Consider the following 57,126-nt stretch of genomic DNA (forward strand, 5'->3'; position numbering starts at 1 on the left):
GGGGTCCAGATGGCACAGCGCTGCCCCGTGTGGCCCCCGGCTTTCGCCGGGGCACAGGCCCTTACTTGCCTGAAGGCTATGTACGCCGACCCGATCCGGGGGAAGCGATCTAGGGCGGTTCGCGCAAGCTCTGGATTGCCGCGTCGCCTTCGGCTCCTCGCAATGACGCATTCCGTCTATCCGTCGCCGTGACGCTCCGCATCCTCTCGATCGCCACGCTGTTTCCCGACGCGGCGCGGCCGAACTTCGGGCTGTTCGTCGAAAGGAGCCTGCGCGCGCTGGCGCAGCAGCCGGGCATCGCCCTGACCGTCGTCGCGCCGGTCGGCCTGCCGCCCTTCCCGCTGTCGCTCCACCCGCGCTATCGCGCGCTGCGCAGCCTGCCGCGAACCGAGACGTGGAACGGTCTTGCCGTGCATCGTCCGCGCTTCCCGCTGATCCCGCGCCATGGCGCGCGCTTCAACCCCGCGCTGGTCGCGCGCGCGGTGCTGTCGGCGGTGCGCGGCGCGGCGTTCGACGTCGTCGACGCACAATTCTTCTATCCCGACGGCCCCGCCGCGATGCGGGTCGCGGCGGCGCTCGACCTGCCCTTCTCGGTCAAGGCGCGCGGCGCCGACATCAGCCATTTCGGCCATGCCGCGGCGACGAAGGCCCAGTTGCTCGCCGCCGCCGACGGGGCCGCCGGGCTGCTCGCCGTCTCCGAATCGATGCGCCGCGACATGGCGGCGATCGGGATCGATCCCGGCAAGGTCGCGATCCATTACACCGGCATCGACGGCGAGCGCTTCCGCCCCGGCGACCGCGCCGCCGCGCGCGCGGCGCTCGGCATCGGGACCGATCCCGTCATCGCCACCGTCGGCGCGCTGATCCCACGCAAGGGCCAGGCACTGGTGATCGAGGCGCTGCCCATGCTGCCCGGCGTGCACTATTGGCTTGCCGGCGCGGGGGAAGAGGAAGGCCGCTATCGCGCGCTCGCCGAGCGGCTCGGCGTCGCCGGGCGGGTCCACATGATGGGTCCGGTCGCCAACGCCGACCTGCCGACGCTCTACCGCGCCGCCGATACGGTGGTGATGCCGTCGGTCAGCGAAGGGCTGGCCAATGCCTGGGTCGAGGCGCTCGCCTGCGGCACGCCGATCGTGATCAGCGACGCGGGCGGCGCGGCCGAGCTCGTCACCTCACCGATGGCCGGGCGCATCGTGGAGCGCACGCCCGACGCCATCGCCGCGGCGGTGCGCGCGATCCTCGCGGCGCCGCCCGGGAAAGCGGAAGTCGCGGCCAGCCTAGCCGGCCGCTTCGACTGGGACCGCAACGGCCGCGAACTCGCCGACCATCTGCGCCGCTGCGCGGGGCGATAGGCCCCGCCGGGGCGTCAGACCACCGCGCCGTCGTCCGAGCGCGCGACACGCTCGGCGCCGCTGGTCGCGGCCGAGGTGCGCGGCACGAAGCTGTGCGGGCCGACCTTCAGCCAGACCAGCACCGGCGTCGACATCAGCACCGACGAATAGGTGCCGACGAACACGCCGAGCAGCATCGCGGCGGTGAAGCCGAAGATCACGTCCGGCCCGAAGATAAGCAGCACGCCCAGCGCCAGGAACATCGCGACGCTGGTCATCACCGTGCGCGACAAGGTCTCGTTGATGCTGAGGTTGAGCAGCGGAATGATCTCCATCTTGCGGTATTTCTTCAGATTCTCGCGAATCCGGTCATAGACGACGATCGTGTCGTTGAGCGAATAGCCGACGATCGTCAGCAGCGCCGCGACGCTGTTGAGATCGAACTGCAACTGCGTCACCGCAAAGAAGCCGAATGTCAGCGACACCTCGTGGAACAGGCGGCCGAGCGCCCCGACGCCGAACTGCCATTCGAAGCGGATCCAGATGTAGATGGAGATGCCCAGCACCGCGAGCGCGAGACTGATCGCGCCGGTTCGCAGCAATTCGTCCGATACCTTGCCCGAAACGGTTTCGACCGCGCCCGTTTTCGCGTTGGGGAAAGCCTTGTGAATCCCGGCGACCAATTGCTCGCCGGCACGATCGGCGCTTTCCTTGTCGCCTTCGGGCAATCCCGTGCGGATCGACACCGCGCTGTCCGAACCGAACTGCTGGATCGTCGGTTCGCCGAGTCCGATCTTGTCCACCTCGCTCCGGATCTCCTCGATCGGCGGCATCGTGCCCACGAAATCGACGCGGACCGACTGCCCGCCGACGAAATCGACGCCCAGGTTCAACCCGCGCACCGCGACGAGCGCGATCGAGAGGACGACGAGCAGGAAGCTCATGGTCGAGGCGACCTTCCGCCAGCGCAGAAAGTCGATGTTCGTATCGTCGGGGACGAGTTTCAGCAGGCGCATCGTTCAGCTCCCTCAGATATGGATCGCCGTCGGGCGCTTGGCGCGAAGCCAGTGCGCGACGAACATGCGCGTGACGGTGACGGCGGTGAAGACGCTGGTCACGATACCGATGGTCAGCACCACCGCGAACCCCTTGATCGGGCCCGACCCGAACCAGAACATCAGCGCCGCCGCGATGACGTTGGTGACGTTGGCGTCGAAGATCGCGCGGCTCGCCTCGGTATAGCCCAGCTCCACCGCCTGGAACGGCCGGCGTCCGCGTTTCAGCTCCTCGCGAAGCCGCTCGTTGATCAGCACGTTCGCATCGACCGCGGCACCGATGGTCAGCACGAAGCCCGCGATGCCTGGCAGGGTCAGCGTCGCGTTGAACGCCGCCATGGTCGCGATAATCAGGAAGACGTTGAAGATCAGCGCGATGTTCGCATAGACGCCGAAGCGGCCATAGACGACGAGCATCAGCACCAGCACCGCGACGGTCGCGATGATCCCGGCGATCACGCCCTTCTCGATCGAATCGGCGCCGAGTTCGGGGGTCACCGTCCGTTCCTCGACCACCGTCATCTTCACCGGCAGCGCGCCCGAGCGCAGCGAGATGGCGAGCGCGTTGGCGCTGGCGACCGAGAAGCTGCCCGAAATCTGTGCGCTGCCGCCCAGGATCGGTTCGTTGATCGACGGCGCTGATAGCACCTGGCCGTCGAGCACCATCGCGAAGCGCTTGCCGACATTCTGCGCGGTGACGCGCGCGAAAGTGCTCGAGCCCGCGGCGTCGAACCGGATCGTCACCACCGGCTGGTTCGACTGCGGATCATAGCTTTGCCGCGCGTCGATGAGCTGCTCGCCGCTGATCATCACCTGCCGGCTCAGCACCTCGAACGGCGCCCCGCCGCCTTCGCCCTTGGCATAGGGCACGATCTCGCTGCCGACCGGCACGCGGCCCTGCATCGCCTCGTTCGGGTCGGCGTTGGCGTCGACCATGCGGAATTCGAGCCGCGCGGTCTTGCCGATCAGGTCCTTCAGCGCCTTCGGGTCCTGAAGCCCCGGCACCTGGACGACGATCCGGTCGCTGCCCTGGCGGATGATCGTCGGTTCGCGCGTGCCGAGCGCGTTGACGCGGCGGTCGATGATGTCGCGCGCGGTATCCATCGCACGGCTGACCGCCTGCGCCTGCCCGGCGCGGGTCGGGGTCAGCACGATGCGCGTCGTGTCGACGACGTCGATGTTCCAGTCGCGCTGGCCGGTCAGCCCGGCGCCCTGCGTCTCGGCAAACAGCCGCTCGCGCGCGGCATCGAGCTTCGTCTGGTCGCGGACGAGGAAACTGATCTTGCCGCCCGCATTCGACAGTTCGCCGATCGCGATGTCGTCGTCGGCCCCGCGTTCGCCGCGCATCGCGGTACGCACCGTCTTTTCCATGTTGGCCAGCTGCGTCTTCTGCAGGTCGGCAACGTCGGCCTCGAGCAGAAGGTGGCTGCCGCCCGCAAGGTCGAGGCCCAGGTTGACCTTGATCTGGGCAAAGCCGGGAAGGCTTTCGAACGCCTTCGTCGGCAGGAAGCTGGGAATGGAAAAGAGGATGCCGGCCAGCAGGATGAGGCTGATGCCGAGGGTCTTCCAGCGCGGGAAATCGAGCATGACTGGGATTCCGTTGGTCTGGGCGGAAGCGGCGGTCGCCGCCGCCGCATCAGTCGTTGGCGGGCTTGCCGCCGGGCTGGAGAACGTCCGACAGGGTCGATTTGACGACCTTGATCTTCACGCCCTGCGCGATTTCGACATCGGCGAAATCATCGTCGACGCGCGTCACCTTGCCGACGATGCCGCCGCCGGTAACGACCTGGTCGCGCGGCTTCACCGCCGCGATCTTGGCGCGATGTTCCTTCATCCGCACCTGCTGCGGGCGGATCAGGAAGAACCAGAACACAACGAAGATCAGGACATAGGGCGCCAGCATCAGCAGGCTGGCGGCCCCGCCCCCCGATCCGGCCGCCTGGGTCAGAAGCAATGTCGTCGACATGGATGAAAACTTTCCGTTCGAAAGCGCCGCCGCCCGCAGGAAGGGCCGGCGCATAGAAATATGGCGCGGCGCCTATCACGCAGGGGCGGCGCGCGCAACCGGCGGCTTGAGCCCTCCCCGCGACAGGCCGCGGCAAGATGGGGACCGGACAGCGCCGATCAAGAGCCGCTATCCGTCCGTCGCATATCGCCTCCGGCTCTCCTCAGGAGAGCCTTGCATCGCCGGCCAAGCCGCGCTAGGGGCCTCGCCTGCCCAATCGGGCCGGTCGGGACGTAGCGCAGCCTGGTAGCGCATCACACTGGGGGTGTGGGGGTCGGAGGTTCGAATCCTCTCGTCCCGACCAATTTTCCTCGATTATATTCAATCGCCTATGGAGGCGCTCTTGGCGGCAGAACTTCGATTCGCGCCTGTTTGCCGCCCTCCGGCGGTGCGCTGGCGGCGCCGTCGATCGGAACCTTCGGAGAATATGAGCGGCGATATTTCGCGATAAGGCGGATGATTCCAAGGGCGCGAGCGGGAGAAGCGGCGGAGCGCTCCTCCCCGCACCGCGGTCAGAAAATCTCGAACAGGCCGGCGCCGCCCATGCCGCCGCCCATGCACATGGTGACGACACCATATTTGATGCCGCGCCGCTTGCCTTCGTGCATCACATGCCCCGTCATCCGCGCGCCCGACATGCCATAGGGATGGCCGATCGAGATCGCACCGCCCGACACATTGAGCCTGTCGTTCGGAATTCCGAGATGATCGCGGCAATAGAGCACCTGGCTCGCAAAGGCTTCGTTCAGTTCCCACATGCCGATGTCGTCGATCGACAGGCCGTGCTTTTCCAGCAGTTTCGGAATCGCGAAGACGGGGCCGATGCCCATCTCCTCCGGCCCGCAGCCGGCGACCGCCAGCCCGCGATAGGCGCCCAGCTGCGTCAGTCCGCGCCGCTGCGCCTCTCCCGCTTCCATCACCACCACGGCGGCGGCGCCGTCGGAAAGCTGCGAGGCGTTGCCCGCGGTGATGAAACGGCCTTCCTCGATCCGCTGACCATTCTTGTGAACGGGTTGCAGCCGCGCCAGATCCTCGATCCGCGTCTCCGGCCGGTTGCCTTCATCACGATGCAGCGTCACCTCTTTGCGCGAGGTTTCGCCGGTCGCCTTGTCGGTGACCGTCATGGTCGTGGCGACCGGTATGATCTCCGCATCGAAACGGCCGGCACGCTGTGCCTCCGCGGTTCGCTGCTGCGATTGAAGCGCATATTCGTCTTGCGCCTCGCGGCTGATGTTATAGCGATCGGCGACGATCTCCGCCGTTTCGAGCATCGCCATATAGAGTTGCGGCACCTCGGCAATCAGCTTGGGGTCGCCGGCACGATAACCGTTCATGTGGCTGGTCTGGACGAGACTGATCGATTCGACGCCGCCGGCGACGGCGATCGCCTGCTCGCCGGTCTGGATGCGATTAGCCGCGGCGGCGATCGCCATCAGGCCCGAGCCGCATTGCCGATCCAGGGTCGTGCCCGGCACCGACTGCGGCAACCCCGCCCAGAGCGCGCCCTGCCGCGCCACGTTGAAACCGGTGGACCCTTGCTGAAGCGCGCAGCCCATCACGACATCCTCGACCTCGCCCGGATCGATCCCCGCGCGCGCGACCGCTGCGCCGATCGCGTGGCCGGCCAGCGCCTGGCCCTGGGTGTCGTTGAACGATCCACGATAGGCCCTGCCGATCGGGGTGCGCGCGGTTGCGACGATGACAGCTTCCCTCATGAAAACTCCTGCGAATGGTAAATTAAGAATATAAGTATGGTTGCAATGCACGACACATAATGTCAATAGCACCGACATTGAGAGTTATAGAAGGCTTTGGCGCCCGCGCGCGACACATGCCGGAAACGAGGGGGAGGCAAGATGGTGGCTTGCACGCGAAGGCCGGTCGAACTGTTCAGCGAGGGCACTCGCCTCGCCGCCGAAATCTTCATGCCCGAACGACCGTCTCCGAATGACTTCCCGGCCATTCTCCTCTGCCACGGATGGGGCGGGCTGAAGGATCATCTCGCGCGCTACGCCGGGAAATTCGCCGAGGCCGGCTATGCCGCCATGACCTTCGATTACCGCGGCTGGGGCGAATCCGACGGCCGGGTGATCGCGGCCCGCGATGTGCCGCCGCTGCACGAGGCGGGCGAGCGCATGCTGAACGTGCGCGTGTTGCGCGAAATCGTCGACCCCGTCGACCAGACGACCGATATTCGCAACTGCCTTGCCTATCTGGCGAGCGAACCGGGCGTCGATGCGGGCCGGATCGGTATCTGGGGCACCAGCTATGGTGGCGGCCATGCGGTCTTCACCGCGGGCCACGATGATCGCATCAAGGTCGCGGTGGCCCAGATCGGCGGTTTCGGCTTTCCGCCCGAGCATCGCGAATGGGCGCGCGGCCGCGCCGCCGACAAGGCGCGCGGGCTGATCGACACGATTGTTCCGCAGAACGGGGTCGATGGCGTCGAGGGCCTGAAGGGCACGCCCGACGTCGCTCGCATGGCCGAGCATTCACAGTTGCAGGCCGCGGCGAGAGTGAGCGTCCCGACGCTGATCATCGACGCCGAATATGAGGAACTCAACAACCGGCTCGAGCACGGCTTCGCCGCCTATATGATGATCCGGCAGAATGCGCCGGCCGAATATCACACCTACCCGTGCAAACATTATGACGTTTACGACCAATATTTCGACCCATCGACCGATCTGGCCCTGGGCTGGTTCGACAAATATCTTTGATTCCCGAGGATGATATCATGAGCACCAACGACGACATCGCGGCCTATATCGACGAAGCGCTGCGCAGCGCGCGGGTCGTCGACGACGTGCCCGCGGATACCCCCCTCCTGCCGATCGCCAAGGTGGGCATAGTCGGGGCCGGCACGATGGGCGGCGGCATTGCGATGAACTTCGCCAATGTCGGCATCCCCGTGCATATCGTCGAGGCGCGGCAGGATGTGCTCGACCGCGGCCTCGCGACCGTGCGCGGCCATTACGAGCGCAGCGCAAGCCGCGGACGCTTCCCGCTCGAAGAGGTCGACATGCGGATGGCACGGATCGAATCGTCGCTCGACATGGCCGATCTTGGCGACTGCGACCTGATCATCGAGGCCGTGTTCGAGGATATGGAACTCAAGAAGAGCATCTTCGCGCGGCTCGACTCGGTCGCCAGGCCGGGAGCCATCCTCGCATCGAACACATCGGGTCTCGACGTCGACGAGATCGCGGCGGCGACGAGCCGGCCCGAATCGGTGATCGGCCTCCATTTCTTCTCGCCCGCCAACGTGATGAAGCTGCTGGAGATCGTTCGCGGCAAGGCAACGTCCGACAGCGTCATCGCCACGTCGCTGGAGATGGCGCGGCTGATCCAGAAGATCGCGGTCGTGGTCGGCGTCTGTCCCGGCTTCGTCGGCAACCGCATGCTCTATCCCCGGCAGATCCAGTCGCAGGAACTGCTGCGCCGCGGCGCGATGCCGTGGGATGTCGATCGGGTGCTGAAGGATTTCGGTTTCAAGATGGGGCCGTTCGAGATGAGCGACCTCGCCGGGCTGGACATCGGGTGGAGCAAGGGCGCCAGGACCGACAGTCCGCTCCGCGATGCGCTGTGCGAACGCGACCGGCGCGGGCAGAAGACGGGCGCCGGCTATTATGATTATGACGAGAACCGCCGGGCGATTCCGTCGGACGAGGTCGCCGCGCTGATCCGCGAAACACTCGATGTCGAGGAGGATAGCGACATTCCTTCGGATCGGGATATCCTCGAAACCTGCCTGTTCCCGCTCGTCAACGAAGGCGCGAAAATCCTGGAGGAGCGGATGGCGCAACGGCCTTCCGACATCGATATAGTCTGGATGTTCGGCTACAACTGGCCCCAGCATACCGGCGGCCCGATGCGCTGGGCGGACGGCGTCGGGCTCGATCGCGTCAAGGCCAAGGCCGACGAGCTGGGCGCCGGCAATCCGTGGTACAAGCCCGCGCCGCTGCTGGCCGAGTTGGCGGCGAGCGGACGGCGTTTCGCCGACCTATAGGCGGTCGGCCTCTTCACCGGCTGAACTCCGGAAACCGTAGAGAAGCGGTCGGACGAACAGGTCGGCCGCATTCTCGCGCGTGGCCGCCGGCACCCAGCGTTGCAGTTCCTGGGCCGAGTTGATCGTCGCCGTCACCATTTCCGCCGCGATGCGCATGTCGCAGACGCGGACCGAGCGGTCGATCAGCCCGTCGTTGAGCATGTCGGCAAAGCGCAGCGTCGACAACGACAGGCGACGCGCCATCTCCTCGCGAAGGTCGAGACCGACCGCGGTCAGGGCCGATGTGCGCAACAGGATGCCGCTCGGGTCCATCTGCCGCGACACCAGCGAGACCGTAGCGGCCGCGACATGCGACAGCCCGTCCATTTCCCCGGCCATGGCGATGTCCTGCGCTTGGCGGATGATATCGAAGGTGCGTTCGAAACAGGCGACGACCAAACCGTCGCGCGTGTCGTTATAGTGGTAGAACGCCCCCTTGGTAACGTGCAGGCTTTCCGAAATGCGATCGACCGCCGCCCCTCGATACCCGATGTCGTTGATGAGTTCGGTCGCGGCGCGCAGGAAGGATTCCTGGGTCAGCCGTTCGGAATCCTCGAAAGGCGTGGGCATGTCGCGATGGCTCGCCAGCAGGTCGGCGGGTTTCTCGGCGATCCCGTTGAGCAGGATATTGCCGAGATGCCCCGCGACGCGCGAGAAGTCGGAGGGCATGTAGCCGCCGATCCAGACTACCGACCACAGCAGTTGCGAGATCAGGAAATGCGCATTGGCGGCCCGCTGGTCCGCGGTCCAGGGCGCGTCGCCGGGCCGGAACAGCCGGCAGGTCGTCCGAAAGAATTCGACATAGGCCTTGCCCACCGCCTGCCGCTGCGGGTCGGCGAGCGCGCGCAGGTCGCCGAAATGGACGGTCTCCGGCCGCCGGCCGCTGCGAATCTCGGCCTGGAGGCTGAAATAGCCTTCGACGAAGGCCGCAATGCGCTCCTCGAAGGAGTCGATAGGCAGGACATCTTCGACCAGTTGCTGGTGGACCGCGATCGAATGGAGGAACGCCGCGCCCGCCAGATCGTCCTTGCGCTTGAAATAATAGCGCAGGCTCTTGAGGTTCAGCCCGATCTCCGCCGCGACGACGGCCAGCGTGGCATCCTTCAGCCCCAGCCGGTTGATGACGGCCGCCGCGGCATTCAATATCTCCGCCTTGCGCCGGTCGAACTTCGAAAGCGTCCGCTCCCTGGGGGGCTCGAGATGCAAGATGCCGTGGTCGCTCAATCTGGTGCCTTCGATGAATTGCGGTGGCGGCCGCCCTCCGGGCTGCGCCGGTCGCACACTAGCCGCCGATCCGCAAACGACAAGACCCCGCAAGCAACGCGCTTGCGGGGTCGGATGTCCTCGCCTCGATCCCCGGCGGTCAGAAGCGATAGCGGCCCGTGACGGTCCAATAACGGTCGGGACCGTAATAGCCGCTGAGGCGCTGGACCGTGCCGCCGACGTTCTGAATGATCGAATTGTCCGAATAGATCTTGCGGAACAGGTTGCTGACCGTGCCCGTGATATCGAGACGCTCGTCCCTGGTACGATAGGTCAGCGTCAGCCCGACGACGGTGCGGCCGCCGACGCGGTTGCGGTTGAAGGCGTCGGTATAATAGCCGCTCTGATACGTGACCGAACCGCCCGGATAGAGATAGCCGGACGAACCGAGGTCGAAGCCATAATAGCCATAGAGCGACGCCTTGTTGCGCGGCGTGCGCGGCACTTCGTTGCCCGACAGGTCGCGGAAATAGAGCGGGTTGATCGTCTGGTTGTCCGGGTCGTCGCCCACCGTAGGCGGCTGCGTGATGTCGATGACGCCACAGCTGGTCGAACCGACGACGGGAGGACAGAAGCTCTTAAAGGTCGGATGAAGATAGGTATAGGTCGCGACGATGTTGGAATGGACGTTCGGCCGCCACGTCACCTGCATTTCGGCGCCGTAGATTTCCGCGAGCCTGGCGTTGGTGAAGGTGGAGAATACTGGCCCCAACGATGGCTCCGTGCGCGGCGGGACGGGCGGCAGGATGTTGGCCGAACTGATCGGAATCTGCATGTCGTGGAACTTCTGATAGAAGATCGACCCATCGAACCGCAGCCCGCCCGCCGTATAGTTTCCGCCGATTTCATAGACGTCGAGATGCTGGGAATCGGAGATGTTATAGGGCGGAAGCCCCTGCCCCAGCGTGAAGGCGGACGACTGATAGCCGCGCGAATAGCTGAGATAGAGCTGGTCGCCCGACGACGGCCGCCACGCCAGCGCCGCCCGGCCCGACAGGCCGCGATCGCGCCGGAACGGGTTCGCCGAATGCACGGCGGGGCTGACGTCGCTCGCATAGAAAGGCGGGTAGTAATAAATATAGCGGAAGTCGGTCAGCGCTTCCTTTTCGTCCCACGTATGCCGCAGGCCGCCGTCGAAGCGGATCGTGTCGGTGATGTCGTAGGTGACGTTGCCGAACAGGGCGGTCGAACGGATGTCGTATATGTTGCGCTGCTCGAATTCGGCCTTGAGCGGGTTGCCGCCGGGGATGATTCCGCCGCCGCCGCCCTCGACCAGCACGTCGTCGGCGCCGGGAATCGCTTCCCAATAATGCTCGTTGAAATGCTGGTTGAAATAATAGGCGCCGAGAATTCAGCTCAGCCGCGATCCCGGCTTGCTTTCCAGCCGCGCTTCCTGCGACCAGAAGTGGTTATCATTCTCGTAATTGCTCGTATATTGGGTCGGCACGATCGTGCCGGGGGCAAAGGGGTCGGTCGGCGCCGCCGCGTAGCTGGAGCGCGAGGTCAGGTCGCGATCCGCCGTTCCGGTCGAGACATAGGTCTGGTAGCCGCCGACATAATAGAGCGTCGCGAAGCCGAGATCGAGGTCGGCGTTGGTGATCGTCTGGAAATTGTCCCGCAACCGGTCATAGCCGACGGTATCGACGTTGATCTGATAGGGCTCGGTCGCCGTCGGACCCGTATATCCATATTGCGGATTGGGCGACAGGCCGCCGAACACGGGACCCGCGCTGTTATAGCTCGTCATCGTCGGATAACCCGGCTGATTGCTATAGCGGAAGGTCGTCGACCGGTTGCGGATATGAAACCCGCCGATCCGCCACTCGAGTTGCAGTTCGACATAGAGATTCTTGACCGCGAAGCCCGCGTCCTGCAGGCCCAGCGAACCCGGCGCCAGATTCTTCATGATGCTTGGCGTGATGTAGCGCTGCGCCCCCAGACGGAAACCGAGGTTGTCGGTGATCGGCCCCGAAATGTTCATGCCGTAATTATAGGCGCCTTCGCGACCGATGCCGACCTGCGCCTGACCGACGAATTCAGGCGTCGGCGCGCGCGACTGGACGTTGATCGCCCCGGCGAGCGCGTTGCGCCCATAGGTGGTTCCGGCCGGACCGCGCGTGAACTGGACATTGCCGCCGAACAGCGTGCTTTCCGCGATATTCGAAGGCACCAGGTTGATGAAGCCGTCGACATATTGGATGACGGTATTCTCTTGGCCGAGCAGAGTCTGCGCGGTCTGGCGGCCGACACCGCGCACGTTGATGCCGAAATCCTCGGTGAAATTGAATCCGGGCTGGATGTCCAGCAACTGGCGGGCGGTCCCGACACCGGCGAGGTTGCGCTGTTCGGCGGTGATGACCGCCTTCGACTGCGACGATTCGAGAAGTTTCTGGAAGCGGCTGCCCGACACGACGATCGCGCGTTCCTCGACCACATCCTTCCTCTGCGCGGTCTCGGCATCCTCCGCCCGATCGCCCGCCTCCGGCGCCTCCTGCGCCATTCCGGCGAGCGGCGACGCCGCCAGCATCATGGCAAAATATGCACCGCCTGCGCGCAAAAATCCTTTCGACCGCATAAATCCTCCCCTGTTGCCCATTCATCGGGTGCCGATGATGACACACCATATTTCTCAAAAATACTCTGAACCGATTCGATCTCTCCGTCAATATCTGGATTTTAGGGCGGAATAGAGGCAGACAATCTCCCGATTATGCCTTCGCCACAAGCACATACCTTTATTCTTATCCGGCGTTATGCCAGCCCCGCCGACTGTGGGCCGCCCATCAGGCCGACACCAACCCGGTGATTGTCCCGACCCAAGCCGGCCCGCCTCGCCCGCCGTCGCGGGAAAAACGCCGATAGAGATTTTAGGAATGCAATATATGCGGATATTATCTGCAATTAGTAACGGTATCGAATCATATTGAGAAAATAGGTTTGCAATATCCGGCATCGGGGATAGAGCATTGGCGTCGAGTTGCCGGGGAGAGGTCGAATGCGCGAATTTGAAGGCAGAACCGCCGTGATCACCGGCGGGGCCAGCGGGATCGGTCTCGCCTTCGCTCACCTGTTCGGCCGGAACGGCTGCCGGATCATGCTCGCCGACATAGAATCGACCGCGCTCGACAGCGCGGTCGAGGGTCTGCGCAAGGCCGGCATCGCCGCTTTCGGCGAGATCGCCGACGTCGCCGACCCCGCGTCGGTCGAACGGCTCGCCGCGCGCACCTTCGACCGGTTCGGCAAGGTGCATCTGCTCTTCAACAACGCCGGCGTTTCGATTACAGGCCCGACCTGGCGGATGAGTCCCGACGACTGGCGCTGGGTGTGGGACGTCAACGTCTGGGGCGTCGTCAATGGCATCCGGGCCTTCCTGCCCGCCATGATGGCCCATGGCGAGGAGGCGCATGTCATCAACACCGGCTCGCTCGCTTCCTTTTTCGGCAATGGCGATCATGCGCCCTATTGCTCGTCGAAGGCCGCGGTGCTCGGGATAAGCCAGTCGCTCTACAGCGAAATGAGGGCAATGAAGACGCGGGTCGGCGTCACGATCGTCTGTCCGGGCATGGTGGCGACGCGGATTCACCAGAGCTGGCGCAACCGCCCCGACGCGGATCGGCCCTGGAGCGATCGCGAATATGCCGACCTCGCGTTCCGGGAAGGCAGCGAGGCCTTCCAGGGCGCCGGCCTCTCGCCCGACGTGATCGCCGAGGCGACACTGGACGCGGTTCGCAACGATCGCTTCTATTCCTTCTCTGGCGACCGCTGGCCTTTCTTCATACGCGGCGCGCTGGAGCCGACGCTGCGCGGCGACAATCCCCCGGTCGCGACCTGGGGAGAAGACCGGCGGAGCGAGGAGGAGCGCGCGCCCGCCCCATGGGCGGCCGCGGCAAGCGGGGCATAGGGCGATGTTCCGCACCCCCGACGCGGCCGAGCTGGCCTGTCATGAGGAGCATCTCGCACGCGAAGGCTATGTCATCGTTCCCGAGCTTCTCGACGCCGCGGGATGCGGGACGGTGCTGGCGGCGATGCAGGCCCTCCACGCACCGGAGGCTTTTGGCGACAACGACTTCACGGGCTTTCGCACGAAGCGGGTGTTCAATCTGTTCGCCCGGACGCGCGCGCTCGATCCGCTGCTCCTTAACCCCGCCCTGCTCCGTCTCGTCCGCGCGATACTGGGGCCCGAAGCCCAGCTTTCGATCGCTTCGACGATGGAAATCCATCCCGACGAGACACCGCAGGCGCTGCACCGCGACGATGCCTATTTCCCCGTCAATCCGCATCCGCCGCTGGTCGTCAATACGATGTGGGCGCTCTCCGACTTCACCGAGGCGAACGGCGGAACGCGGATCGTCCCCGGATCGCACCGCAAGCCCGGCCCGGTCGACCCGGCCGCCGCGTCGATCGCGGTAGAGATGCCACGCGGATCGGTACTGCTGTGGGATGGCCAGCTGTGGCACGGCGGCGGCGCGAACCGCACAGGCGAACCGCGTTTCGGCGTCTCGCTGAATTTCTGCCGCGGCTGGATCCGGCAGCAGGAAAACCAGTATCTCAGCCTCGATCCGGCGCTCGTTCGCATGCTGCCCGACGAGGTGCAGAAACTGCTCGGCTACGACATATGCCAGTTCGTCGGCTGGGTGGACGGCCGCCATCCAATGCGCGCCATCGTTCCCGAGGTCCGTGCGCGCATCCACGCCGGCCTCCATCGCGAGACGTCGGCGCGCTAATATGGTGGAATCAAAGTTCTTGTCATCATTGTCACCCCGGGCTTGACCCGGGATGACGGAATCGATGTGGCGAACTTCAGTTCCAGGTGACTATACCCCAATGACATCAGACGGACTCGTACCCGCAAGCGGCGAAGCCGCGCGGCAATCCAGAGTAGGCTTAAAACGCCCTGGATTACTTCGCCGCCCCCAATGGCGATGCCATTCCGTCGCCACGGTCCGGGCGCCGCCGGCGCTTCCCTCACCCGCCGAATTGCGTCTTTCCGGCGGCTGTCATCCCGGCGTCGATCACCAGATCGTGGCAGTTGACGAAAGCCCCCTCGTCGCTGGCGAGATAGAGCGCGCCATAGGCGATGTCGCGCGGCAGGCCCGCGCGGCGCAGCGGCGTCGCATTCGCCAGGTTGCGCTGAAGCTTGGCCATCGTCGCCTCGACCCGCTCGCCCTCCATTCCCGCCGCCCTTTCCGATCCGCCGAAGAAGATCGGCGTCGCGATGCCGCCGGGCGCGATGCTGTTGACCCGCACGCCGAAGGGCGCCAGCTCGATGCCCGCGACCTTCGTCAGGTGCCGGACGGCCGCCTTCGCGGGGCCATAGAGATATTCGCCGTAATCGGTTCGGAGCGCCGCGACGCTGGCATTGTTGATGATCGCGCCCGATTTCTGCGCCTTCATCACCGGCGCGGCATGTTTGATGCCGAACAGGACGCTGCCCAGCAGCAGGTTCATCGCATGATGGAATTCGTCGCCCGTTACCGTTTCCATCGCGCCGGGGGTGGGACCGCCGGCATTGTTGAACAGGCAATCGAGGCGACCGTGGGCGGAAAGCGCGGAATCGATCGCCGCCTTGATGTCGGCCTCCCTGGTGACGTCGCCCTGGACGAAGCGGGCTGAGGGCCCGACCCGCGCCGCGATCTCCTGTCCCTTGTCGGCATTGCGGCCCGTGAATACGACCCTCGCGCCCTCCTGGACGAACAATTCGACCGTCGCCTCGCCGATCCCGCTGGTGCCGCCGGTGATCACCGCCACCTTGCCTTCAAGGCGCTGCCCCATGATTCGTCTCCCTCAATAAGTCGCGGATTCGTCCGCCAGGCGGTCCTGAAGCTCGCGCTTCAATATCTTGCCGATCGCGCTGCGCGGCAGTTCGTCGACGATGCGCACATCGGCCAGCCGCTGCATCTTGCCCAGCCGCGCATTGGCGAAATCGCGCAATTCGCCGCCGCCGACCGTCGCGCCCGCGGCCAGCGTGACGAAGCCGACGGGCGTCTCGCCCCACTGGCGCGATGCGGCGCCGATCACGGCCGCTTCGTCCACGGCGGGATGCTCGCGCAATATCTCTTCGAGATCGACCGGATAAATGTTGAACCCGCCCGACACGATCATGTCCTTCCGGCGCCCGATCAGCGTGAAGAAGCCTTCCGCGTCGACCATCGCCAGGTCGCCGGTGCGGATGAAGCGCTCGCCCTCGGGGCTGATCCATTCGGCCTCGGCGGTCTTCGCGGGTTGATTGTAATAGCCGGTCATCATCGCGCCCGATCGGCCCACGACCTCGCCGACCTCGCCTGCGCCGAGGAGCCGGCCCTGCCCGTCGATCAGGCGGATGTCGTGTCCGGGCATCGGCTGGCCGACGGTGGCCAGCTTGTCGGGATGCTCGTGCGCTACGAGCATGCAGGACCCGCCGCCCTCGGTCATGCCATAATATTCGATCAGCCCTCCCGGCCAGCGCTTCAGCACCTCGGCCTTCAATTCGGCGGAGAAAGGTGCCGATGTCGCGAATTTGAGCTGGAAGCTCGACAGGTCGAACTTGTCGAAATCGGGAACGTCGAGGATGCGGCGATATTGGACGGGGACGAGCATCGTATGGGTGACGCGATGGCGCTCGGCCAGTTCCAGATAGCGCCTGGCGTCGAATTTGGGCATCAGCACGACCGTGCCGCCGCCCGCCAGCGCCGGAATGAAATGGACGAGGGTCGTGTTCGAATAGAGCGGGGTCGAGACGAGCGCCACCGCGTCCGGCCCGAATCCCGGCGGGTCGGCCGGATTGTTGTGAGGCCAGCGCATGCGGTGCGACTGCACGATCCCCTTCGGCGTGCCCGTCGTCCCGGAGGAATAGATGATGTTGAAGGGCAGGTCGGGATCGATCTCGACCGATTGCAACGCCGATGCGTCTTCGGGTAGCCAGGCCGCGATCGCCTCGCCCTTCGCCCCCTCCTCCAAAGCGATGCGCCGGGCTCGCAGGCCGGGCTCCACGGGCGCCAGCGTCGCCGACACGGCGGCATCGGCGAACAGGTGGCTCGCGCCGCAATCGTCGAGCATCGCCGCAAGCTGGGCCGGCGTCGCCGAGGGGGCGAGCGGCGAAATCGCCGCGCCGGCGCGCAGGGTTCCGATGAACACCGCGGCATAATCGATGCTGCTGCTCGCGCAGATCGCCACCACCCCGCCGCGGCGCACGCCGTCGCGTTGCAGGCCGGCCGCCACGCAATCGGCAAGCCCGTCGAGTTCGGCATAGGTCGCCCGCGCATCGTCACAGACGATCGCGACATGCTCCGGGCGCTCCGCCGCCTGCAACGCCACGAAGTCCGCAAAAGTCCCGAAATCCCGCCCAATATATTCCGCCATCGCGGCGCTAGCCCCGCTCATTTGAGCTTTTCCAGATATTGGGCGATCGCCATGCGATCGGCGGCGGAGGCGACGGATGGATTGATCATCTTCGTCCCCGGCACCGTTTTCGCCGGATCGGCGATGTAGGCAATCATCTCTGCACGGGTCCAGACGCGGCCACTCTTCTGGAGCGCCGGCGAATAGGCATAGCCCGGACGCGTGCCCGCCTTCTTGCCCGCGACGCCGAACAGATTGGGCCCGACGCCGTGCGCCGCACCCGACGTCGTGGCATGGCATGCCACGCAACGGGCAAAGGCGGGCGGCGCGGCGGGCTTCGCCTTGGGTGCCGCCTGTCCCGGCACCGAAGCGATCCACAGCATGGCAGCGCCCCCTGCTGCCAACGAAAGCGTGCGGATAAGGAAAGTCGCCATCATATATCGTTCCATTATTCAGAAATGCAGCATGTCAAAGCTGGCATCGGTCGGATGAACCGCGCCGAAACCGCTCGCCGTCCCGTCATTTGCCGTCTACGGAAAAGGCCATCAGGACATTGCCATCGGCGTTGCGCATGCTGGCACCGCCGGTTGCCCCCGAACGACCCGCATAGCCGGAATGGACATAAACCATTCCGCCCGCGACCGTCGGCCCCCCGCCGTCCATGACGCCGCCATAGGCGGTTCGCCCGCTCAGCGTCATGATCGGTTCGCTGCCGGTGTCGACGTCCCAGACGATCTTGCCCGTTCCCGCGTCATAAGCGCGGAAATGACCGTCATAGGCGCCCGCGAAGACGATGCCGGGGATGACCGTGATCGCCTGCGACATCGCGCCGTGGCACCAGAAGCTGGTCCAGCGGCATTTCGGCGTCGGCGAATTGGGGCTGTTCCAGATGACCGCGCCGGTCGCGGGGTCGAGCGCCCACAGCCCGGGCTTGCCCTTCGGTCCGAGAACGATGTCGGAAATCGCAGCATAGACGCGCTCCTTGTCGGCGGCGAGACCGAATTCGACACCGCCAAGCGCGCTGCCCTCGCTCAACTGCCGTTCCCAGACGATACGACCGTCGAGCGGGCTGATGCCGAAGACCTTGCCCGATTTCTGACCGACAAGCAGGATGTCGGTCCCGTCCGGCAGCGCATGCAGGATCACCGCGGCGCCGATCGAGAAGTCGGGTCCCAGCGGATCGGGGCAATTCGCCGGCCGGTCCGGTCCGGTCCGCCAGCAGCCGTCGATATAATTGTCGTTGGGCGTAAGCTGGCGCGCCCAGCGGATCTCGCCGCTGTCCACGTCGATGGCCAACACCGAATCCGCATTGTCATAGGGCATGTCGGTATAGCTGTTCGACGTGCCGACATAGACGGCGCGGCGCTCGGGATCGATCGTCGGCGCGACCCAGATGGCGCCGCCCGACGGCCCCCACATTTCTTTGCCCGCGCTGTTGATCTTGAACGGCCGGGGTTCGGCCTCGGTGGTATAGCGTTTCCACAGGATACGGCCCGTCACTGCATCGAGCGCGACGAGGGCGCCGCGGAACTTGCAGCAGACCCAGTCGGGCGATTGCGCGAACGCTTCGTTGCCCGACGATATAGGCACGAAGATCTTGCCCTCCCAATAGACGAGCGAACCCGTCATCTGCAGGCCGGGCTGGTCGTCGATGACGGTTTTCCAGAGCTGCTTGCCGGTGTCGGCATCGATCGCGACCGCGCTCTTGGTCCAATCCGAATAGAAGAGCGCCGTGCGCGCCTGCGACCCTATCGGCATTTCTGCGGCGACGACGCTGGTTCGGGTCGCCGCTCCGGCGGCGTGGCGCCAATACACGCAGCCCGTCTTGGCATCGAGCGCATAGACGGCGCCCGACATGCTGGTGGTGAACAGCCTGTCGCCGATCACCGTCGCCTGTCCGTTCTTCGCGCCCGGATATTGGAACGCCCATTTCAGCTTCAGCTTCGGAACATCGGCTGCCGCGAGCCCCGGCTTCGGCTGATAGTGCGCATTGTCGAGCGTGACGCTCCAGCCGTTCCACTGATGCTCGGCCGCCAGGTCAAGGGGGCGCGGCGGCGTGGCGCATTGCGGCGCGTCGAGCGGTGTTCCCTCGACGCCGTCGCCCCAGATCGCCTTGGGATCGACATCGGCCAAGGGGCCTGTGTCGACCTCGCTGACATGCCGCGCGATCGCGATCATCTCAGCGTCGGAAAGTCCCGCCGCCATCGGTACCATTGCGCCCGACTTCATCGAAGCCAGGATGAAGCTCGGCGGGTTCTTCGACAGCACTTCGCGCGTCGGCGTGCGATCGGTGGCATTGTCGTGGCAACTCGCGCAGCGGCTCTGATAAAGGGCGGCGCCGTCGGGCGTCGTCGCATGCGCGGGTGGCGGGCCGGCCTCTTCGGAGGGCGTCGCCGCGGCGTGAGCACAGGCGGCCGCCAGCAACGTGGCGGCAGCCCCAAGCAGCCATTTGTATTCGCGACGCGTTTCGCCGCGAGCGGCATCGTTCGCAACCCGATACGCCATCAATAATGATCCTCGAAACGGCCGATTTTGCAGGCATAGCCGTCCGGCGGCGGGGTCAGCCTGAAGCTCTCGGGACTGCTGCCCTTCGGGTGTGAAGCGAGCGTCCGCAACGCCCACAGGTTGAACGCATCGGTGCCGATCTGCGGCCACATATGGCCGTGCGTCGAACTGCACGCGACATGCACCACGTTCGGCTGGCTGCTGAAATAGTTCGAGGCGGCCTGCGTGCTGGGACGGTAATCTGCGCAAAGGCCGATCGCTCCCCCGCAATCCCAGAGATCCTTCTCACCACCCCAGACGGTAATGACGATTTCCGGCCCCAGTCTCGCAGGCAGCGGATGCGGACCGACCCGGCCCTGAAAGACCTTTTTCGGATCGGCCGCAACCGCTGCGCGGGCGTCGTTGAACGACAGGGAAGAGCCGTCGTCGTTCCCGACATACCATTCGCCCGAAATCGGCATCCCGCCCGCCCAGAAGTGCGAATCGAACAGCAGCGCGCGATTGGTCATCGTGCCGCCGGCCGAAATGCCGCCGATGTAATAGCGCTTTCGGTCCAGTTTCCATCGGGTCGCGACGCAGCCGACCATCGCCTTGAAGAAGCGGGCGTCGGGTCCGGCGTCCTGCCGCCATTTGTCGCCTTCCGGACCCGCGGCCCGTCCGTCGTTCCAGGGATTCCAGTTCCAGCCGTTGCTGCCCGGACCGTTGCAGGCCCCCGCTGCCAGGTCGGGGTCCTGTTCGGCGCATTGACGGACCGGCGCAATGACCATGAAACCCGCCTCGGCCAGCTTCGCGTTGTTGCCGCTCCGCAGGACATGGAGGTTCCAGTTGGCCGATTCCACCGTGCCCGACATCGGCACCCACACCGGCGCCGGCCTGTCCGTGTCGCCGACCGGCGGCACGACAATGAAGGCCCGCTTCTGGCCCTCGAACTCGAAATCCTTGTTCAGCCCCGCTTGCGGTTCGAATCCTTCGGGGCACGCCGGCCGGTCATGCGCGGCCGCGGAGACCGGAGCGATCAGAAGGGTCAGGGCCAGCGCGGCGCCCGAACCGGATCGGCGCATCGCGCGACTCGCAGGAATCAAGACATTTCCCATGATCCACTCCCATATAGCCTCCCCCTTGCATACTGCGTTTCTCAATATTGTCCAGCGCCGCGTTTAACGCTCTTATTTTTACGTATCGCTGTCCGCATAATGAAATATAAGAAACTAAGGATGCAAAATCCTCCATAAAATTTTGATAATTCTCGGTTGGGTTATCATTTTTTGAGAATTTATCCATGTTCCCCTTGCATGCAGCGGTGAAGGCAATATGAACGGCGGGAAAGGAGGCGCCGACCTCCGCAGCGGGAGCGCACGCGCGATGACTTCAGCCACAATGCATTCGCCCGCGGACTCGCAACGGCGGCTCGTGCTCTGGCTCCTCGTTGCCGCCTATACGCTCAATTTCGTCGATCGCACGATCGTCGCGGCCATCGGCCAGGCGATCAAGGACGACCTCAAGATCACCGATACCCAGCTCGGGCTTCTCGGCGGGCTCTATTTCGCGCTCCTCTATACGATCTTGGGGATTCCGCTGGCCCGGCTGGCCGAGCGCGCGTCGCGGGTCAAGATCATCTCGGCGGCGATCTTCATCTGGTCGGGCTTCACGGCGCTTTGCGGCATGGCCTCCAGCTATGCCATGCTCGCGGCCTGCCGCTTCGGCGTCGGCGTCGGGGAGGCGGGGCTTTCGCCGCCCGCGCATTCGCTGATCAGCGATTATTATGAGCCCGAGAAGCGCGCGTCGGCCTTGTCCATCTATTCGCTGGGCGTTCCGATCGGCGTGATGATCGGCGCCGTCGGCGGCGGATGGCTGGCGCAGAATTATTCGTGGCGGGTGGCCTTCATCGTGCTCGGGCTGCCCGGCGTGCTGCTGGCCCTCGTCATCAAGTTCCTCGTGCGCGAACCCGTGCGCGGGGCAATGGAAGCCGAACCGTCCGGCCCGCTCAAGCCCTATGTGCTGCGCGAGGATGTTCTCGAAACGGGTCGCGTGGCCCGCGCGATGTTCAGAAACTGGACACTCTTCAACATGATGATGGGGATCACGCTGATCAGCTTCGCCGGCTATGGCGGCGGCGCCTTCGTGCAGCCCTATTGGAGCCGGACGTTCGGGCTCGACTATGCGCAGGTCGGATTGATCACCGGCCTGATCGGCGGAGCCAGCCAGGGCGCGGGGGTCCTGCTGGGCGGGCTCGTCAGTGACCGGCTCGCGCGGCGCGGCGCGACCATATGGTATGGGTTGGTGCCCGCAATCGGCATCGCGCTGTCCTATCCGCTGATCGTGGCGATCTACACCGCCGACAGTTGGCAGGCGGCGGCGGCGTGGATGCTGTTCCCCGGCGCCCTATCCTATACCTATATGGGTCCGACCTACGGCGTGGTGCAGAACGCCTTTCCGCCGGAACGGCGCGCGACCGCGACGGCAGTGCTCTTCTTCGTGCTCAACCTGATCGCGCTCGGCTTCGGCCCCCCGCTGACCGGGTGGCTCATCGACCATCTGGGCGCCTTCCATCACGCCTATCCCGCAGTCGAGGGCATCGTGCCGGCGCTCGTTCATCTATTCTCGATCGATGCGGGGGCGTTCCAGGCGGCATGTCCAGGCGGCGCTGGGCCGATAGCGGGAAGCGCCGCCGACCGTGCCTGCCGGGCTGCGGTCGAACTGGCCACCCGTCAGGGGGTGCTGATCGCTTATGCAGTCGGCCTGTGGGCGGCATTGCATTATCTGCTTGCCGCCCTCGGCCTCCGCCGCGGGATGCCACGCACAGATTGAACGCCATCCGCCACGACGTCGCACAGGACGCCCATGCAATCCGGCGGCGCGGCCTTTTCGGGCAGAATCGCCGTATGGCCCCGCATCGCCAGCCAGGCTATGCGCCGCTCGCTCCCATAGCCCGCAGTCCATGAAGAGCAGCGAGGTCCGCGGGCGCCTGCCGAGAAAAGGCGCCGACCGCTGCTAGTTTCTCCCGATTGGCTCAGGACGCTGCCAGCGTCACATCATGGGTCGCTGGCGATTTCAGACTCATCGGCCTGCTGCATTGCGATCTTGCGGAGATTTGCCTCATGGACCTCGCGATTGATGGGAAAGGCGATGATGGCGAGCAAGCCGCATATCTGCAGCGCCATGATCACCGCCGGCTCGGTCAGCGCCAGCATGGTCAGGACGTCGGCCGGCACCTCGCCTTGCTTCGCGCTTTCGGGAAAAGCGACGAAGGAGAGGATCAGCCCGGCGCCGAACACGCCGACCCCCGACATCGCCTTCAGGAGAAACGCGTTGGCCGAAAAGATCAGCCCGGCGGAATCGCGGCCCGTGCGCACTGCGGCATATTCGACCACGTCGGCGAACATCGACGAGCCCATCGTGCCCGCGCTGACCGCGATCGTCGTATTGATGAAACCCATCACGAACAGCGCGACATAGAGCATCTGGGTGCCGTTCTCCGGCGCGATGCCGAGCAGGCGGCTGAAATACATGATCGGGCTGCAGATGATCGCGGCGATCGACAGCATGATCGCCGCGCGCTTCTTGCCGAGCTTCGCCCCCAGCCACGGCGCGAAGAAGAGCGCCGTGACCAGCGCCGCGAAATAGCCTATCATCAGGCCTGAAATCTGGTCGCCGGTCAGTTCCCAGAAATAGATGCGGAAATAGGTCAGCGTCGCGGCAACGACACCCGCCGACGCCGAGGCGAAGAAGGTCCCCACCGCCAGCAGCAGGAACGGCTTGTTGACCAGCGTATCCCATACTTCGCGCGCGCTCTGCGCCAGCACGAACGGACGCCGCGGCGGCGGCGGCGCGAAGCTCGGGATGTGCCGCGCGGTGCCGAGCGAGGAGATGACGATCGCGGCGAGCATGATGAGCGAGGCGACGAGACCGTAATCGGCATAGCCCTGCACGTTCAGCTGGCCGCCGGGATCGTCCGGGCCGGGGCGCAGGAAATAGCTGAAGGCGAGGATGTTGCTCCCCAGCCCGCCGACATAGCCGAAGAACCATCGCCAACTCATGAAGGCGGTGCGCTTGTCATAGTCGCGGACCAGATCGACGACGAGCGCGCTCGACGGGATTTCGTAGACCGAAATGAAGACGCGGATCAGGATCGCGAGCCATGTCAGATACCAGAACAGGCCATCGGGCCCGAGTCCCTCCGGCGGGTTCCACAGAAAATAATAGCTGATCGCGATCGGCAGGGCCGCGCCCAGCATGAAGGGGTGCCGCCGCCCCCAGCGCGAGCGGACGCCGTCGCTCATCCGCCCGATGAACGGATCGGCCACCGCATCGACAACCAATGCAATCATGATCGCGAACCCGACGGTCGCGGCCGGCAGGCCGAGCGCCTGATTGTAGAAGATCATCAGCAATACGGTGAAGCCGGTGTCCTTGACCCCGAACGCAATCGATCCGATCCCATAGAAGATGCGGTCGACGACCGTCTTCTCCTTCGGTGCGGCGGGCATCGGTCCGGTGCCCTCCAAAGGCGCGGTTTCGCTCTCCATAGAGACGGTCGCCATATGCATCCTCCTGCGGCGCCTCTCGTGAAGCGCTCCCATACTTATTTTCTTAAATTGAAGCTACAGGAGCTTGCCGCCCACGTCAAACCGCTTTACCAGCTATCGATCCAGCGCAATCGCTTGCCGCTCTCCGGCACGGTTGCGGCCGGCGCCGTCCTCAGCGCGGCCGCGATCCATTGCCTTGTGTCCGCCGGGTCGATCACATCGTCGATGCCATAATAGCCCGCCGTCGTGAGCGCCTTGCCGTGCTGATAGAGCTGCGCGACCATTTCCTCGAATTTCGCTTGGCGTGTCACAGGGTCCGCGATCGCATCCAGTTCCTTGCGATACCCCAGTCGCACCGCTCCCTCGAGGCCCATGCCGCCGAATTCGCCCGTCGGCCACGACACCGCGAACATCGACGCCTGATAACTGCCACCAGTCATCGCGATCGCCCCCAATCCATAGCTTTTGCGGAGCACGACCGACAGCAGGGGCACCGTCAGATTGGCGCCGATCAGGAACATCCGCGCCGCGTGCCGGACCAAACCCGTCTTCTCAACCTCTGGACCGACCATGATGCCGGGCGTGTCGCTCAGCGATACCACCGGCAGGCCGTGCGCCTCGCAAAGCTGAAGAAAGCGGGCGGCTTTGTCGGCGGCGTCGCTGTCGATCGCGCCCCCCAGGTGAGCGGGGTCGTTCGCGACGATGCCCACGGGCCTTCCTTCGATCCGCGCCAGTCCGACGATCATGGAAAGCCCGAAGCCGCGGCGCAATTCCATCCAGCTTTCCCGGTCGACGAGCGTCTCGATCAGAGCACGGATGTCATAGACGCGCAGCCGGTTCTCGGGAATCGCATGTCGCAGCGCGCGCTGATCTGCGCACGTCCAATCCGCCAGCCTCCCTTGAAAATAGCCAAGATAGCGCTTGGCGGCCGCGACCGCGGCCACCTCGTCGTCGACCAGGAGATCGACGACGCCGTTCGCGACATGGACCGCGACCGGCCCGACCTCTTCCGGCCGGAACACGCCGAGACCGCCGCCTTCGATCATCGCCGGACCGCCCATGCCGATCGTGGCATCGCGGGTGGCGATGACGACGTCGCTGCAGCCGAGGAAGGAGGCGTTGCCGGCAAAGCAGCGCCCCGCCGCCATGCCGACGATCGGCACCCGCCCGCTGAGCTTGGGCAGCCATTCGAAAGCGCGGATGAAGCCGCCGCCATCGGTATCGCCTGGCCGGCCGCCCCCACCCTCCGCGAACTGAACGAAGGGGATGCGCCAGCGGTCCGCGAGTTCGACCAGCCGGTCGGTCTTGATATGATTGCGCGCGCCCTGCGTGCCGGCGAAGACGGTATAGTCATAGGCCATCGTCGCGACCCGCGCATGCTCCTCGCCGAACAGGCCCGCGTTGACGGTGCCGATCCCCATCACCAACCCGTCCGCAGGGCTCTGTGCGATCAGTTCCTCGGTGGTCGCGCGACGGCTCCGTCCGGCGATGGCGAGACCGCCATACTCGATGAAACTGTCGTCATCGAGCAGGGCGTCGATATTCTCGCGCGCCGTTCGGTGCCCCGTCTTGCGGCGCTTGGCCACCGCATCGGGGCGCGCGATGTCGAGCGTGCCGCGGCGCCGCGCCAACACCTCCGCCAGATCGGCCCGGATATGATCGGGATCGACGGCCGCCGCCTTGGCCGGGACAGCCTCGGCCGCATCCCCGGCTTCGGGTTCGATGAACAGGATCGGCTGTCCTTCGGCGAGCGTGTCGCCGACCGCCGCGACGAAAGAGACCACGATGCCGGCCGCTGGCGCGGCGACGCCGTGCTGCATTTTCATCGCCTCAACCACCGCGATTTCCTGGCCGGGGACGACGCTGTCGCCCGGCTTCACGGTGACGGCGACCAGCGCGCCGAGCATCGGCGCCGCTATCGCCACCATGCCTTCGGGTATTTCGGCGAGTGCGGTTACGGCGGGAATAGCTTCGCGGCCTTCTTCTCCGTCCGAAACCGGCAACGCGGCCTCGGCGGCGAGCAGCGCCGTCAGCCGCTCGTCGACGAGCTGCACATGGGCGCGTCCCGCCAGCACCTCGGGATCGGCGAGCAATGCTCGCAGGAACCCGATATTCGTCGGCACGCCGACAATCCCGAAGCGATCGAGGGCGCGGCGCGCCTTGGCCGCCGCAGCCGGAAAGCCGCCGTAGGGAACACTGACGATCAGTTTGGCGAGCAGGGAATCATAGCGCAGGCTGGTGCGATATCCCTCGCGTCCGAACGTATCGACGCGAACGCCACGCCCCCCCGGCTGCGCGAAGCGCACGATCGTTCCCGCGGCCGGACGCGCCCCATCGGCCGTCATCGTCTCCATGTTCACCCGCACCTGGAGCGCGCATCCGCGCGGCGCCGGCACGCTTGCCTGTTCGAGACCGAGGTCCGCGAGCGTCGCGCCATCGGAAATCGCGAGTTGCAGCCGGACGAGATCGAGGCCCGTAACCTCTTCGGTCACCGTATGCTCGACCTGAAGGCGGGGATTGACCTCGATGAACGCCCAGTCGTCGCCATCGGACGCAACGAGGAACTCGACGGTGGCGAGGCTGCGCAAGCGCGCTTCCGACGCCATGCGCACCGCCGCGTCGAGCAGCGCCGAACGCGTCGCGGGTGGCAGGGCGTCGGCGGGCGCCCATTCGACGATCTTCTGCCGCGCGCGCTGGAGCGAGCATTCGCGGTCCCACAAGTGAGCGACCGCACCGCTCCCGTCGCCCACCACCTGCACTTCGATATGGCGCGCATGCGGAAGCAGCCGCTCGATATAAAGCGCGCCGCTGCCGAAACTGCTCTCGGCCTCGGCCGCGCAGCGTGCGAAGGCGGCGTCGAGGTCCTCCCGCCGTTCGACCGGCCGCATGCCCCGGCCGCCACCGCCTGCGATCGCCTTCAACATCACCGCCGCGCCGTTGCCGAGCCGGTCGAAGAAGGCTCGCGCTTCCTCGATCGTCACCGGTTCATCGGTCCCTTCGGGCAGCGCGGCGCCGCACAGGCGGGCATAGGCCCGCGAGCGCGCCTTGTCGCCAAACAGGTCCAGCGTTTCCGGTTCCGGTCCGACAAAGACGATGCCGGTCGCGGCGCACGCACGCGCGAAGCGTGCATTTTCAGACAGAAAGCCATAGCCGGGATGGATGGCGTCGGCGCCCGCTCGCTGTGCGGCCGCGATCAGTTCCTCGATCGACAGATAGGCCGCGGTTCCCGCACCGGCCAGCGGGATCGCTTCGTCAGCCTCACGGACGTGGAGCGAACCCGCATCGTCTTCCGCATGAACCGCTACCGTCGCGATCCCGGCTTCGGTCGCGGAGCGCATGATACGGACGGCAATCTCGCCGCGGTTGGCAACCAGCAGTTTCTTCATCGCGTTTCCGCCCCTCCCGGCAGCATCTCCATCCCTCTTCTCATACAGGTGCGGCCGTTCATCCTGTCGCCGGGGCTACGAAATCGCTGGAAACGGTCATATCCTTTGCGACCGGAAACTCGGCCGGACAGGCATCGATCGATTTCTCCGCCGGGCCGCACCGCGGCGGCTTCCCGCGGGGCGCGGCATTGTGCGGGTCCCGTTGATCCTCGCGTATTTCAGAATCGGGAGACACAGGCATGGACCCTCCCAATTTATGAGAATTATAGTATGCCTGCGATAATACCGGAATCATGTCAATAGGTTGACGTTCGATCGGCGCCTGCGGCCTGGTTAAGCGCGGAATCCCGATGATCGACGCGGAAGCGCGACTGCGCGACCCGATCGCCGTCGGTCTCTGCGGTACTCGGCCCGCATCCTGCTGGTCGGTTTGCCATGACTGCTGCGAACCGCGATAGCAAGTTCGGGACATGTCATCGCCGGACGCCGTGTCAGCATGATCCATTCGCCGCCATGCGAGCCTGAATGAGCCGCAACGAGCCCGCGCCGATGCCGTCCCATATGACGGCATCTCCCGGTTGCGATCCACACTAGCAACCGGGGAGCGCGGCTTGCGTTGGATGGTCATGCAGACCGATATTTCGCGAACATGACGCCGCGCTGGTCCTCGACACCGTGGGGTGTTCGCCGCGGTCAGAGCGCGGGCAATGACGCACGCGATGCCGCGGACGCCGCAGGGGCGGCGCGCATCCCCCTCATCCCCGGACTCATGCGGGGGGTCGGTTAGGCCATGGACATGCTCAGCCCCGATCTCCTCTGACCGATCGCCGGTGCCGTCGTCGCCGGTGCGGTGATCGGGGGCGAGCGCGAATATCGCGCGAGCCCGGCCGGACTGCGCACGCATATCCCCGTCGCGCTGTCGTGACGGCTTCGAGGAAGAGAAAGCCGAAGCCCTCGTCGCCGCGATCCGCGGGGACGCGGGCATCACCGGTTTCGACATCCACCCCCAGCAAGCTTGACGCACGACGGCGACGCCACACGCTCGTTAGACGGCCCCGACCCCGAGCCGTTCGGGCGCAAGATGGGCGGGTGCGATGCCCCAGTCGGTCAGACCCGCGGGCCATGCGCCGCCGGTGATGAGCACCTCGGCAATCGCGCTCATCGCCGGGGCGGTCTGAAGGCCATATCCGCCCTGACCCGCAAGCCAGAAGAAGCCGTCGGCGTCGGGGGCGAAGCCCGCGACCGGAACGCGGTCGTGCGTGAAGGTGCGCAGCCCCGCCCAGCTATGGCCGATCCGCCGGACGGCAAGCGACGTATAATGTTCGACCTTCGCCGCCGCGAGCGCGATGTCATATTCCTCCGGCTGGGCGTCGGTCGGCTCGCTCGGCACTTCGTCGACGGGGCACGCCAGCAGGCGCCCCGATTCGGGCAGCATGTAGAAATCGTCGACCGCGGTCTTGGTGAACGGCCAGTCGCGAACCTCCTGACCGGGCGGCGCGTCGAAGGCGATGATCGTGCGGCGCAGCGACCGCAGGCCGAGCGGCACAACGCCCGCCAAACGCGCGATCCCGTCGCACCAGGCGCCCGCCGCGTTGACGAGGACGGGGGCGGCGAACCGATCGCCGGCCGCGGTGGTCGCGACCCAGGCCGCCCCGTCGCGGGCGATCGCGACGACGCGGGCGCCCGCGATCGACCGGCCGCCTTCGCGCTTGATCGCGGCGCGGTAATCCTGCTGCAGCGCCTCGCTGTCGAGGCGGCGCGCGGTCCGGTCGAGCACCGCGGCGACGATCCCGTCGCCGCCGCAGCGCAGCACCGGCACGACGGCGCGCACGGCATCGGCGTCGAGGCGTTCGAGCCCGTCGCTATAGGGCCGCATCTCCGCCTCCAGCGCGTCGAGCCCCGCGAGCATCTCCGGCGGCGCGATGAACAGCGCGGAGGACGGGCGCGACAGCGCGGTGCCGTTGGCGCCCACGGTTTCGAAATGGGCGCGGCTGAACGCCGTCATGCCGCGCACCACCGACTTGCCGATGCCGAAATGATAATAGGTCGCGCTGCGGCCGCTCGAATGATAGCCGAAACCGTCCTCGGCCTCGAGCAGGATGGTCCGGCCATGCGGGGCGAGGCGCGCCGCCGCCGACACGCCGGCGATGCCGCCGCCCACGATCAGGAAATCGGCGGTCTGCAAGTCTCACTCCTATGAAACGGCGGCAGGCGCGGCGCGGGCCTCGCCCGGCCTAGTTCGCGACGCGGATGATGCCGACGCCCTTCACGATGTCGATCCGCGTGCCGAAAGGCGCCGACAGCCGCTGGAGCCGTTCGAGGATGCGGGCGCCGGTCGCCGCGTCGGCCATGTTCGGCACCCCGCGCGCCGCGCCCGTCGCGGTGACGCCGAGGTCGATCGGATACAGACGCACCTCGGTCAGCCGTCCGTCGCGAAAATGCGTGGTCGCGATCACCGATTCATAGAGGTTGGGATCGGAAAAGCTCTTCGCGTTGCGCGCCTGGAGCAGTTCGGGGGTCGTCACGCTGCCCGGCGTGACGCCGAACTGGTCGAACATGTCGGCGGGCACATCGTCGAGCGAATTGTTCATCATCGCGAAGTTGCCGAGCGAATAGAAGATCGGCTTGCCCTTATAGATCTCGATGCCGCGAAGCTGGTGCGGCCCGTGTCCCATATAGACGTCGGCGCCCGCATCGATGATCTGGCGGGCAAGACCGGGCGCAAAATCGGCGGGGGTCTGGCTGGCGTTGCCAGGTTCGTGATTGTGCAGCGAAAAGACGACGAAATTGCCGTTCTGCTTCGCCTGCCGCACCGCGAGCAGATTGGCGTCCAGATCCTTCCGGTTGAGATCGTAGCCGATCGTCATCGGGGTCGTCGGAGCATCGACCGCGCGAAAGTCGCGGCCCTTGATCCGCACCGTCGCGCCCGGCTTCGTTCCGGTGATGCGCGCCAGCACCGCAAGGTCGGCTTCGGACACCTGTCCGATCTCGGTGCTGCGGATCGTGTTGGCGCCGGGACGGCCCGGCACACGGCCCAGCGGGTCGGCCGCGGGGGTCATGGGGGTGAAGGTCGTCGTCGCCGAAACGAGCGCGACGCGCCCCTGCGGTCCGTCATAATAGGCGGGCGCGCGCGCCTCCGCCATCGTCCGCCCGGTTCCTGCGCGCACCAGCTTCGCGGCGTCGAGCAGCTTCAGCGTCTCGATCATCCCCTCGACGCCCCAGTCGGTCGCATGGTTGTTGGCATGGCCGACGATATCGATGCCCATGGCGGCGACATCCTTGGGCACCCCCGGGTCGGCGAGCATCCAAGTTCCGCCCGATTCGGCCTGCGGCGATCCCTTGAAGGTCGCGAGGTCGAGCGCGGTGGTCTCGAAATTGCCGAAGGTCACGTCGGCACCGCGCAGGATGCGCAGCATTTCGGGCGCCTGCTTCTCCAGCGTCGCCAGCATCGGGCGCAGATAGATGAGGTCGCCGACGGCGGCGAGGCTGAAATCGCCCGCGATCGGCGTGCTGGGGACCGGCACGGTTTCGAGCGTCTGGCCGCCGCGCTGCTGGGCATGGACCGAAAGCCCGGTCAGCGCCGCCGCGGCCGATCCGGCCAGCAACAGGATGCGCAGGACCTTGGGGCAGGCAGAGGGACGGGCGAAATTGGTCGACATGCGGATGCTCCCCTGATGTGAAGCATAGCGAATAGCCGGCGGCGCTGACACCAACCTGTCATCGGTCAATCGGCGCGCAGAAAACGCACCGTCACGCACAATCCCCGGCCGCTCCGGCCGTCCGCCAGTTCGATCTGCGCGCCCATGCGCTGCGCCAGCGCGCGCGCGATCGGCAGACCCAGACCCGTCCCCGTCGGCTGCCCGCGCCCCTGGATGCGGTAGAAGCGATCCCAAACCTTCTCGCGCTCCGCCTCGGGAATGCCGGGGCCGTCGTCGTCGATCTCGACCAGCGGCCCGCGCGCGTCGTTCGTCAGGCAGACCGAGACCATCCCCCCGGGGCGGCTGTAGCGTATCGCATTGTCGAGCAGATTGCCGATCAACTCGGCGGCAAGCGTGGGCTGGCCCATTGCCATCACCGGACCCTCGCCCTCCTTTTCATAGCTGATGAGCCGGTCGGCCGAGGCCTGCGCGGCGCGCTCGCCCGTCACGCCGGCGGCGATGTCGGCGAGGTCGAACGGCTGCACCGATATCATCCCCTGATCCTCGCTCCGCGCGAGCGCGATCAACTGGCGCAGCAATTGTTCGAGCGTGTCGATGGCGTGCGGAATGTCGGTCAGCGCCGCCTGCCCCTGCCGCGATTGCGGGCCATAGCGTTCGAGCACGTCGAGCTGCACGCGCACGACCGCCAGCGGCGTGCGCATCTGGTGCGAGGCGTTCGAGGTGAACTGGCGCAGCGATTCGCTCGCGCGTTCCAACCGCGCCATCAGTCCGTTGAACGCGGCGACGAAGGGACGAATTTCGGTCGGGGTCGCCTCGTCCGCATCGAGCCGGACCGAGGGAGAGGCGGCGCGCCGTGCCGCCTCGACCTGTTCGGTCAGCGTGCCGAGCGGGCGCAGGCCCCAGCGGATCGCCAGCCAGAACAGCAGGCCGGTCACGAACAGCGCCGTCAATCCGATCATCAGGACCTGCCGCAGGAAGGCGCGCTCGTGCGCCAGGCGGTCGTCGACATAATCGGCGATCTGGATCGCGATCAGTCGGTCGTCGCCGTGCGCGCGGCGAATTTCCATCGCGATCCGCGCGGGCTTTCCGTGCAATGTGCCATCACGCAGATAGGCGGCCTGCGTCACCGCGCGCGCGTCGGCGGGGTCGAGATAGCCGCGCACCAGCCGGGTCTGGCGATAGGCGTTGGTGAAGACCGTCGGGGGATGGCGGTCGATCGTGCCGTCGTCGGTCGGACTATAGTCGACGGGCGGGCGCAGCGCCGCGTCGCCGGCGATCAGCCGGTCGCCGCGCCAGACGCTGTAATGCACGACCGGACGCGCGCGTCGCTTGAGCAGGTGAACCGCGAGGGGGATGAGCCGTTCGCGGTCGGCCGCCGGGCTGTTGTACGCGAGACTCAAGGTGCGCACCGACCCGATCAACACCCGGTCGACGGTATCGGCCTCGTTATTGCGCGCGACCAGCGTCGTGATGATGCCGAAGAACAGCACGAGCCCCGTGAGCGGCAGGAGAACGGCAGCGGTCAGGCGAAAGCGCAGCGAGGGGGGAAGACGGCGCATCGGTCAATCGGTCTCGATCATATATCCGAGGCCGCGCACGGTGCGGATCGCGGGGCCCGACGGTTGCAGCTTGCGGCGCAGGCGCCCGACATAGACTTCGAGCGCGTTGGGCGTCACGGCATCGTCGAAATTGAAGACTTCCGCCGCCAGCCTTTCCTTCGGGATCACCTTGCCCGGCCGCCCCATCAGCGTTTCGAGCACCGCGAGTTCGCGGCGGCGCAGATTGATCGCCCGGCCGTCGAGCGTCACCGTCCGGCTCGAACGGTCGAACGACAGCGCGCCGATCCGCAGCACCGGGTCGGCGGTGCCCTGGCTGCGGCGGACGAGCGCGCGCAGGCGCGATTCGAGTTCGCGCGGACTGAACGGCTTGGCCATATAATCGTCGGCGCCGCGATCGAGGCCGGTGACGCGGTCGTCGATCATGTCGCGCGCTGTCAGGATCAGGATCGGGGTCGTCACCCCGCGTGTGCGCAGCGCCCCCAGCACGTCGAGCCCGTCCATGTCGGGAAGTCCCAGATCGAGGATGATCGCGCTGTAGGGCTCGCTTTCGGCGAGATGCAGCGCGTCTTCGCCATTGGCCAGGCAATCGACCGCGAAGCCGGCCGCCTCCAACGAGGCGGCCATGCCGCGCGACAGGCGCTCGTCGTCCTCCACCAACAGCACGCGCATGATCCGATTCCGCTTCGCTCCCTGCCCTGTTTCGATGGAAATTACGGCCGGCCTCTATCTCCGCATACGGAAATGTCACGCCCGGCACCGATAATTTTCCGTTCATTACCCGAAAGCCGGGCCGCCGTCGTTGGTGTCAGCTTCGTGACAGCGACCTCGATTAGGGAGGCGCGCTCGAACCTTGTCCGCAGCGCCATGGGAGAATCGGATATGAAGACCAGCCTGCCCCTGCTTGCGGGGGCGACCTTGGCCTTGTGCGGCGCGACGCCGGCCGTGGCTCAGGCGCCCGCGCCCGGCGACGCCGCTACCATTGCGCAGCTCGATGGGCTGTTCGCACGCTGGGCGCGCGACGACACGCCGGGCTGCGCGATCGCCATCTCGCGGGGCGGACAGCCGATCGCGATGCGAAGCTATGGCATGGCCAGCCTCGAACTCGGGGTGCCTGCCACCGTCGACAGCATCTACGAAGCCGGTTCGGATTCGAAGCAATTCACCTCCGCCGCGATCCTGATGCTGGCGCGCGAGGGCAAATTGTCGCTCGACGACGATATCCGCAAATATCTTCCCGAAATGCCAGCCTATGCCGCACCGGTCACGATCGCGCACATGCTGCATCACACCAGCGGCCTGCGCGACTGGGGATCGGTTTCGGCGATCGAGGGCTGGCCGCGCAATTCGCGCACCGCGAACAACGACGACGTGCTGCGGATCGCCGCGCGTCAGGCCGAGCTGAATTTCGCGCCGGGCAGCCACTATCTTTACAGCAACAGCAACTACAACCTGCTGGCGATCATCGTCGACCGGGTCAGCGGGCAGTCGCTCGCCGATTTCACCCGCGACCGCATCTTCGTCCCGCTGGGCATGACCAGCACGCGCTGGCGCGACGACCATGGCGACATCGTGCCCGGCCGCACCGGCGCCTATGAGTTCGAAGACGGCGTCTGGCGCAACGAACAGGTGATCGAGGACGCCTATGGCAATGGCGGCCTGCTCACCACCGTCGGCGACCTCGTCAAATGGCAGGCGGCGCTCGACAGCGATTTCTTCGGGCCGGGTTTCACCGCCCAGATTCAGCAGACGACGAAGCTCAACGACGGAACGCCGATCGCCTATGCGCTCGCGCTGGTGAATCTCGACCATCGCGGGCAGCAGGAAGTCGGTCATTCGGGGTCGACCGGAGGCTATCGGGCCTGGATGGCGCGCTATCCGGCGCAGCGGCTCGCCGTATCGCTGCTCTGCAACGCGGGCGATGCCGATGCGCCGGCGCTGGGACGCGCGGCCGCCGATATCTTCCTGCCGCCCGACAACGCCAAGGCCTATGTGCCGCGCGGCGCCGCTCCGACCGGTCTCTATGCCGACAGCGTGAGCGGCGCGCCGCTGCGTTTCGAGGTCGACGACAAGGGCGGCCTGCGCGCCGACGGCCGCGCGCTCGTTCCGGTCGGGCCGGGGCGCTGGATGTTGCGCGAGGATATCTTCGCCTTCGGCGCGAAGGGCAGCCTGGTCCGCGAGACGCGCGAGGGGGAAAAGATTGCCTATCGCAAGGTCGACGCCGTGACCGCGCTCGATCCCGCGCCTTATGCGGGACGCTTCTGCTCGGCCGAAACCGGAACCTGCCTCAGCTTCCAGGCCAGCGGCGGCCAGCTTGTCTACAGCGGTCCGCGCTGGACCGGCCAGCCGCTCGCACCGGCCTATCGCGACGTGTTCACCGGCGCCGCCGCGCCGCGCGCCTCGCGCATCATCGTCAAGTTCCAGCGCGATGCCGCGGGCGCCGTCACCGCGCTCCGCTTCGGCGAGAACCGCGCCTTCGACCTGCTTTTCACGCGCGCGGACTGACCGCCGCTTTCATTCAGCGACATTCAAAAAAGGGGAATATCTATGCGTAACGATCGGACCGGGTTGAAAACCCTGTTGATGGGCGGCAGCGCCGCGGCGGGGCTGATGCTCGCGCTGGCCTGCGGCGGCACGGCCGCGGCGCAGGAAGCCGGCGACGAGGGCACCGCCGCCGATTCGGCGATCGTCGTCACCGGCTCGCGTATCGACCGCAAGGGCTTCGACGCACCGACCCCGACGACCGTCGTCGGCGAATCCGAACTGGCGCAGGGCGCGCGGCCCAGCATCGCGCAGGTGCTGAACGACCTGCCGCAGTTCCGCGCCACCGTGTCGCCGAACAGCACCAACGCCAATACCAATTCCAGCACTTCAGCGATGGACCTTCGCGGCCTGGGCGCCACGCGCACGCTGACCCTGCTCAACAACCGCCGCTTCAACGGCGCGTCGGACCTCAACAGCATTCCGCAGGACATGGTCAAGCGCGTCGAGATCGTCACCGGCGGCGCAAGCGCGGCCTGGGGTTCGGGCGCGATCGGCGGGGTCGTCAACATCATCCTCGACGACAATCTGTCGGGCCTGAAGCTGGGCGTCCAGAACGGCCTGTCGACGCGCGGCGACGGCTATCGCTACAGCATCAACGGCAGCTTCGGCACCGAGTTCGCGGGCGGCAGCGGCCATTTCATGATCGGCGGCGAATATCAGAACGACGAGGGCATCCTCAGCCGCAACGCGCGCAAGAATGTCGGCAGCGCCGACCTGTTCACGCCCGCCGGCAGCACCGAACAGATATTGATCCGCGACGTCAATCCGGCCAACACCGGCCTCGACGGCCTGATCACCACCGGCGCGCTCAAGGGCATGACCTTCGCGGCCGACGGCTCGCTGCGCCCCTATCAGTACGGCAGCATGATCAATGGCGACGGCACGCTGATGGTCGGCGGCGAAGGGCGCGGGATCGGCGACCAGAAGTCGCTCGCCAACCCCTATCAGCGCGTCAACGGCTATGCCCGCGCCAGCTTCGAGGTCGGCGACGCGACCTTCTGGATCGACGGGCTCTACAGCCGCATCTGGGCCAAATATCCCTTCTATGCCGAATATGGCAATTACACGCTGAAAGCCTCGAATCCCTATCTCGACGGCATCCGCAGCCAGCTCGGCGCGGGCGAGACGACGGTCCGGATCGGCCGCGTGTTCGAAGATTACGGCATGCGCACCTTCGATTACTACCGCCAGAACGTCGAGGGCGGCATCGGCGTCGACGGCAGCTTCGCCGACGGCGCGTGGCGCTATTCCGCCTATTACAACCATGGCGAACTGCGCAACATGCAGAGCTATCACAACCAGATCGTCGGCGCGAAGATGACGGAAGCGCTCGATGCGGTCCGCGTCGGCAGCGACATCGTCTGCGCGGTCGCGCTGACCGACCCGAACACCGCGTGCCGCCCGCTCAACATCCTGGGTGCCGGTCGCGCCGATCCGGCCGCGATCGACTATGTGTTCGGCGACCTTGCCAAGGTCGTCTACACGACCAAGCTCGACAGCATGGGCGCCAGCCTGCGCGGCGACCCCTTCTCGACCTGGGCCGGCCCGGTCTCGATCGCGTTCGGCGGCGAGGCGCGCTGGGAAAAGCAGGTGACGAACAGCATCGATCCCATCTCGACGGCGCGCGGGTTCAGCCGCTTCAACTTCTCGCCGCTCGACGGCGGGTTCAACGTGCAGGAAGGGTTCGGCGAAGTCGCGATACCGCTGCTCGACCAGCCGTTCAGCAAGCTCGATTTCAGCGCCGCCGCGCGCTACAGCCACTATAGCACCAGCGGCGGCATCTGGTCGTGGAAGATCGGCGCCACCGATCGCATCCTTGACAATCTGCTGCTGCGCGTCTCGCGCTCGCGCGACATCCGCTCGGGCAGCCTTGCCGAACTGTTCACGACGCGCACGACCACCTTCTCGACGGTGTCCGAGAACGGCCAGTCGTACAGCGTCACGCGCTACGGCGGCGGCAACCCGAACCTGAAGCCCGAGATCGGCAGCACGCTGACGCTCGGCGCGGTCTTTACCCCGACCTTCCTGCCGGGCTTCAACCTCGCGGTCGATTATTTCGACATCAAGCTGCGCGATGCGATCACCTCGCCGAACGCCCAGGACGTCATCACCGCCTGCGGCAACGGCAACCAGAACGCCTGCTCGCAGATCACGCGCGACGGCCAGGGCCGCCCGACCGAGATCAACTCGACCTATCTGAACCTTGCCCAATACAAGACCAGCGGCGTCGATATCGAGGCGAGCTATCAGCAGCCGGTCGGCGGCGGGACGCTTCGCCTGCGGGCGCTGGCGACCTATGTGTCGAAGGTCGTGATCGACGACGGCATCTCGGTCATCGACCGCGCCGGCGACGTCGGCGACGTCACCTTCGGCACGCCGCACTGGCGCGGAACCGGCAGCGTCACCTACGGCGACGATCATGCGACCTTTACCGCACGCGTCCGCTACGTCGGCGGCGGGCAGTACAACCATCTGCTGAACATCTCGAACAACGACACCTCCGCCCGGGTCTATGTCGACCTCAATGCGCAGGCGAATATCGACGAGCGGTTCACGCTCTTCGCCAACGTCAACAACCTGTTCGATCGCGATCCGCCGCTGAGCCCCGCCGGATCGGTCCACTACGACTCGATCGGCACCTATGTGACGGTCGGCGCCAAGCTTCGCCTCTGACCCCCGATAGCATCGAGGCGAAGGGAAAGGTGGGCATCCCATGGGGTGCCCACCTTTTTGCCGTTCCGGCGCCGGGGCGAACGGGGGGCGGAGGTCTCGTCCCGCCACTCTGCCGCTTGGCTGCGCTAAGACCGCAACCACAAGCCCACGCGATGCCGCGTCATTCGTCCTGTGCGCGGTCGATCATGTCCATGAAATCGCGTGCCGAATCGCGGTCGGCCGTGTCGGGAAAGGCGACTTCCAGATCGGGAGCTGCGCCCAGCATATAGAGCAGCGCCCACAGCGCGAAGCGGCGGCCCGCATGCGTCTCCAGCGCCAGATCAACGCGCATCCGCTCAGTCCCCGCCGCCAGCGCCGCGGGCGGAATCGCGCCCATGTCGCGGGTGCCGAAATAGCGAAAGAGCTGGTCGTCGAAATCCATGGCCGCGCCCTTGTGGCAGAGCGCGCGCGATATTCCAACGCCGCGGCCGCCGCTCGGTTGTCTTCGGGCGGGGCGCGGATTAGGGGCAGCGGGGTGAACAACAGCATCGAAATCGGAATCGACGAGCGTGGTCAGGGTGTGCGCATCGAGGTGCAGGAACTGCTCGCCACGCGTCTGCTCGTCCAGGGCAATTCGGGATCGGGCAAGTCGCACCTGCTGCGCCGCCTGCTCGAACAGAGCGCGGGCCTCGTCCAGCAGGTGGTGATCGATCCGGAGGGCGATTTCGTCACCCTCGCCGACGCATACAGCCATGTCGCGATCGACGCCGGCGACTATAACGAGCGCGAGATCGCGACGATGGGCGCGCGCATCCGCGAGCATCGCGCCTCGGTCGTCCTCAACCTCGAGGCGCTCGATATCGAGGCGCAGATGGGCTGCGCCGCCGCCTTTCTGAACGCGCTGTTCGACGCGCCGCGCGAACATTGGTTTCCCGCGCTCGTCGTCGTCGACGAGGCGCAGATGTTCGCGCCGAGCGCGTCGGGCGACGTGTCCGACGCGGTGCGCCGCGCCAGCCTGTCGGCGATGACCAACCTGATGTGCCGCGGCCGCAAGCGCGGCCTGGCCGGCGCCATCGCGACCCAGCGCCTCGCCAAGCTCGCCAAGAATGTCGCGGCGGAGGCGAGCAACTTCCTGATGGGGCGCACATTCCTCGACATCGACATGGCGCGCGCCGCCGACCTGCTCGGCATGGAGCGGCGGCAGGCGGAGGCGATCCGCGACCTCGAACGCGGGCATTTCCTGGGCCTCGGTCCCGCGATCGCGCGGCGCCCGGTCGCGATCCGCATCGGCGCGACCGAGACGCGCAGCCGCGCCGGAACGCACAGCCTGCTGCCGCTGCCCGACGCCGAGCCGCAGGACATGCGCACGATGCTGTTCGCCGAGATGGAGAGCGCGGCGCCTCCACCGGTGCCCCCGCGTCCCGTCCCTGTCGCCGCGGCCGAGGTGATCGAGCGCATCGCCCATCACGAAGCCGACGCATCCGCCGCGGACGACGTATCGGCGCCCGCGGCCGCCGACAGCATCGATGCCGGCGCGGTGGTCGAGGCGGTACTGCGCGACATGCTCGGCGATGCCGAAAGCGCCTATCAGCCCGAGACGATCCTCTATCAGGATTTCTCGGTGCGTTGCCGGATGCAGCGCCTGCGCGCCGCGCCGTTCGACCTTGCCGAGTTCCGCCGTCGCTTCGCGCTGGCGAAGGGCGGCATCCTCGACCCGGCCGATCCGCACTGGCGCGACCTGCTCGGCGCGGCGGCGCGGCTGCCCGACGACATGCTCGCGCCCTTCCTGCTGATCGCCCGTGCGGCGATGGACGGGGCGCCCTGCCCTGACGAGGAAGCGCTCGGGCGCGCTTACGGCACGCGGTCGCCGGGGCGCGTGCGGCGGCTGCTCGACTATATGGAGAAACAGGGCGTCATCGTGGTGAGGTCGAGCTTCGGCGGCCAGCGCTCGATCCACATCCCCGAACTCGGGCTGGCGACCCAAGCGGCCTGAGGATGGCTTTCGGGCGCGATCGCCCTTGAATGAATGGCCGTGTGCTCCCGCGCAGGCGGGAGCCCAGAGCGTCAAAAAGCCTGCGCCGGCGCCAACACGCTCCGGGTCCCCGCCTTCGCGGGGACACAATGATGTTTCACCCGGAGGTGCGCGCTCTCGTCGATGGCTGGACATGATTCCATCGCCACGCTCCTCGCCATGACGTGACGCCGTCCCTTCACGGCCGCAGCACGACCTTTCCGATCACCTCGCGCCGTTCGAGCATCGCGAAAGCCTCACGCCAGTCGGCAAGGTCGAGCGCGGCGTGGACGTGCGGGCTGATCGTTCCCTCGGCCGCCAGCCGGTCGACCGCGGCGATATTCTCGACCCCCCGCGCGGGAAAGCGGCGGCCATATTCGCCGGCGCGCACGCCGACGACCGAAAACCCCTTGATCAGGGGGATGTTCGCCGAAACCGCGGGAATGCGGCCCGACGCGAAACCGACCACCAGCAGGCGTCCGCCAAAGGCGATGCAGCGCGTCGATTCGTCGAACACGTCGCCGCCCACCGGGTCGAAGATCACGTCGGCGCCGACCCCGCCGGTCAGCGCCTTCACCGTGTCGCGGAACCCCGGCTCGGCGGCGATCAGCGCATCGGGGGCATAGAGGCGCGCGATTGCCGCGCGCTTGGCTTCGCTGCTCGCCGCCGCGATCACGCGCGCGCCGAGCGCCTTCGCAAGGTCGACCGTCGCCAGCCCGACACCGCCCGCCGCACCGTGCACCAGCACCCAGTCGCCGGGCTCGACGCGCGCGCAGCGCACGAGCGCGACATAGGCGGTCAGATAGGCGACCGGACAGGCGGCGGCGGCCTCCCATCCCAGCCGGTCGGGCTTCGGCCGCAGCGCGGCGGCCGGGGCGACGATATGTTCGGCCATCGCGCCAAAGCGGTTGCCGCCGACCACCGCGTCGCCCGCGCGCCAGGCCGTCACCCCCTCGCCGACGGCATCGACCTCGCCCGCGAATTCGAGCCCCGGAACGAAGGGCAGGTCGGGTTTGAGCTGATAGGCGCCGCGCGTCATCAGCAGGTCGGGGAAGTTGACCGCCGCCGCGCGCACCCGCACCCGCACCTCGCCCGGACCCGGCTGCGGCACCGGCAGGTCGGCAAGCGCGACGCCGGCATGATCGGGCAGCAGTTCGCGAACCTGCAACGCACGCATCAAAAAAGCCTTTCCTACATTATTCCTATATGGTTCGTTTTATGACTTCTACAAACCACAGGAGTTAAACATGCCGAATGCCGATCCATCGACCTGCGATGCCGACGCCCTGATCGATGCCGTCATCGACCGCGAAGGCCGATATGTAAACCACCCGGCCGACCGCGGCGGCCCGACCTGCTGGGGAATCTCCGAAGCGGTCGCGCGCGCCGAGGGCTATGCCGGGGACATGCGCGCGCTGCCGCGCACGGTAGCCGCCGCCATCTATCGCCGCCGCTATTGGCTGCAACCGCGTTTCGACCGGGTCGCGCTGCGTGCACCGCGGATCGCGGCCGAACTGTTCGACACCGGCGTCAACATGGGCACCGCGACCGCGACGGGCTTTCTCCAGCGCGCGCTCAACGCGCTCAACCGCGGCGCGCGCGACTATCCCGATATCGCGGTCGACCGGCTGATCGGCCCGCGCACCCTGTCGGCGCTCGACGGCTTTCTCGCCGCGCGCGGCAAGGGCGGCGAGACCATCCTGCTCCGCGCGATGGAGGCGCTGCAGGGCGAACGCTACATCACGCTCGCCGAACGCCGCCCGAGCCAGGAAGCCTTTCTCTACGGCTGGCTCGCCAACCGCATCGGGCAGAACTGACCCGATGCGATTCATAGTGAAGTTGCACGGATTCTCTTACGGAAAGGAACAATCGACATGAGCATTTTCGAAGGGCTGATCGGTCCCGTCGCGGGCCTGATCGACAAGATCATCCCCGATCCGGAGGCGCGCGACCGCGCCAAGCTCGAACTGCTGAAACTCGAAGGCAGCCAGGAACTGGAAACGATCCGCACCCGGATGAGCGCAATCATCGCCGAGGCGAACAGCGCCGACCCGTGGACCAGCCGCGCGCGGCCCAGCTTCCTCTACGTCATGTATGCGCTGCTGCTGTGGGCGATCCCGATGGGGCTGATCGCCGCAGCACGGCCGGAGATGGCCCAAGGCATCGCCGACGGCATGAACGCCTATCTCGCCGGCATCCCCGAATCGCTCTACGCGCTCTTCGGCACGGGCTACCTCGGCTACACCGCCGCAAGGGCATGGGGCAAAGCCAAGGGGATCGAAGGCTGATCGCTTGGGGTAGGCTGCCTCCCCTCCCGCCTGCGGGAGGGGAGATCAGGCGCATGACTACCCCGCCAGCGCCGCCTTGACCGCCGCGACCGCGGCTTCGGCCGCGGCGCCGTCGGGGCCGCCGCCCTGCGCCATGTCGGGACGGCCGCCGCCGCCCTGCCCGCCGAGCGCCGCCACCGCCGCCTTGACGAGATCGACCGCGCTGCGGCTGCCCGCCTGATCGTCGGTCACGCCGACCGCGACCGAGGCGCGTCCGTCGTTGACCGCGACGAGCATCGCGACGCCGCTGCCGACCTGCTTCTTCATGTCGTCGACCGCGCCACGCAGCCCCTTGGGGTCGAGCCCGTCGACGACCTGCGCCAGGAACTTCGTGCCGCCGACCTCTTCGATCGCCGGGCCGCCGCTGGCCGCGCCGCCGCCCCCGCTACCGCCGAGCGCGAGCGCCTTCTTCGCCTCGGCCAGTTCGCGCTCCGCCTTCCGGAGCGCCTCGACCATCGCCGCGGCGCGCACGGGCACTTCGTCGGGCGCGGTCTTGAGCGCCGCCGCCGCCGCCTTCAGCGCCTCGTCGCGCCCGATCAGCCACTGGCGCGCCGCTTCGCCGGTCAGCGCCTCGATACGCCGCACGCCGGAGGATACCGCGCTTTCGCTGACGATCTTGAACAGGGCGATGTCGCCGAGCGCACGCACGTGGGTGCCGCCGCACAGTTCGACCGAATAGCTGCGGTCGTCGGCCTTGCCCATGCTGAGCACGCGCACCTCGTCGCCATATTTTTCGCCGAACAGCGCCATCGCGCCCGCCGCGATCGCATCGTCGGGGGTCATCAGGCGCGTCGACACCGGCTCGTTGGCGCGGATATGCGCATTCACCTGCGCCTCGACGTCGGCGATCTCCTCGGCGGTCAGCGCCTTGGGGTGCGAGAAGTCGAAGCGGAAGCGGTCCTCGGCGACGAGGCTGCCCTTCTGCGTGACGTGCGCGCCCAGCCGGTTGCGGAGCGCCGCGTGCAGCAGGTGCGTCGCGCTGTGATTGGCGCGGATGCGGTCGCGGCGCGCGGCATCGACGCTCAGCCGCACCGTGTCGCCGACCTTGAGGCTGCCCGCCTCGAGCGTCGCCTGATGCGCGTGCAGCCGGCCGAGCGGCTTGCTCGTGTCGCGCACCGTCGCCTTCGCGCCGCCCAGCGTGTCGATCGTTCCGGCGTCGCCCATCTGGCCGCCGCTTTCGCCATAGAAGGGAGTCTGGTTGGTGAGCACGACGACGGTGTCGCCGGCCTTCGCCTCTTCGACCGGAACGCCGTCGCGAACGAGCGCGATCACCTCGCCCTCGCCCTCGGTCGAGGTGTAGCCGGTGAATTCGGTGCCGCCGTTCGCTTCGGCGAGGTCGAACCAGATCTCGTCCGACGCCTTTTCGCCGCTGCCCTTCCACGCCGCGCGCGCCGCCGCCTTCTGCTGCGCCATCGCGGCGTCGAAACCCGCGCGGTCGACCGCGATGCCCTCTGCACGCAGCGCGTCCTCGGTCAGGTCGTAGGGAAAGCCGTAGGTGTCATAGAGCTTGAAGGCGACGTCGCCGGGCAGCGTCGCGCCCTTGGCCATTCCCACCGTCGCCTCGTCAAGCAGCCGCAGCCCCTTGTCGAGCGTCTGGCGGAACTTGATCTCCTCGCGCTCGAGCGTTTCGGAGATCAGCGCCTGCGCACGGATCAGTTCGGGATAGGCGGCGCCCATCTCGGTGGTCAGCGCCGGCAGCAGCCGGTGCATCAGCGGGTCCCGCGCGCCGAGCAGGTGCGCGTGACGCATCGCGCGGCGCATGATCCGCCGCAGCACATAGCCGCGCCCTTCGTTCGACGGCAGCACGCCGTCGGCGATCAGGAAGCTCGACGCGCGCAGGTGATCGGCGATCACGCGGTGGCTGGCCTGCGTCGCGCCCTCGGCAGGAACGCCGGTCAGGTCGACCGACGCGGCGATCAGCGCCCGGAAAGTGTCGATGTCGTAATTGTCGTGGACGCCCTGCAGCACCGCCGCAAGACGTTCCAGTCCCATGCCGGTGTCGATGCTGGGCCGCGGCAGGTCGACGCGCTCGCCGCCCGGCAGCTGTTCATATTGCATGAACACCAGGTTCCAGATTTCGATGAAACGGTCGCCGTCCTCTTCGGCCGATCCCGGCGGGCCGCCCCAGATATGGTCGCCATGATCATAGAAGATTTCGCTGCACGGCCCGCACGGACCGGTGTCGCCCATCGACCAGAAATTGTCGCTGGTCGGGATGCGGATGATCCGTTCCTCGGGCAGCCCCGAAATCTTGCGCCACAGGTCGAACGCCTCGTCGTCGGTGTGGTAGACGGTGGCGGTCAGCTTGTCGGCGGGCAGGCCCCACGTCTTGTGGACAAGCGTCCAGGCATGGTGGATCGCCTGTTCCTTGAAATAGTCGCCGAACGAGAAATTCCCCAGCATCTCGAAGAAAGTGTGATGGCGCGCGGTGTAGCCGACATTGTCGAGGTCGTTGTGCTTGCCGCCCGCGCGGACGCACTTCTGCGACGAAGCCGCGGTGCTGTAGGGCTTCTTCTCCAGCCCCGTGAAGACATTCTTGAACGGCACCATCCCCGCGTTGACGAACATCAGCGTCGGGTCGTTGAACGGCACCAGCGGCGCCGACGGTTCGATATGGTGCCCTTCGCCCGCGAAATAGTCGAGGAATGAGCGGCGGATGTCGTTGGTCGATGTCATGCGCGCGAATTAGGGATTTTGGCGCGGTGCGACAAGGTGATTAGTGGTCCGCACGATTATCGCCCTTCCATCCGTTCGGCGGCAGGCGCCTCCGCATCAGAAAGCCGTCGCGATCCCCTTGCCCAGATAGCAGGGAAGCTGGTGCAGCACGTCGGCCTTGGGCACGCCCTCCTCGATCAGTTCGGGCGGCACTTCCGAGGTATCGGTGCGCACGATGGCGAAGCCGGCGCCCGGCGCGGCGCGATGGACGACGACATAGCCGCAATCCATCGTTCCATCCGCCCGGTCGCCCCGGAAATCGAACGCGGCATAGACGCCGGGCGGCTGACCCGCGGGGTCGAGATACCAGCTCAGCCGCAGGATACGCAGCCTCCCGTCGGCCCACAATGTGCCGCGCTTGCGCAGGTTCATCTCCCATTCGAGCCGCGGGCTCGACGCCTGCAGCGACAGGCGCAGCATCGCATAGGCGGCATCGTAATCGCGCTTCGCCAGCGCCGCGACATAGGCGGCGAAGCGGTCGATCGCCCCTTCCTCGTCGGCCGCGGCGGGCGCGAAGGCGACGCCTTCGGGCGCGACGACATCGCGCTCTACCTCCGGGCCGAGCTGCGGCGGCGCCGCCATCGCGGGGCCGGCCGCGAACAGCGCCGCGCCGATCGCCAATGCGATGCGCCGGACGGGAGATGTATCAATAGCCATAATAGGCGCCGCCCTTGTCGCGCGCGCGGCGCCACGCCGGACGGTCGTGACAGGCGTTCACGAACGCGGCCAGCTTCGGATAGCGCGGCGCCATGCCCTGCATGATCGCGATCTCGGCGGGAAAGCTCAGCATGATATCGGCCGCCGACAGGCTGTCGCCGATGAAATGGCCGTTCGTGCCGAGACGGCTTTCCATATAGGCGAAATGCGCATCGAGCTGCTGCACGATCCGCGGTTCGAGGACCGCCGCCGCCTCGCCGAGCCGCGCGGTGTAGATGCGCAGCAGGATCGGCGTCATCGCCGATCCCTCGGCGAAATGCAGCCATTCGAGATGGCTGACATGATCGTCGGTGCCGTGCGCGGGAACCAGATGCCCGCCGCCGTGCCGCTCGCACAGATATTCGACGATCGCCCCCGACTCGGTGATCACGCGGCCGTCGTCCTCGATCACCGGCGACTTGCCGAGCGGATGGACCGCCAGCAGTTCGGGCGGCGCGAGGTTGGTCGCCGGGTCGCGGTCATAGAAGCGGATGTCATATGGCGCGCCGATTTCCTCGAGCAGCCAGAGGATACGCTGCGAACGGCTGTTGTTGAGATGGTGGACGATCAGGCTCATCGATTCTCCTTTCGCGGCACGGTGCGCGCGGCATCGCCGGGGCTTGGCGGCGGCCCACTACCTCAACGCCTTGCGGCAAGCGCGCAAGGCTTTGAGCCTATTAGAACGCAATCGGGCTCGGATGGAAGCAATGTCGGTGCGATGGGAAAACTTGCGCGGGATAGAGATCGGCAAAGTGGCGAGAGATCGAAGGTTACGTTCATCGGTTTCGAAGCCGGGCACGCACGAACGAACCTTTCGGCCGCTCGCGGCCCGTTTTTGCCCCCCAGCCCGCAAGTGGCACGCTCATCCGTCATGATTTGACACAAAGGGGTGTTGCTAATGCGACTAATTCCTATTAGCGGACAGTAAGCCGCCGATGGGAGCGGCATTCACAGGAGCCCATTATGCGTGCCCGCCTTACCGGCCTGACCATTGCCGCGCTCGTCCCCTCTGCGCTCGCCGCCCAGACGAATGCCGGCGACGCCAGCGACGCCATGTCGAACGAGATCGTCGTGATCGCCACCGGCCAGAGCACCGCGTCGGCCAGCACCAAGACCGACACGCCGCTGATCGAAAATCCGCAGACGATCACCGTCGTCAACCGCGCCGAGATGGATATTCGCGCGGTCGATACGGTGTCCGACGCGCTTTCCTATGTCGCGGGGGTGCAGGCGCAGCCGCAGGGCAACGACAACCGGGTCGACGAGATCACGGTCCGCGGTTTCGGCGCCGGCGGCTTCGGCAGCAACAACAATTTCGTCGACGGCCTGCGCCTTCCCGCAGGGGGACAATGGACACGCCCCGCCTTCGACCCGTTCGGGTTGCAACAGGTCGATGTGCTGAAGGGTCCGTCGAGCGTCCTGTACGGCCAGACCGCGCCCGGCGGGATCGTCAACCTCGTCACCAAGAAGCCGACGTTCCGCGCGCATGGCGAGGTGCTGTTCCAGGGTCAGGCCTTCGGAGACCTCGACCGTGCGCGCCTGCTGGCGGGCGCCGATGTCGGCGCGCCGTTGTCGGACAATGTCGCGGTGCGGTTCGTCGGTCTCGCCTCGCATGGCGAAACGCGCGCGAAGGACATGCCGAACTCGCGCTATTACATCGCGCCGAGCGTGACCTTCCGCCTCGGCGCCGACACGACATGGACGCTGCTCGGCCAGTATCAGCGCGACGAGGGCGCTTCGACCTTCCAGTTCCTGCCGATGCGCGGCACGCTCAACGCGTCGAACGGCAAGTATATCCCGCTCGACGCCAATCTCGGCGAGCCCGGCTGGAACGATTTCGACCGCGACCAGTATCTGGTCGCCTCCTTCTTCGAGCATCGCTTCGGCGACGGCTTCGCGATCCGCAACAACACGCGCTATACGAAGATCGACAGCTTCTATCGCGCGGTGGTGATGGGCGGCGACACGCTGACCGCCTGTCCCGCCAACATTCCCGGCTGCATTCCCGGCCAGACGATTCAGCGGCGCGCGGTGCAAGGGCGCGGCGAGTCCGAAGGCTGGGCGACCGACACGCAGATCGAGGCGCGCTTCGCGACCGGCGCGATCGAGCATGTCGTGCTGGGCGGCGTCGATTATTTCCACACCGACTGGTCGCACGATCGCGATGGCGTCGCGCCGGCGCTGGTGCTGCCGCTCCTCGACATTTTCGATCCCGTTCCGCGCGGTTCCTCGGGCTATGCCGCCGCGCTGAGCCCGCAGATTTATGGCGGCGCCGTGTCGAAACAGACCGGCCTCTATCTGCAGGACCAGCTTTCGGTCGGCAATCTGCGCCTATCGATCGGCGCACGCAACGACTGGGCGACCGACAATCTGTCGAACAGCCTGAACAACACGGGTTTTCGCCTGAAGGCGGAGGCCTTCACCTGGAATATCGGCGGCGTCTACCTCTTCGATTTCGGTCTCGCCCCCTACGCCAGCTATTCGGAATCCTTCCTGCCGCTGCAGAACGATCCGGTGACAAATGCCACCGGCCGCCCCTTCGTGCCGACGACCGGTCAGCAATATGAGTTCGGCCTGCGCTATCAGCCGCCAGGGCAGAACATCTATCTGACGCTTTCGGCTTTCCAGATCACGCAGCAGAACCTGCTGACGGCCGATCCGGCGGGCACCCGCTGCGGCCCGACCCTGACGCCCTGTCAGGTCCAGCTCGGCGAAGGGCGCTATCGCGGGCTCGAATTCGAAGGCCGCGCGACGCCGACCGACGCGCTCACGCTGATCGCCACGGCGACGCGGATCAAGGCGAAGGTGACCGAAGGCGCGGCGGCGCAGATCGGCAATGCGCTGCCGCAAATTCCCGACTGGCAGGCATCGCTCTTCGCGGATTATCGGATCAAGGCGGGACCGCTCGACGGCTTCGGTTTCGGCGGCGGCGTGCGCTACACCGGGGACAGCTGGGGGCTCGTCAGCAACGACCCGCTCTTCGCGATCCCTTCCTACACGCTCTTCGACGCGTTCCTCCGCTACGACGTACCCGATTCGGGCCTGTCGCTCGCGGTCAACGTCCGCAACCTCGCCGACAAGCGCTATGTCGCGACCTGCACCGCGACGCAGGCCTGCTATTACGGCCAAGGCCGCACCGCGACCGCGCGCCTGCAATATCGCTGGTGACGATGGAGATTCATCGGATGCAAATCGAACGATCGATCCCGTCGCGACGCGCGGCGCTGACGCTGCTCGGCGCCCTGCCGCTGGTGCTTGCCGGCTGCGGCAAGGCCGACGACAAGCGCAAGGCGGGTGCGGATGCCCCGCTCACCGACCTGCGCGACCGCCCGCTCGACCTGACGCTGCCCGCGACGCCGCTGACGATCGACGACGGCCGCTACCTGATCGCGCTGTCGCTGATCCATCCCGATCCGGTCAGCCTGCTGTCGGGGTGGTCGGGCGACGTCAATCGGATCAGCCCCGAACAATATAAGGCCTATGTCGCGCGCTTTCCGAAGCTCGCCACGCTGCCCAGGACGCCCAACTCGTCCGACGAGTTCAGCGTCGAGGCGGTGCTCGCCGCGGCGCCGAAAGCGGCGGTCGTCTCGCTGGGTTCCGGCCCGACCGACGCGCAGGTCGCGCAACTGACCGGCGCCGGCGTCGATGTCGTCTTCATCGACTTCTTCTCGCACCCCTTCGAAAACCAGGCGCGCAGCCTGACCCTGCTCGGGCGCCTGATCGGTCGCGAGGATCAGGCGGCGGCCTACAACAAATTCCGTCAGGACAAGCTCGACGTCATCAGCAAGCGCGTCGCCGCCATCCCCGCCGACAAGCGCCCGACGGTGTTTCTGGAGGCGCATGCGGGCAACGGCCCCGATTGCTGCAATTCGCCCGGCAAGGGCAACGTCGGCGACTATATCAGCTTCGTCGGCGGCAGGAATATCGGCGAGGATGTGATCAAGGCGCCGTTCGGCAAGCTCAACCTCGAATATGTCATCGACCGCAATCCGGACGTCTACATCGCCACCGGCGGCCCGCATCTCGAAAAGGCCGGCGGCTTCGTCGTCGGCCCGCAATATGACGAAGCGCGGTCGCGCGCGTCGCTGCGGAAAGTGACCGAACGCCGCGGGATCGCCAGCCTGTCGGCGGTGCGCGTCGGACGCGTCCACGGCCTGTCGCACCAGATGATCAATTCGCCCATCGACATCGTCGCGACCGAGGCGCTTGCCAAGTGGATCCATCCCGACCTGTTCGGCGATCTCGATCCGCAGGCGACGCTCGATGCGATCAATCGGCGGTTTCTCGCGGTCCCCTACACCGGAAGCTACTGGACCGATCTCCAGCCCTCCCCCGCTTCAACAGGAGAATGACATGGTTATGCGCAATGCCTTCAAATTGTCGGTGGCTCTCGTCACACTGGCCGGTGCAACGGCCGCATGGGCGAAGCCGGCGGTAGACCGCTCGGTCAAGGTCGCTCCGGGCGGGCTGTACGAGATTGTGCAGAACGGTGCCGACAACGACATCTATATCGCAGCGGTCGGCCCGCGCGGCGAAGACAAGGGCGCGATCGTCCGCCTCGACGGCAAGACGCTGCAGCCGAAGGGGTCGATCGACGTCTCGACCAGCCCGCTCTACGGCCTCGCGATCAACCAGACCACGCAGACCCTTTACGGCACCGATACGCGCAACGGATCGGTATCGGCAGTCGACCTTGCAACGGGCAAGGTCGTCGGGACGGTCAAGGTCGGCGAAAAGGCCCACGTTCGTCAGGTCGCCGTCGATGAGGGGGCGAACAAGGTCTATGTCACCGTCGTCGGCGCGATGCGCGGCAGCGACACGCCCAGCGCCATCTGGGTGATCGACGGCAATAGCAACACGCTCGACCGCGTCATCGCGGTGCCGGGCATTTCGCTGACCGGACTGGCGCTCGATCCGGCGAACAAGCGGATCTTCTCGACCGGCATGAGCAGCAACGACGTGATCGTCCTCGACAGCGACAGCGGCGCGGTGAAGGCCCGCTGGCCGAGCGGCGGCGAGAATGCCATCAACGTCGCCTATGACGGCACGGCACAGCGCCTGTTCGTCGCCAACCAGGGCAACGGCGTGCTCGGCGTGATCAACGCAAGGGACGGCTCGCTGATCAAGGCGGTCCCGACCGGGGAAGGCGCGCTCAGCGTCGCCTACAACGGCGCCGTGGACCAGATCTATGTCGCGAACCGCCGCGCCGGAACGGTCAGCGTCGTCGATGCGAAAACCTATGAGAAGCTCGCCGATCTGGAAACGGGTACCTTCCCGCAGACGATCGCGATCAATCGCGCCGACAACAGCGTCTATGTGACGAACAAGGCGCGCGGCCTGCCGCGCGACGCCGCACCGGGGACGCCGCCGGTCGACGATCCGAAGGGCGACACGGTCACGCTGATCCGCCCCTGACCGGCCGCGGAAAGAATCGAAAGCCGCCCGATCCCAAGCGGAACGGGCGGCTTCCTTACAATATATCGTCGATCACCATGCGCAGCGACCCGCGCTCGCAATGATCGATGCGCGCCCGCACTCGCCAGACGTCGGCCAGCACCGCGGGCGTGATCGCTTCTTCGGGCGGCCCCGCGGCGGCCACCTGCCCTTCGGACAACACCACGACGCGGTCGGCGATCCGCGCCGCCGCCTGCAGGTCGTGAAGCACGAGCACGGCGATCATGTCCTGCTCGCGCGCCAGCGAACGCACCAGATCGAGCACGCGCACCTGGTGATTGAGGTCGAGCGCACTCGTCGGTTCATCGAGCAGCAGCAGGCGCGGTGCGCGCACGAGCGCCTGCGCGAGCGCCGCGAGCTGCCGCTGCCCGCCCGACAGCTGATCGATTCCGCGCATCGCCAGCGCTTCGATCCCGACCCGCCCGAGCACGGCCATCGCGCGCTCCGCCGCATCGCCACCATGGCCCTGCCCGGTGGGCGACGCTTCGAGCGCGCCGATCACCGTTTCGAGCACGGTGAGCGCGATTCCCTGCGGCAGCGTCTGCGGCATGTAGGTCACCGCTTTCGCACGGTCGGCGAGCGGCAGGCCGTTGAGTTCGTCCCCGTCGAGCCGGATCGAGCCGCGCGCGGGCGTCAGGCCGGCGAGCGCACGAAGCAGCGTGCTCTTCCCCGCCGCATTGGGGCCCAGCAGCGCGACCGTTTCGCCGCGCGCGATCGGCGGCAGCGACAGATGCTCGATCACCGCGCGGTCGCGATATCCCGCCGACAGGTCGGTGACCTGGAGGCCGGCGCTCATGCCCCCTGCCTTCCGCTGCGAAAGATCAGGAACAGGAAGATCGGGACGCCGATCATCGCGGTCACGATGCCGACCGGCATCAGCACCCCCGGCACCAGCAGCTTCGACAGCGCCGACGCGACCGACATGATCGCGGCACCGGTGAACAGGCTGGCCGGCAGCAGATAGCGATGATCCTCACCCAGCAGCATGCGCGCGATATGCGGGCCGACGAGACCGATGAACCCGATCGCGCCGACGAAGGCCACTGCGGTCGCGGCCAGCAGGCTGATGCGAAAGAGCGACAGGAAACGCAGCCGCCCGACGTCGACCCCGAAACTCTGCGCCCGGTCCTCGCCGAGCCGGAGCGCGGTGAGCGCCCTGGCCGATGCCAGCGAAAAGGGCGCGACGGCAAGCAGGACGAGCGCGAGCACGCTGACATTGCTCCACGTCGCGCGCGACAGCGACCCCATCGTCCAGAAGACGAGCTGCTGCAACGCCTCCTGCGACGAGAGGAACTGCACCAGCGAGGTCAGCGCGTTGAAGGCGAAGACGAGCGCAATGCCGAGCAGGACGAGCGTCTGTGCGCCCGCCGCGCGCTGCCGCGCAACCGCCTGAAGCAGCAGCATCGCGAGGAAAGCGAAGAGAAAGGCGTTGAGCGACACCATCCAGTCGGCCGCCCAGCTCCCCGCGAACGACAGGCCGATCCCCAGCACGATCGCCAGCGACGCACCGAAGGAAGCGGCCGACGACACGCCGAGCGTGAAGGGGCTCGCCATCGGATTATCGAGGATCGTCTGCATTTCGGCGCCCGCGAGCGACAGCGATGCGCCGACCATCACCGCCATCATCGCATAAGGCAATCGCACGTCCCAGATGATCGCGCGCTGTCCCGGCGTGATCCGGTCGGGATAGGCGATGCCGTACAGCACGTCGCGCGCGCCCATCCCCGATGGACCGGTCACCAGATCGGCGACGAAGGCCGCCACCGCGATCGCCGCGATCAGCGCGATGACCATCACGCGCCGCCGCACCGTGCGCCGATAATCGACCAGCATGGCTTTCATCGTCGGAGAGGGTCCGGCCGACCGGATCATGACATTTTGTTTCCCTTGGATTGGCATGGGTTGATCGAACGGCGCATCGATGCCATCCGCCTTATTGAAAACCGCTCGCAATTCCAGCCCTAATCGGACCATGACCGCTTCCGCCACCCCCGCCACCGATCCACGCATCGCCGAATGCCTGTCGCTGAGCCTGCCACACGGGGATGCGGCCTATCGCGTCGACCTCCACGTCCCGGCGGGCGAAGCACCCGTCGGGGGCTGGCCCGCGATGCTGATGCTCGACGGCGAAGGCTGCTTCGCGACCGCGGTGGAGGCGTTGCGGCGGATGAGTCGCCGTCCCGACGCAACGGGAACCGGACCGATGATCCTGATCGGCCTGTCGTCGCCCGACCGCGACCCGCAGGACCGCCATCGCGAACGCGATTTCGGCGCGCGCGGCGCGGCATCGGATTTCGCGCGTTTCGTCGAGGCCGATGTGATCGCCGCCGTCGCGGCGCACGCGCGGCTCGATCCGCGACGCCTGACCCTCTTCGGCCATTCGCTCGGCGGCTATCATGCGCTGTGGATGCTGGCGCATCGCCCGCATCTGTTCGCCGCGATCGCCGCGATCAGCCCGTCGATCTGGTGGGACCCCGAAGGCCTGCGCGACGCCTTGCGGCAGGCGTCGCTCGGCGATCATCGCATCCTGCTCTGCGTCGGCGAGTGGGAGGAGGAACTGCCGCCCTGGCAGGCCGCGCGGCAGGACAGCGATGCGGTCCGCAGCCGGCGGGCCGAGCGGCAGATGGTGGCGCGCGCCCGCGACATGGCGACGCTGCTCGCGGACCGTCTCGCCCCCGCGAACGTCCAGTACCGGATGCTTGCCGAAGAAGATCATGCGTCGATCATATCCGCCGCCATCCCGCGCGCACTGCGGCTTGCGTCGGCGGCCGGGCGCTAGGGTCAGGACCCATTAATTTGCGGTTCGAGGTTTGAAGCGATTTCGTTCAGGGCGAGGAGGCAAGGCGTAGGAATATGTCGATATTTCAAGACTTGCCGACGAAGCCATGGACGAAATCGGTCAAATCCCGCAGGGACGCCGAAATGGCTTCGATCTCAGGCCCGCGCGGCCTTGCGGGTAGCGATGCTACCCGCTGCATCCGCCCGAACCCGATATCTTCGCCATTTCGACGCCTCGAACCGCAAATTAATGGGTCCTGACCCTAAGGAACGGAGAACCGACATGCTGCTGCGCGACACGCCCAACCATTATGGATCGGTGACACGGCTGCTGCATTGGACGATGGCGCTGCTGCTGTTCTGGCAGCTCGGCGGCATGATCATGAAGAGCGTGCTCGGCCGCGTCCCGCTGATGAAATTCTGGGTCGGCACGCACGCATCGATCGGCGCCCTCATCCTCGCGCTCGTCGTCGTCCGCGCGCTTTGGGCGCTTCGCAACCGGCGGCGGCGCCCCACCTATTCATCGAATGCGATCGGCCAGGTCGCGCGCATCGGCCACATCCTCCTCTATCTGCTGATGATCGTCGTGCCCGCGCTCGCGCTGTTCCGCATGGCGGGAAGCGGCAAGGGGGTGACGCTGTTCGGCCTCGAGTTCGCAGCACCGACGGGGCAGGAGATCGCGTGGATGACCGCCCCGGCCAATGCGGTGCACGGCTTGCTGGCCTGGACGCTGCTTGCGCTGATCGCAGGGCACGTCGCGATGGTTCTGGTGCATCGCTTCGGGTGGCGGGACGACACGCTCTCCCGCATGATCGGCCGCCGCGTGGACGCCGCAGCGCCGCTGCAATCGAGTACGGACTAGCTCGCGGGGTCGTACATGAATTCGCGAAGCTCCTGCGCGCATCGACAGGCCGCCGCGATCTTCCTCGCCCACTCGACCGCATCCTCGCGGGACGGCAGTTCCAGCACCGTGAAGCCGCCCGTGAGCCCGCTGCCGGGATAGATTTCGGCCGACACCGATCCGTCGGCGGAGACCAGTACGGGCGCAACCTGCTCCGCTATCCCTCCGCCGAACACATAGACGCCGGCGGCCCTGGCTTCCTCGATCACCGCGTGCGCGTCGGCGGACACGATCGGGAACTCCGCGTCGGTGAGGACCAGGGCGTCGCTCGGAAAGGAGATGAGATATTTGGTCATCGCTTGAAGATGCATCGTGGGGGCCGCGACGACAAGGGGCCCGGGGAGCGCGCGGACGGGAAACGAATGATCGGTGTAGACGCCGCCGCTTTTTTTCATCATCCTGTCTCCCGTCGCAACCTTTCGCCACGCGCCGACGAAGAGGAGAGCGGAAGAGAGTCCGGACGAGGCGCGCGCCCACCGTTCGAGTTGGAGAAGCCAGATGAAAATCCGGAACAAGATCGCGACGTCGTTCGGCCTCGGCCTGTTGCTGGCCGTCCTCCCCGTACAGGGCATCGCGGCCCTCCAGCAGGGCGCGAAGGCGCCCGACTTCACGCTGAACGCCGCGCAGGGCGGCAAATCCTTCAGCCTGACGCTGAAACAGACGCTGCGGAACGGGCCGGTCGTGCTCTATTTCTTCCCCGCCGCCTTCACCCCCGGCTGCACGATGGAGGCCCATCTGTTCGCGGAGGCAAACAGCCAGTTCAACCAGCTGGGCGCCCGCGTCATCGGCGTGACCGCAGGCAACATCGACCGCGTGGCGGAATTCTCCAAGTCGGAATGCCGCGACAAGTTCGCCGTCGCGGCCGATCCGGGCGCCAAGGTCGCGGTCAAATACGACACCGCCATGCCGGGCCCCAACCAGACGCTCATCTCCAACCGGACGTCGTTCGTCATCGCACCCGACGGAACCATCCTGCTGAGCTACACCGACCGCAACCCGCAGGCGCATATCGAGAAGACGCTGGCTGCGGTCCGCGCATGGAACGCCAAGCGCGGCTGACCGCCGAACTTAAGCCGTGAGAACCGCGGTTTCTCAGGCGATATGGAGGGAGGCCGACAGCTTCGCCAGGTCGATGTTGCGAATGTCGTATGAAAGATCGAGGACCTCGCGAACGCGTGCTGCGCCGATCAAGGGTGTCGCCAATACGGAAAATTTCCGGTCCAGCCTGTCGTCGAGATCATTCGGTCCGATATCCGCTTCGGACACGTCCCAAACCGCCTCGAGCATCGTATCATCGCCGAGCCTGATGGTCGTCCTCGCGCCGAATATGCTGTCGAGATCGCCCACCACGCCGATTTTGCCGCGCAGGCGTCCGAGCGCCTCGTCGCCGGCGAGCATGTCGTTGAAAACGCCGATATCCGCCGTGTCATAACCGCCGAGCGTCAACGCAACGACCTGCCGCAGGCTGAATTTGGATTCGAGGCCGGTCGCCGGATTTTCGATATTGCAGACCTTGAGATGGCCGGCCGGAACCCGAAGTACGACGCTCTCCAAAGCGTCCGGGACCAGCCCCCGTTCGGTCACCAACTGCCGGACCGCCTCGATGCTCGAATGCGTCAGGTAGCAGGAGGCGTGATATTTGAAGAGCAGGTGGTCGAGGCTCTCCCCGAATCGCGGCGCCCGCCAGTCGGCCGGAACCGGCTGGTGCGCCTGAGTGGCGAGAAAGCCCTGATCGGTTTCCAGACTTTCGCGATTTGCGGTCATTCCGCGCGCGGCAAGCCGGGCGGCAATGACGCCGGCCGACGCCGCACGACCCGCGTGAAAGGGCTTGGCCATGGTCCCGAACATCGATTTCAGCCCCGCCGCCTGCGTCGCCGCCAGCCCGATCGCGTTTTCGGTTTCTTCCGGCGCGAGGCCCATCAGCACGGCGGATGCCGCCATCGCCCCGAACGCGCCGATCGTCGCCGTCGAATGGAAGCCATGGTCGTAATGGCCCGGCATGGCGAGCGTCCCGACGAAACGCGCGGCGTCATAACCGGCGATGATCGCGCGGGCGAGTTCCTCGCCCCGCGCGTCCACCGTCTCCGCCACCGCCAGCGCGGCCGGAACCACGACTGTCGCCGGATGCCCGATGAACTGCTGAACATCGTCATAATCGAGAGCATGGCCGGTGGTGCCGTTGACCAGCGCCGCATCGGCGGCTGCCGCCCGGCCGCCGCCCAGCACCGACGCCGCGCCTTCGGCGGATGCAAACTCGGCGCGGAGGATTTTCGCGACCGGCTCGGTCGTTCCCGCCAGCGCGACGCCCAGCCAATCGATCAGGATGCGGCGGACGGCGGCATATTGCTCGCCCGTCGGACGCGCGTTCCCCGACCCCGCGATCGACCGCGCGAGTAA

At 66.6% G+C, this 57,126-nt stretch carries 46 protein-coding genes and 1 tRNA gene (1 of these 47 only partly in view); 19 read left to right on the forward strand and 28 right to left on the reverse strand.

Annotated features, from left to right (window positions below):
- Positions 1-188: 188 nt before the first annotated feature.
- Complete coding sequence (locus SGR02S_RS03465; RefSeq protein WP_067105711.1) at positions 189-1,352, forward strand: glycosyltransferase; 1,164 nt, start codon at positions 189-191, stop codon at positions 1,350-1,352.
- Between the two features lie 14 nt (positions 1,353-1,366).
- Here the strand turns inward: SGR02S_RS03465 and secF are convergent, their stop codons facing one another.
- From secF to yajC, 3 genes are read right to left on the reverse strand one after another with little or no spacing between them, the layout of a single operon-like run.
- On the reverse strand, positions 1,367-2,347 hold the full coding sequence (gene secF, locus SGR02S_RS03470; RefSeq protein ID WP_067105713.1) for a protein translocase subunit SecF: 981 nt from the start codon (positions 2,345-2,347) through the stop codon (positions 1,367-1,369).
- A gap of 12 nt (positions 2,348-2,359) precedes the next feature.
- Entirely contained in the window at positions 2,360-3,973 is a 1,614-nt protein-coding gene (gene secD / locus SGR02S_RS03475) for a protein translocase subunit SecD (protein ID WP_067105715.1), read from the reverse strand.
- Between the two features lie 49 nt (positions 3,974-4,022).
- Positions 4,023-4,352, reverse strand: coding sequence for a preprotein translocase subunit YajC (yajC, locus tag SGR02S_RS03480; protein WP_067105717.1), 330 nt, complete (start codon positions 4,350-4,352; stop codon positions 4,023-4,025).
- A gap of 266 nt (positions 4,353-4,618) precedes the next feature.
- On the opposite strand from yajC, the gene SGR02S_RS03485 reads away from it, so the two are divergent.
- Positions 4,619-4,695, forward strand: a tRNA-Pro gene (locus SGR02S_RS03485).
- A 208-nt stretch (positions 4,696-4,903) separates the two neighbouring features.
- Here the strand turns inward: SGR02S_RS03485 and SGR02S_RS03490 are convergent.
- A complete protein-coding gene (locus SGR02S_RS03490; RefSeq protein WP_067105719.1) occupies positions 4,904-6,106 on the reverse strand; it encodes an acetyl-CoA C-acyltransferase in 1,203 nt (400 codons plus the stop codon).
- A 141-nt stretch (positions 6,107-6,247) separates the two neighbouring features.
- Between SGR02S_RS03490 and SGR02S_RS03495 the strand changes: the two genes are divergently transcribed.
- Complete coding sequence (locus tag SGR02S_RS03495) at positions 6,248-7,111, forward strand: alpha/beta hydrolase (protein WP_067105721.1); 864 nt, start codon at positions 6,248-6,250, stop codon at positions 7,109-7,111.
- Positions 7,112-7,128: 17 nt separating this feature from the next.
- On the forward strand, positions 7,129-8,400 hold the full coding sequence (locus tag SGR02S_RS03500; protein WP_067105822.1) for a 3-hydroxyacyl-CoA dehydrogenase: 1,272 nt from the start codon (positions 7,129-7,131) through the stop codon (positions 8,398-8,400).
- Here the strand turns inward: SGR02S_RS03500 and SGR02S_RS03505 are convergent.
- From SGR02S_RS03505 to SGR02S_RS03515, 3 genes are all read right to left on the reverse strand, one after another.
- Positions 8,395-9,645: a TetR/AcrR family transcriptional regulator gene (locus SGR02S_RS03505; RefSeq protein WP_156482954.1), complete on the reverse strand. Its 1,251-nt coding sequence runs from the start codon at positions 9,643-9,645 to the stop codon at positions 8,395-8,397. The two genes, SGR02S_RS03500 and SGR02S_RS03505, sit on opposite strands and share 6 nt — an antisense overlap.
- 157 nt (positions 9,646-9,802) lie before the next feature.
- A complete protein-coding gene (locus SGR02S_RS03510) occupies positions 9,803-10,981 on the reverse strand; it encodes a TonB-dependent receptor domain-containing protein (RefSeq protein WP_067105726.1) in 1,179 nt (392 codons plus the stop codon).
- 72 nt (positions 10,982-11,053) lie between these two features.
- Positions 11,054-12,232 (reverse strand): TonB-dependent receptor plug domain-containing protein, encoded by a 1,179-nt coding sequence (locus SGR02S_RS03515; protein WP_067105728.1) that lies wholly within the window; start codon positions 12,230-12,232, stop codon positions 11,054-11,056.
- A 465-nt stretch (positions 12,233-12,697) separates the two neighbouring features.
- On the opposite strand from SGR02S_RS03515, the gene SGR02S_RS03520 reads away from it, so the two are divergent.
- Together SGR02S_RS03520 and SGR02S_RS03525 are read left to right on the forward strand one after the other, a co-directional pair.
- Positions 12,698-13,603, forward strand: coding sequence for an SDR family NAD(P)-dependent oxidoreductase (locus SGR02S_RS03520; protein WP_067105730.1), 906 nt, complete (start codon positions 12,698-12,700; stop codon positions 13,601-13,603).
- A 4-nt stretch (positions 13,604-13,607) separates the two neighbouring features.
- On the forward strand, positions 13,608-14,426 hold the full coding sequence (locus tag SGR02S_RS03525) for a phytanoyl-CoA dioxygenase family protein (protein WP_067105732.1): 819 nt from the start codon (positions 13,608-13,610) through the stop codon (positions 14,424-14,426).
- A gap of 241 nt (positions 14,427-14,667) precedes the next feature.
- Here SGR02S_RS03525 and SGR02S_RS03530 read toward each other — a convergent pair whose 3' ends face one another.
- From SGR02S_RS03530 to SGR02S_RS20200, 6 genes are all read right to left on the reverse strand, one after another.
- A complete protein-coding gene (locus tag SGR02S_RS03530; protein WP_067105734.1) occupies positions 14,668-15,474 on the reverse strand; it encodes an SDR family NAD(P)-dependent oxidoreductase in 807 nt (268 codons plus the stop codon).
- 12 nt (positions 15,475-15,486) lie between these two features.
- Positions 15,487-17,061, reverse strand: a complete 1,575-nt coding sequence (locus SGR02S_RS03535; RefSeq protein WP_067105736.1) for a class I adenylate-forming enzyme family protein — start codon at positions 17,059-17,061, stop codon at positions 15,487-15,489.
- A complete protein-coding gene (locus tag SGR02S_RS03540; RefSeq protein ID WP_169799627.1) occupies positions 17,058-17,456 on the reverse strand; it encodes a c-type cytochrome in 399 nt (132 codons plus the stop codon). Before SGR02S_RS03540 ends, SGR02S_RS03535 begins: the two co-directional genes overlap by 4 nt.
- Positions 17,457-17,538: 82 nt before the next feature.
- A complete protein-coding gene (locus SGR02S_RS03545; RefSeq protein ID WP_067105738.1) occupies positions 17,539-19,524 on the reverse strand; it encodes an outer membrane protein assembly factor BamB family protein in 1,986 nt (661 codons plus the stop codon).
- The gene (locus SGR02S_RS20660) at positions 19,524-20,585 is read right to left on the reverse strand and encodes an alpha/beta hydrolase family protein (protein WP_067105740.1); all 1,062 of its coding nucleotides are present in this window, start codon (positions 20,583-20,585) and stop codon (positions 19,524-19,526) included. Before SGR02S_RS20660 ends, SGR02S_RS03545 begins: the two co-directional genes overlap by 1 nt.
- Positions 20,512-20,805, reverse strand: coding sequence for a hypothetical protein (locus SGR02S_RS20200; protein WP_169799628.1), 294 nt, complete (start codon positions 20,803-20,805; stop codon positions 20,512-20,514). Before SGR02S_RS20200 ends, SGR02S_RS20660 begins: the two co-directional genes overlap by 74 nt.
- 129 nt (positions 20,806-20,934) lie before the next feature.
- Between SGR02S_RS20200 and SGR02S_RS03555 the strand changes: the two genes are divergently transcribed.
- Positions 20,935-22,332: a spinster family MFS transporter gene (locus SGR02S_RS03555; RefSeq protein ID WP_212597385.1), complete on the forward strand. Its 1,398-nt coding sequence runs from the start codon at positions 20,935-20,937 to the stop codon at positions 22,330-22,332.
- 224 nt (positions 22,333-22,556) lie between these two features.
- Here SGR02S_RS03555 and SGR02S_RS03560 read toward each other — a convergent pair whose 3' ends face one another.
- The gene (locus tag SGR02S_RS03560; protein ID WP_169799629.1) at positions 22,557-24,065 is read right to left on the reverse strand and encodes an MFS transporter; all 1,509 of its coding nucleotides are present in this window, start codon (positions 24,063-24,065) and stop codon (positions 22,557-22,559) included.
- A gap of 92 nt (positions 24,066-24,157) precedes the next feature.
- Complete coding sequence (locus SGR02S_RS03565) at positions 24,158-27,436, reverse strand: acetyl-CoA carboxylase family protein (RefSeq protein ID WP_067105744.1); 3,279 nt, start codon at positions 27,434-27,436, stop codon at positions 24,158-24,160.
- Between the two features lie 823 nt (positions 27,437-28,259).
- On the opposite strand from SGR02S_RS03565, the gene SGR02S_RS20695 reads away from it, so the two are divergent.
- Positions 28,260-28,361 (forward strand): MgtC/SapB family protein, encoded by a 102-nt coding sequence (locus tag SGR02S_RS20695; protein WP_156482959.1) that lies wholly within the window; start codon positions 28,260-28,262, stop codon positions 28,359-28,361.
- Between the two features lie 120 nt (positions 28,362-28,481).
- Here SGR02S_RS20695 and SGR02S_RS03570 read toward each other — a convergent pair whose 3' ends face one another.
- From SGR02S_RS03570 to SGR02S_RS03585, 4 genes are all read right to left on the reverse strand, one after another.
- Positions 28,482-29,621, reverse strand: a complete 1,140-nt coding sequence (locus SGR02S_RS03570) for an NAD(P)/FAD-dependent oxidoreductase (protein WP_067105746.1) — start codon at positions 29,619-29,621, stop codon at positions 28,482-28,484.
- A 49-nt stretch (positions 29,622-29,670) separates the two neighbouring features.
- On the reverse strand, positions 29,671-31,095 hold the full coding sequence (locus SGR02S_RS03575) for a CapA family protein (RefSeq protein WP_067105748.1): 1,425 nt from the start codon (positions 31,093-31,095) through the stop codon (positions 29,671-29,673).
- A gap of 65 nt (positions 31,096-31,160) precedes the next feature.
- Positions 31,161-32,654, reverse strand: a complete 1,494-nt coding sequence (locus SGR02S_RS03580; protein ID WP_067105750.1) for a sensor histidine kinase — start codon at positions 32,652-32,654, stop codon at positions 31,161-31,163.
- A gap of 3 nt (positions 32,655-32,657) precedes the next feature.
- On the reverse strand, positions 32,658-33,323 hold the full coding sequence (locus tag SGR02S_RS03585) for a response regulator (protein WP_067105752.1): 666 nt from the start codon (positions 33,321-33,323) through the stop codon (positions 32,658-32,660).
- Between the two features lie 210 nt (positions 33,324-33,533).
- Here SGR02S_RS03585 and SGR02S_RS03590 point away from each other — a divergent pair, with 210 nt between their 5' ends.
- Positions 33,534-35,156: a serine hydrolase domain-containing protein gene (locus SGR02S_RS03590; protein WP_067105754.1), complete on the forward strand. Its 1,623-nt coding sequence runs from the start codon at positions 33,534-33,536 to the stop codon at positions 35,154-35,156.
- Between the two features lie 42 nt (positions 35,157-35,198).
- Positions 35,199-37,868: a TonB-dependent receptor plug domain-containing protein gene (locus SGR02S_RS03595; protein WP_067105756.1), complete on the forward strand. Its 2,670-nt coding sequence runs from the start codon at positions 35,199-35,201 to the stop codon at positions 37,866-37,868.
- A 160-nt stretch (positions 37,869-38,028) separates the two neighbouring features.
- Here SGR02S_RS03595 and SGR02S_RS03600 read toward each other — a convergent pair whose 3' ends face one another.
- Positions 38,029-38,289, reverse strand: a complete 261-nt coding sequence (locus tag SGR02S_RS03600; protein ID WP_067105758.1) for a hypothetical protein — start codon at positions 38,287-38,289, stop codon at positions 38,029-38,031.
- Between the two features lie 93 nt (positions 38,290-38,382).
- Between SGR02S_RS03600 and SGR02S_RS03605 the strand changes: the two genes are divergently transcribed.
- Positions 38,383-39,840 (forward strand): helicase HerA domain-containing protein, encoded by a 1,458-nt coding sequence (locus SGR02S_RS03605; protein WP_067105760.1) that lies wholly within the window; start codon positions 38,383-38,385, stop codon positions 39,838-39,840.
- Between the two features lie 217 nt (positions 39,841-40,057).
- Here the strand turns inward: SGR02S_RS03605 and SGR02S_RS03610 are convergent, their stop codons facing one another.
- Complete coding sequence (locus tag SGR02S_RS03610) at positions 40,058-41,035, reverse strand: NADPH:quinone oxidoreductase family protein (RefSeq protein ID WP_067105762.1); 978 nt, start codon at positions 41,033-41,035, stop codon at positions 40,058-40,060.
- 70 nt (positions 41,036-41,105) lie between these two features.
- Here SGR02S_RS03610 and SGR02S_RS03615 point away from each other — a divergent pair, with 70 nt between their 5' ends.
- Positions 41,106-41,675 (forward strand): glycoside hydrolase family 108 protein, encoded by a 570-nt coding sequence (locus SGR02S_RS03615; RefSeq protein WP_067105764.1) that lies wholly within the window; start codon positions 41,106-41,108, stop codon positions 41,673-41,675.
- Positions 41,676-41,732: 57 nt separating this feature from the next.
- A complete protein-coding gene (locus tag SGR02S_RS03620; RefSeq protein WP_067105766.1) occupies positions 41,733-42,146 on the forward strand; it encodes a holin family protein in 414 nt (137 codons plus the stop codon).
- A gap of 57 nt (positions 42,147-42,203) precedes the next feature.
- On the opposite strand, the gene alaS is transcribed toward SGR02S_RS03620, so the two are convergent.
- The 3 genes from alaS to SGR02S_RS03635 all read right to left on the reverse strand — a co-directional run bounded on the left by alaS (position 42,204) and on the right by SGR02S_RS03635 (position 46,173).
- Positions 42,204-44,861: an alanine--tRNA ligase gene (gene alaS, locus SGR02S_RS03625; RefSeq protein WP_067105768.1), complete on the reverse strand. Its 2,658-nt coding sequence runs from the start codon at positions 44,859-44,861 to the stop codon at positions 42,204-42,206.
- Positions 44,862-44,957: 96 nt separating this feature from the next.
- Complete coding sequence (locus SGR02S_RS03630; RefSeq protein WP_067105770.1) at positions 44,958-45,557, reverse strand: hypothetical protein; 600 nt, start codon at positions 45,555-45,557, stop codon at positions 44,958-44,960.
- Positions 45,547-46,173: a glutathione S-transferase family protein gene (locus tag SGR02S_RS03635; protein WP_067105772.1), complete on the reverse strand. Its 627-nt coding sequence runs from the start codon at positions 46,171-46,173 to the stop codon at positions 45,547-45,549. Before SGR02S_RS03635 ends, SGR02S_RS03630 begins: the two co-directional genes overlap by 11 nt.
- A 386-nt stretch (positions 46,174-46,559) precedes the next feature.
- Here SGR02S_RS03635 and SGR02S_RS03640 point away from each other — a divergent pair, with 386 nt between their 5' ends.
- From SGR02S_RS03640 to SGR02S_RS03650, 3 genes are read left to right on the forward strand one after another with little or no spacing between them, the layout of a single operon-like run.
- The gene (locus SGR02S_RS03640) at positions 46,560-48,764 is read left to right on the forward strand and encodes a TonB-dependent siderophore receptor (RefSeq protein WP_067105773.1); all 2,205 of its coding nucleotides are present in this window, start codon (positions 46,560-46,562) and stop codon (positions 48,762-48,764) included.
- Between the two features lie 17 nt (positions 48,765-48,781).
- On the forward strand, positions 48,782-49,948 hold the full coding sequence (locus SGR02S_RS03645; RefSeq protein WP_067105775.1) for an ABC transporter substrate-binding protein: 1,167 nt from the start codon (positions 48,782-48,784) through the stop codon (positions 49,946-49,948).
- 1 nt (position 49,949) lies between these two features.
- Positions 49,950-51,011: a YncE family protein gene (locus tag SGR02S_RS03650; RefSeq protein ID WP_067105777.1), complete on the forward strand. Its 1,062-nt coding sequence runs from the start codon at positions 49,950-49,952 to the stop codon at positions 51,009-51,011.
- Between the two features lie 55 nt (positions 51,012-51,066).
- On the opposite strand, the gene SGR02S_RS03655 is transcribed toward SGR02S_RS03650, so the two are convergent.
- Both SGR02S_RS03655 and SGR02S_RS03660 read right to left on the reverse strand, forming a co-directional pair.
- On the reverse strand, positions 51,067-51,846 hold the full coding sequence (locus SGR02S_RS03655; RefSeq protein WP_067105779.1) for an ABC transporter ATP-binding protein: 780 nt from the start codon (positions 51,844-51,846) through the stop codon (positions 51,067-51,069).
- A complete protein-coding gene (locus tag SGR02S_RS03660; RefSeq protein WP_218000099.1) occupies positions 51,843-52,892 on the reverse strand; it encodes a FecCD family ABC transporter permease in 1,050 nt (349 codons plus the stop codon). Before SGR02S_RS03660 ends, SGR02S_RS03655 begins: the two co-directional genes overlap by 4 nt.
- Positions 52,893-53,022: 130 nt before the next feature.
- On the opposite strand from SGR02S_RS03660, the gene SGR02S_RS03665 reads away from it, so the two are divergent.
- Entirely contained in the window at positions 53,023-53,829 is an 807-nt protein-coding gene (locus SGR02S_RS03665) for an alpha/beta hydrolase (RefSeq protein ID WP_067105782.1), read from the forward strand.
- Positions 53,830-54,111: 282 nt separating this feature from the next.
- Entirely contained in the window at positions 54,112-54,690 is a 579-nt protein-coding gene (locus SGR02S_RS03670) for a cytochrome b (protein WP_067105784.1), read from the forward strand.
- On the opposite strand, the gene SGR02S_RS03675 is transcribed toward SGR02S_RS03670, so the two are convergent.
- Positions 54,687-55,025, reverse strand: a complete 339-nt coding sequence (locus tag SGR02S_RS03675) for a YciI family protein (protein WP_067105828.1) — start codon at positions 55,023-55,025, stop codon at positions 54,687-54,689. The genes SGR02S_RS03670 and SGR02S_RS03675 overlap by 4 nt on opposite strands.
- A gap of 202 nt (positions 55,026-55,227) precedes the next feature.
- Between SGR02S_RS03675 and SGR02S_RS03680 the strand changes: the two genes are divergently transcribed.
- A complete protein-coding gene (locus SGR02S_RS03680; protein WP_067105786.1) occupies positions 55,228-55,788 on the forward strand; it encodes a peroxiredoxin in 561 nt (186 codons plus the stop codon).
- Positions 55,789-55,821: 33 nt separating this feature from the next.
- Here SGR02S_RS03680 and SGR02S_RS03685 read toward each other — a convergent pair whose 3' ends face one another.
- On the reverse strand, positions 55,822-57,126 hold the 3' portion of the coding sequence (locus tag SGR02S_RS03685) for an MmgE/PrpD family protein (RefSeq protein WP_082796934.1). It continues 63 nt past the right edge of the window; the window shows 1,305 of its 1,368 coding nt (coding positions 64-1,368); its start codon lies off the right edge, out of view; the stop codon is at positions 55,822-55,824.

The organism is Sphingopyxis granuli NBRC 100800 (genome assembly GCF_001591045.1).
Taxonomy (GTDB): Bacteria; Pseudomonadota; Alphaproteobacteria; order Sphingomonadales; family Sphingomonadaceae; genus Sphingopyxis; species Sphingopyxis granuli.

What these genes read in the sequence shown, in the direction of transcription:
- SGR02S_RS03675 (WP_067105828.1), bottom strand. Translation starts at nt 55,025, where the DNA reads ATGACCAAATATCTCATCTCCTTTCCGAGCGACGCCCTGGTCCTCACC.
- secD (WP_067105715.1), bottom strand. Translation starts at nt 3,973, where the DNA reads ATGCTCGATTTCCCGCGCTGGAAGACCCTCGGCATCAGCCTCATCCTG.
- SGR02S_RS03665 (WP_067105782.1), top strand. Translation starts at nt 53,023, where the DNA reads ATGACCGCTTCCGCCACCCCCGCCACCGATCCACGCATCGCCGAATGC.
- secF (WP_067105713.1), bottom strand. Translation starts at nt 2,347, where the DNA reads ATGCGCCTGCTGAAACTCGTCCCCGACGATACGAACATCGACTTTCTG.
- SGR02S_RS03635 (WP_067105772.1), bottom strand. Translation starts at nt 46,173, where the DNA reads ATGAGCCTGATCGTCCACCATCTCAACAACAGCCGTTCGCAGCGTATC.
- SGR02S_RS03500 (WP_067105822.1), top strand. Translation starts at nt 7,129, where the DNA reads ATGAGCACCAACGACGACATCGCGGCCTATATCGACGAAGCGCTGCGC.
- SGR02S_RS03620 (WP_067105766.1), top strand. Translation starts at nt 41,733, where the DNA reads ATGAGCATTTTCGAAGGGCTGATCGGTCCCGTCGCGGGCCTGATCGAC.
- SGR02S_RS03580 (WP_067105750.1), bottom strand. Translation starts at nt 32,654, where the DNA reads ATGCGCCGTCTTCCCCCCTCGCTGCGCTTTCGCCTGACCGCTGCCGTT.
- SGR02S_RS03660 (WP_218000099.1), bottom strand. Translation starts at nt 52,892, where the DNA reads ATGAAAGCCATGCTGGTCGATTATCGGCGCACGGTGCGGCGGCGCGTG.
- SGR02S_RS03630 (WP_067105770.1), bottom strand. Translation starts at nt 45,557, where the DNA reads ATGGCTATTGATACATCTCCCGTCCGGCGCATCGCATTGGCGATCGGC.
- SGR02S_RS03595 (WP_067105756.1), top strand. Translation starts at nt 35,199, where the DNA reads ATGCGTAACGATCGGACCGGGTTGAAAACCCTGTTGATGGGCGGCAGC.
- SGR02S_RS03560 (WP_169799629.1), bottom strand. Translation starts at nt 24,065, where the DNA reads ATGGCGACCGTCTCTATGGAGAGCGAAACCGCGCCTTTGGAGGGCACC.
- SGR02S_RS03530 (WP_067105734.1), bottom strand. Translation starts at nt 15,474, where the DNA reads ATGGGGCAGCGCCTTGAAGGCAAGGTGGCGGTGATCACCGGCGGCACC.
- SGR02S_RS03650 (WP_067105777.1), top strand. Translation starts at nt 49,950, where the DNA reads ATGGTTATGCGCAATGCCTTCAAATTGTCGGTGGCTCTCGTCACACTG.
- SGR02S_RS03495 (WP_067105721.1), top strand. Translation starts at nt 6,248, where the DNA reads ATGGTGGCTTGCACGCGAAGGCCGGTCGAACTGTTCAGCGAGGGCACT.
- alaS (WP_067105768.1), bottom strand. Translation starts at nt 44,861, where the DNA reads ATGACATCGACCAACGACATCCGCCGCTCATTCCTCGACTATTTCGCG.
- SGR02S_RS03565 (WP_067105744.1), bottom strand. Translation starts at nt 27,436, where the DNA reads ATGAAGAAACTGCTGGTTGCCAACCGCGGCGAGATTGCCGTCCGTATC.
- SGR02S_RS03515 (WP_067105728.1), bottom strand. Translation starts at nt 12,232, where the DNA reads ATGATGCTGGCGGCGTCGCCGCTCGCCGGAATGGCGCAGGAGGCGCCG.
- SGR02S_RS03525 (WP_067105732.1), top strand. Translation starts at nt 13,608, where the DNA reads ATGTTCCGCACCCCCGACGCGGCCGAGCTGGCCTGTCATGAGGAGCAT.
- SGR02S_RS03540 (WP_169799627.1), bottom strand. Translation starts at nt 17,456, where the DNA reads ATGATGGCGACTTTCCTTATCCGCACGCTTTCGTTGGCAGCAGGGGGC.
- SGR02S_RS03670 (WP_067105784.1), top strand. Translation starts at nt 54,112, where the DNA reads ATGCTGCTGCGCGACACGCCCAACCATTATGGATCGGTGACACGGCTG.
- SGR02S_RS03545 (WP_067105738.1), bottom strand. Translation starts at nt 19,524, where the DNA reads ATGGCGTATCGGGTTGCGAACGATGCCGCTCGCGGCGAAACGCGTCGC.
- SGR02S_RS03610 (WP_067105762.1), bottom strand. Translation starts at nt 41,035, where the DNA reads ATGCGTGCGTTGCAGGTTCGCGAACTGCTGCCCGATCATGCCGGCGTC.
- SGR02S_RS03655 (WP_067105779.1), bottom strand. Translation starts at nt 51,846, where the DNA reads ATGAGCGCCGGCCTCCAGGTCACCGACCTGTCGGCGGGATATCGCGAC.
- SGR02S_RS03535 (WP_067105736.1), bottom strand. Translation starts at nt 17,061, where the DNA reads ATGAGCGGGGCTAGCGCCGCGATGGCGGAATATATTGGGCGGGATTTC.
- SGR02S_RS03615 (WP_067105764.1), top strand. Translation starts at nt 41,106, where the DNA reads ATGCCGAATGCCGATCCATCGACCTGCGATGCCGACGCCCTGATCGAT.
- SGR02S_RS03680 (WP_067105786.1), top strand. Translation starts at nt 55,228, where the DNA reads ATGAAAATCCGGAACAAGATCGCGACGTCGTTCGGCCTCGGCCTGTTG.
- SGR02S_RS03590 (WP_067105754.1), top strand. Translation starts at nt 33,534, where the DNA reads ATGAAGACCAGCCTGCCCCTGCTTGCGGGGGCGACCTTGGCCTTGTGC.
- yajC (WP_067105717.1), bottom strand. Translation starts at nt 4,352, where the DNA reads ATGTCGACGACATTGCTTCTGACCCAGGCGGCCGGATCGGGGGGCGGG.
- SGR02S_RS03575 (WP_067105748.1), bottom strand. Translation starts at nt 31,095, where the DNA reads ATGTCGACCAATTTCGCCCGTCCCTCTGCCTGCCCCAAGGTCCTGCGC.
- SGR02S_RS20660 (WP_067105740.1), bottom strand. Translation starts at nt 20,585, where the DNA reads ATGCGCCGATCCGGTTCGGGCGCCGCGCTGGCCCTGACCCTTCTGATC.
- SGR02S_RS20200 (WP_169799628.1), bottom strand. Translation starts at nt 20,805, where the DNA reads ATGGATAAATTCTCAAAAAATGATAACCCAACCGAGAATTATCAAAAT.
- SGR02S_RS03585 (WP_067105752.1), bottom strand. Translation starts at nt 33,323, where the DNA reads ATGCGCGTGCTGTTGGTGGAGGACGACGAGCGCCTGTCGCGCGGCATG.
- SGR02S_RS03600 (WP_067105758.1), bottom strand. Translation starts at nt 38,289, where the DNA reads ATGGATTTCGACGACCAGCTCTTTCGCTATTTCGGCACCCGCGACATG.
- SGR02S_RS03640 (WP_067105773.1), top strand. Translation starts at nt 46,560, where the DNA reads ATGCGTGCCCGCCTTACCGGCCTGACCATTGCCGCGCTCGTCCCCTCT.
- SGR02S_RS03520 (WP_067105730.1), top strand. Translation starts at nt 12,698, where the DNA reads ATGCGCGAATTTGAAGGCAGAACCGCCGTGATCACCGGCGGGGCCAGC.
- SGR02S_RS03645 (WP_067105775.1), top strand. Translation starts at nt 48,782, where the DNA reads ATGCAAATCGAACGATCGATCCCGTCGCGACGCGCGGCGCTGACGCTG.
- SGR02S_RS03490 (WP_067105719.1), bottom strand. Translation starts at nt 6,106, where the DNA reads ATGAGGGAAGCTGTCATCGTCGCAACCGCGCGCACCCCGATCGGCAGG.